The 57,671-nt window shown below is 30.0% G+C and carries 47 protein-coding genes (1 of these 47 running past the window's edge); 28 read left to right on the top strand and 19 right to left on the bottom strand.

Annotation, left to right across the window (positions count from 1 at the left end):
- Positions 1–391 precede the first annotated feature (391 nt).
- From AABJ49_RS12415 to AABJ49_RS12435, 5 genes are all read left to right on the top strand, one after another.
- Positions 392–1,303: a hypothetical protein gene (locus tag AABJ49_RS12415; protein WP_338378603.1), complete on the top strand. Its 912-nt coding sequence runs from the start codon at positions 392–394 to the stop codon at positions 1,301–1,303.
- A complete protein-coding gene (locus tag AABJ49_RS12420; protein WP_338378604.1) occupies positions 1,303–5,367 on the top strand; it encodes a caspase family protein in 4,065 nt (1,354 codons plus the stop codon). The genes AABJ49_RS12415 and AABJ49_RS12420 overlap by 1 nt, the downstream gene beginning before the upstream one ends.
- Positions 5,368–5,481: 114 nt before the next feature.
- The gene (locus AABJ49_RS12425) at positions 5,482–6,642 is read left to right on the top strand and encodes a CHASE2 domain-containing protein (RefSeq protein WP_338378605.1); all 1,161 of its coding nucleotides are present in this window, start codon (positions 5,482–5,484) and stop codon (positions 6,640–6,642) included.
- Positions 6,618–7,394, top strand: a complete 777-nt coding sequence (locus AABJ49_RS12430) for a hypothetical protein (RefSeq protein WP_338378606.1) — start codon at positions 6,618–6,620, stop codon at positions 7,392–7,394. Before AABJ49_RS12425 ends, AABJ49_RS12430 begins: the two co-directional genes overlap by 25 nt.
- Before the next feature lie 47 nt (positions 7,395–7,441).
- Positions 7,442–10,630: a CHAT domain-containing tetratricopeptide repeat protein gene (locus tag AABJ49_RS12435; protein ID WP_338378607.1), complete on the top strand. Its 3,189-nt coding sequence runs from the start codon at positions 7,442–7,444 to the stop codon at positions 10,628–10,630.
- A 1-nt stretch (position 10,631) separates the two neighbouring features.
- On the opposite strand, the gene AABJ49_RS12440 is transcribed toward AABJ49_RS12435, so the two are convergent.
- The 12 genes from AABJ49_RS12440 to AABJ49_RS12495 all read right to left on the bottom strand — a co-directional run bounded on the left by AABJ49_RS12440 (position 10,632) and on the right by AABJ49_RS12495 (position 26,496).
- Positions 10,632–13,634, bottom strand: coding sequence for a tetratricopeptide repeat protein (locus tag AABJ49_RS12440; RefSeq protein ID WP_338378608.1), 3,003 nt, complete (start codon positions 13,632–13,634; stop codon positions 10,632–10,634).
- Positions 13,635–13,664: 30 nt separating this feature from the next.
- Positions 13,665–15,401 carry a caspase family protein gene (locus AABJ49_RS12445; RefSeq protein ID WP_338378609.1) on the bottom strand — a complete coding sequence of 579 codons (1,737 nt, stop codon included), beginning with the start codon at positions 15,399–15,401 and terminating at the stop codon, positions 13,665–13,667.
- 4 nt (positions 15,402–15,405) lie between these two features.
- Positions 15,406–17,367: a caspase family protein gene (locus tag AABJ49_RS12450; RefSeq protein ID WP_338378610.1), complete on the bottom strand. Its 1,962-nt coding sequence runs from the start codon at positions 17,365–17,367 to the stop codon at positions 15,406–15,408.
- A 5-nt stretch (positions 17,368–17,372) separates the two neighbouring features.
- Complete coding sequence (locus tag AABJ49_RS12455) at positions 17,373–18,800, bottom strand: hypothetical protein (protein ID WP_338378611.1); 1,428 nt, start codon at positions 18,798–18,800, stop codon at positions 17,373–17,375.
- Between the two features lie 237 nt (positions 18,801–19,037).
- On the bottom strand, positions 19,038–19,244 hold the full coding sequence (locus AABJ49_RS12460; RefSeq protein ID WP_338378612.1) for a hypothetical protein: 207 nt from the start codon (positions 19,242–19,244) through the stop codon (positions 19,038–19,040).
- A gap of 18 nt (positions 19,245–19,262) precedes the next feature.
- Positions 19,263–19,745, bottom strand: coding sequence for a hypothetical protein (locus tag AABJ49_RS12465; protein ID WP_338378613.1), 483 nt, complete (start codon positions 19,743–19,745; stop codon positions 19,263–19,265).
- 69 nt (positions 19,746–19,814) lie between these two features.
- Entirely contained in the window at positions 19,815–21,218 is a 1,404-nt protein-coding gene (mnmE, locus tag AABJ49_RS12470) for a tRNA uridine-5-carboxymethylaminomethyl(34) synthesis GTPase MnmE (RefSeq protein WP_338378614.1), read from the bottom strand.
- 348 nt (positions 21,219–21,566) lie between these two features.
- Complete coding sequence (gene dnaN, locus AABJ49_RS12475; protein ID WP_338378615.1) at positions 21,567–22,685, bottom strand: DNA polymerase III subunit beta; 1,119 nt, start codon at positions 22,683–22,685, stop codon at positions 21,567–21,569.
- 152 nt (positions 22,686–22,837) lie between these two features.
- On the bottom strand, positions 22,838–24,520 hold the full coding sequence (gldG, locus tag AABJ49_RS12480; RefSeq protein WP_338378616.1) for a gliding motility-associated ABC transporter substrate-binding protein GldG: 1,683 nt from the start codon (positions 24,518–24,520) through the stop codon (positions 22,838–22,840).
- Entirely contained in the window at positions 24,520–25,245 is a 726-nt protein-coding gene (gene gldF, locus AABJ49_RS12485) for a gliding motility-associated ABC transporter permease subunit GldF (RefSeq protein ID WP_338378617.1), read from the bottom strand. The genes gldG and gldF overlap by 1 nt, the downstream gene beginning before the upstream one ends.
- A 90-nt stretch (positions 25,246–25,335) precedes the next feature.
- Positions 25,336–25,632, bottom strand: coding sequence for an antibiotic biosynthesis monooxygenase family protein (locus AABJ49_RS12490; protein WP_338378618.1), 297 nt, complete (start codon positions 25,630–25,632; stop codon positions 25,336–25,338).
- A 39-nt stretch (positions 25,633–25,671) separates the two neighbouring features.
- Positions 25,672–26,496, bottom strand: coding sequence for an SAM-dependent chlorinase/fluorinase (locus AABJ49_RS12495; protein WP_338378619.1), 825 nt, complete (start codon positions 26,494–26,496; stop codon positions 25,672–25,674).
- Between the two features lie 105 nt (positions 26,497–26,601).
- Here AABJ49_RS12495 and AABJ49_RS12500 point away from each other — a divergent pair, with 105 nt between their 5' ends.
- The 4 genes from AABJ49_RS12500 (at position 26,602) to AABJ49_RS12515 (ending at position 30,320) form a co-directional block, all read left to right on the top strand.
- Positions 26,602–27,552 (top strand): PhoH family protein, encoded by a 951-nt coding sequence (locus AABJ49_RS12500; protein WP_338378620.1) that lies wholly within the window; start codon positions 26,602–26,604, stop codon positions 27,550–27,552.
- A gap of 188 nt (positions 27,553–27,740) precedes the next feature.
- Positions 27,741–28,553, top strand: a complete 813-nt coding sequence (locus AABJ49_RS12505) for an SDR family NAD(P)-dependent oxidoreductase (RefSeq protein WP_338378621.1) — start codon at positions 27,741–27,743, stop codon at positions 28,551–28,553.
- 183 nt (positions 28,554–28,736) lie between these two features.
- Entirely contained in the window at positions 28,737–29,249 is a 513-nt protein-coding gene (locus AABJ49_RS12510) for a hypothetical protein (RefSeq protein WP_338378622.1), read from the top strand.
- Positions 29,250–29,369: 120 nt separating this feature from the next.
- Positions 29,370–30,320, top strand: coding sequence for a phosphoribosylaminoimidazolesuccinocarboxamide synthase (locus tag AABJ49_RS12515; RefSeq protein WP_338378623.1), 951 nt, complete (start codon positions 29,370–29,372; stop codon positions 30,318–30,320).
- 66 nt (positions 30,321–30,386) lie between these two features.
- Here the strand turns inward: AABJ49_RS12515 and AABJ49_RS12520 are convergent, their stop codons facing one another.
- Positions 30,387–31,475: a M42 family metallopeptidase gene (locus AABJ49_RS12520; protein ID WP_338378624.1), complete on the bottom strand. Its 1,089-nt coding sequence runs from the start codon at positions 31,473–31,475 to the stop codon at positions 30,387–30,389.
- Positions 31,476–31,579: 104 nt separating this feature from the next.
- Between AABJ49_RS12520 and AABJ49_RS12525 the strand changes: the two genes are divergently transcribed.
- A complete protein-coding gene (locus AABJ49_RS12525) occupies positions 31,580–32,248 on the top strand; it encodes a DUF4294 domain-containing protein (protein ID WP_338378625.1) in 669 nt (222 codons plus the stop codon).
- Here the strand turns inward: AABJ49_RS12525 and AABJ49_RS12530 are convergent.
- Positions 32,241–33,101 carry an alpha/beta fold hydrolase gene (locus AABJ49_RS12530; RefSeq protein ID WP_338378626.1) on the bottom strand — a complete coding sequence of 287 codons (861 nt, stop codon included), beginning with the start codon at positions 33,099–33,101 and terminating at the stop codon, positions 32,241–32,243. The two genes, AABJ49_RS12525 and AABJ49_RS12530, sit on opposite strands and share 8 nt — an antisense overlap.
- Positions 33,102–33,261: 160 nt before the next feature.
- Here AABJ49_RS12530 and AABJ49_RS12535 point away from each other — a divergent pair, with 160 nt between their 5' ends.
- The 4 genes from AABJ49_RS12535 (at position 33,262) to lon (ending at position 38,962) form a co-directional block, all read left to right on the top strand.
- Positions 33,262–34,080: a M48 family metallopeptidase gene (locus AABJ49_RS12535; RefSeq protein ID WP_338378627.1), complete on the top strand. Its 819-nt coding sequence runs from the start codon at positions 33,262–33,264 to the stop codon at positions 34,078–34,080.
- Positions 34,081–34,140: 60 nt separating this feature from the next.
- On the top strand, positions 34,141–35,526 hold the full coding sequence (locus AABJ49_RS12540; RefSeq protein ID WP_338378628.1) for an MFS transporter: 1,386 nt from the start codon (positions 34,141–34,143) through the stop codon (positions 35,524–35,526).
- A 33-nt stretch (positions 35,527–35,559) separates the two neighbouring features.
- Positions 35,560–36,318, top strand: a complete 759-nt coding sequence (locus AABJ49_RS12545) for a hypothetical protein (RefSeq protein WP_338378629.1) — start codon at positions 35,560–35,562, stop codon at positions 36,316–36,318.
- Positions 36,319–36,508: 190 nt separating this feature from the next.
- A complete protein-coding gene (gene lon, locus AABJ49_RS12550; RefSeq protein ID WP_338378630.1) occupies positions 36,509–38,962 on the top strand; it encodes an endopeptidase La in 2,454 nt (817 codons plus the stop codon).
- A gap of 64 nt (positions 38,963–39,026) precedes the next feature.
- Here the strand turns inward: lon and AABJ49_RS12555 are convergent, their stop codons facing one another.
- Together AABJ49_RS12555 and AABJ49_RS12560 are read right to left on the bottom strand one after the other, a co-directional pair.
- Positions 39,027–39,407 carry a RidA family protein gene (locus AABJ49_RS12555; protein ID WP_338378631.1) on the bottom strand — a complete coding sequence of 127 codons (381 nt, stop codon included), beginning with the start codon at positions 39,405–39,407 and terminating at the stop codon, positions 39,027–39,029.
- Between the two features lie 42 nt (positions 39,408–39,449).
- Positions 39,450–42,038, bottom strand: a complete 2,589-nt coding sequence (locus AABJ49_RS12560; RefSeq protein WP_338378632.1) for a putative LPS assembly protein LptD — start codon at positions 42,036–42,038, stop codon at positions 39,450–39,452.
- Positions 42,039–42,214: 176 nt separating this feature from the next.
- On the opposite strand from AABJ49_RS12560, the gene AABJ49_RS12565 reads away from it, so the two are divergent.
- The 11 genes from AABJ49_RS12565 (at position 42,215) to bshA (ending at position 53,294) form a co-directional block, all read left to right on the top strand.
- Positions 42,215–43,348: an N-acetylmuramoyl-L-alanine amidase gene (locus AABJ49_RS12565; protein WP_338378633.1), complete on the top strand. Its 1,134-nt coding sequence runs from the start codon at positions 42,215–42,217 to the stop codon at positions 43,346–43,348.
- Positions 43,349–43,419: 71 nt separating this feature from the next.
- Positions 43,420–44,376, top strand: coding sequence for an MlaD family protein (locus AABJ49_RS12570; RefSeq protein ID WP_338378634.1), 957 nt, complete (start codon positions 43,420–43,422; stop codon positions 44,374–44,376).
- A 16-nt stretch (positions 44,377–44,392) separates the two neighbouring features.
- On the top strand, positions 44,393–45,697 hold the full coding sequence (locus AABJ49_RS12575) for a (Fe-S)-binding protein (RefSeq protein WP_338378635.1): 1,305 nt from the start codon (positions 44,393–44,395) through the stop codon (positions 45,695–45,697).
- Positions 45,698–45,775: 78 nt separating this feature from the next.
- Positions 45,776–46,222 (top strand): phosphoheptose isomerase, encoded by a 447-nt coding sequence (locus AABJ49_RS12580; protein ID WP_338378636.1) that lies wholly within the window; start codon positions 45,776–45,778, stop codon positions 46,220–46,222.
- Positions 46,223–46,275: 53 nt separating this feature from the next.
- Positions 46,276–47,067, top strand: a complete 792-nt coding sequence (locus AABJ49_RS12585; RefSeq protein WP_338378637.1) for a (Fe-S)-binding protein — start codon at positions 46,276–46,278, stop codon at positions 47,065–47,067.
- 2 nt (positions 47,068–47,069) lie between these two features.
- A complete protein-coding gene (locus AABJ49_RS12590; protein ID WP_338378638.1) occupies positions 47,070–47,669 on the top strand; it encodes a hypothetical protein in 600 nt (199 codons plus the stop codon).
- A 1-nt stretch (position 47,670) separates the two neighbouring features.
- The gene (locus AABJ49_RS12595; RefSeq protein ID WP_338378639.1) at positions 47,671–48,153 is read left to right on the top strand and encodes an ABC transporter ATPase; all 483 of its coding nucleotides are present in this window, start codon (positions 47,671–47,673) and stop codon (positions 48,151–48,153) included.
- Between the two features lie 60 nt (positions 48,154–48,213).
- A complete protein-coding gene (locus tag AABJ49_RS12600; protein WP_338378640.1) occupies positions 48,214–51,141 on the top strand; it encodes a glycoside hydrolase family 3 N-terminal domain-containing protein in 2,928 nt (975 codons plus the stop codon).
- 17 nt (positions 51,142–51,158) lie between these two features.
- On the top strand, positions 51,159–51,569 hold the full coding sequence (locus AABJ49_RS12605; RefSeq protein WP_338378641.1) for a DUF2007 domain-containing protein: 411 nt from the start codon (positions 51,159–51,161) through the stop codon (positions 51,567–51,569).
- Positions 51,570–51,631: 62 nt separating this feature from the next.
- A complete protein-coding gene (locus AABJ49_RS12610; protein ID WP_338378642.1) occupies positions 51,632–52,087 on the top strand; it encodes a DUF1801 domain-containing protein in 456 nt (151 codons plus the stop codon).
- Between the two features lie 64 nt (positions 52,088–52,151).
- Positions 52,152–53,294 (top strand): N-acetyl-alpha-D-glucosaminyl L-malate synthase BshA, encoded by a 1,143-nt coding sequence (gene bshA / locus AABJ49_RS12615; RefSeq protein WP_338378643.1) that lies wholly within the window; start codon positions 52,152–52,154, stop codon positions 53,292–53,294.
- Between the two features lie 37 nt (positions 53,295–53,331).
- Here bshA and AABJ49_RS12620 read toward each other — a convergent pair whose 3' ends face one another.
- Both AABJ49_RS12620 and AABJ49_RS12625 read right to left on the bottom strand, forming a co-directional pair.
- Positions 53,332–53,826, bottom strand: coding sequence for a hypothetical protein (locus AABJ49_RS12620; protein WP_338378644.1), 495 nt, complete (start codon positions 53,824–53,826; stop codon positions 53,332–53,334).
- Positions 53,827–53,933: 107 nt separating this feature from the next.
- Positions 53,934–54,749 carry a hypothetical protein gene (locus tag AABJ49_RS12625; RefSeq protein WP_338378645.1) on the bottom strand — a complete coding sequence of 272 codons (816 nt, stop codon included), beginning with the start codon at positions 54,747–54,749 and terminating at the stop codon, positions 53,934–53,936.
- Between the two features lie 100 nt (positions 54,750–54,849).
- Here AABJ49_RS12625 and aroC point away from each other — a divergent pair, with 100 nt between their 5' ends.
- A complete protein-coding gene (aroC, locus tag AABJ49_RS12630; RefSeq protein WP_338378646.1) occupies positions 54,850–55,911 on the top strand; it encodes a chorismate synthase in 1,062 nt (353 codons plus the stop codon).
- Positions 55,912–55,926: 15 nt separating this feature from the next.
- Here aroC and AABJ49_RS12635 read toward each other — a convergent pair whose 3' ends face one another.
- Positions 55,927–56,070, bottom strand: a complete 144-nt coding sequence (locus tag AABJ49_RS12635) for a hypothetical protein (RefSeq protein WP_338378647.1) — start codon at positions 56,068–56,070, stop codon at positions 55,927–55,929.
- 165 nt (positions 56,071–56,235) lie between these two features.
- Between AABJ49_RS12635 and AABJ49_RS12640 the strand changes: the two genes are divergently transcribed.
- Both AABJ49_RS12640 and AABJ49_RS12645 read left to right on the top strand, forming a co-directional pair.
- Positions 56,236–57,264 (top strand): T9SS type A sorting domain-containing protein, encoded by a 1,029-nt coding sequence (locus AABJ49_RS12640; RefSeq protein ID WP_338378648.1) that lies wholly within the window; start codon positions 56,236–56,238, stop codon positions 57,262–57,264.
- 149 nt (positions 57,265–57,413) lie between these two features.
- Positions 57,414–57,671, top strand: the beginning of a protein-coding gene (locus AABJ49_RS12645; protein WP_338378649.1) for a T9SS type A sorting domain-containing protein. It continues 1,083 nt past the right edge of the window; the window shows 258 of its 1,341 coding nt (coding positions 1–258); the start codon lies at positions 57,414–57,416; the stop codon falls past the right edge of the window.

The following is a 57,671-nucleotide window of genomic DNA, read 5'->3' on the forward strand; positions in this document are numbered from 1 at the left end:
TTTGCGTTAAAACTACTCGCAAACTTGTCAAGCTGAATTCGTTTCAGGGTCTCAATAGTCAAGTCAGGTTAAGGTTAGTTTAAGTTTACGGTTTACTGTTGCTTGGTTTGTGGAGTTTCTAGTGAAGTCCTTCCTTTGTCAGGATGACAAGATTGTAGTGGAGGGTTGTAGGGTTGTCTGCTATCTGTTTTCTGTTGCTTCTTTTGTGGAGTTTCTAGTGAGGTCCTTCCTTTGTCTGGATGACAAGATTGTGGGTGAGAATTTGTAGGTTTTAAACTTTATCTCCAACTGTAAACTTATAACTACAAACTTATAACTATAAACTAAATTAACTATTTCTTATTAAGATAACTTTTATATATATTTGTGTAACCCTTAAACATTTTTCTATATGATATCAACTGTAAAAAAACTGGTATTGGCCATTACTTTAGTAGTGCTTGTTTCGTGTTCAACCCACAAAAAATCAAACATTAAAGCCAACGAAGAGTTTATTGTAGAATTAAAAAAGCCAGCCACTAGAGGAGGAGCTATTGATTTAGCTTTACAAGGTTTATTTTTAGGAGCTAATTATTTTGCTGAAAAGACCTCAAAGTCATTATCTAACTCTTATACCAAGTCGATATCTATAAACGATTACTACAACACTGATACAGGTGAAATAGAAAAAACATATAACCAAATCCATATTAAAAAGTACGGTAAACCAACCGATGCGGATAAAAAAGGAATGCTTAGCAGTGAGATTAAATCAGAGTACCAAGCCATCCCTAAATCAAGAGGAGCAAGTGCTAGTTTGATGCTAGACGAAGTCATAAGAGAAGAAAAAGATGATTTATTAAACTTCCATGCAGTGATTGAGTTTGTTAGTGATCCAGAAAACCCTGGTGTAACGCGTTTAAGTTTTAATGAATTACGTATTCTATTCTCCAAAACACGTATTTATTCGGATGAAAACCTAAACGCTAAAGTTTCGATTTCTATTGAAGGACAATGGAGAAGTACTGATGGTTCACCGATGTCTAAAACCTTAATTGAACAAGCTTATGAGTTTAGAAACCTAAAATATGGTTATGAAAACCAAATAGCGAGTCCTATTTTATCTCCTTGGTATTATGACATTCCAATTACTACCGAGATTGAAAACAACGGAAAATACGGGGTTTTAAACGTTACTGTCCAAGTAGAAGAGTTTGAAGGAGGAAAAAGCAAATACATCAACAAACTACCAGGTATTCTTGATGATAACAAAAGTAAGATTGTAAAAGATGGTGCTTCGGTAATTGAAAAAGTGATGAAGTAATGAGACTAAGCCTGATATGTATCTTTTGTTTGCATTTAGCTTTTGCCCAACAAGCCAAAGTAGCACTAAGTGATTATCATGCTGCTCAAATTACTGACATCATCCCTACATTAGATGGCAAGGGTTTTATTACTGCTGATCAATCGGGTAAGATATTGTTATATGATTTAGATACTTATTCCTATAAACGTACTATCAAACCTTCAGATGGTTACTTTTTAGAAAACATGCAGCTCTTAGGAGAAAAAGGAGCTATAGTTTATAAGAGTAAAGATAGTTTGTTCTATTTGGATTATAATTCTTCAGAAACTTTGGGCAAATCTGCTTTCAAAGGATCTATTGTCAATCAAACTAAATCTCGTTATAAGGTATTTACTACTTCAGAAGACTATTATACCCATATTTTGCTGGTTTTGGATTTAGCCAATAGTACTAACGTACAACTTAAAACCAAGCAAAAGGTAGTTTCGGCTTATATAACAGAAGATAACAATCATATTATCTATGTAGAACAAAAAATGCATCCTGCAGATCAAAATATGGTTTGTGTAAACTTAACTGATAAAACAGTGGTTTGGGAACAATCCTTAGAATCTAAGTATAAGGTAGTTAAATTATTTAATGCAACCGATACAACTACCATAGAAGCTGTAGCCTTTTCTGAAGAAGATGATATAATGGCTGTTTTTACATACAATAAAGGAATACCAACTGCTAAACCAGCTACTTCTATTTCTTATCCAACTACTTTGCATTCCATTCGGGTAGCTGATTATTTTAAAAAGGATAAGTTAGTAGTACTTACTACTTCTATGATGTCTTTGTATCCTTTATTGCTAACTTACGAAAAGGGAACGTATGCTTTTAAAAGATGTGAAGTAGACCAAACCTATGAAGCAGTTTTGTATGATAATGCAAAGAAAGAATTATTATTTGCCAACAACTTAATTAATTTTAACGAAGGCATTGCTAAGATTAAGGTTTTTGATGCAGCTAAGTTTAAAGTAAAAGATGTCTATCCACATATCTCTACTAATTTTTATGTAGGTTCTTTTCTTCCTGATGACAATTGGATGGTGTATGGCAATGAAATAGGAGCTATGTCAACTAATGTGAAATATTATAGTTCTGGTACGTTTTATGATCGCTATGCACAGTTTAATTTTAATGACTATTTGCAACAAAACTTTAAGATTCAAGAGCTAAATAGAAACATAAGTCATTATAATTTCACCACGGGTAAAGTCGCTTTTTTCCATTCGAATTATTCAACAGGACAGAACACCATTTATCAATATGATTTAATAAATGATAAGCTAGACGTTTTGTATGATTTAAAGAAAGACTACTTACAAGAAGTATTAGATTATAATGAAAAAACTAAAACACTGCTACTAAGCAAAGAGCGTTATAACAATTATGGCTATGTAAAACCACAAGCTATTACGTTTATCAAAGACCAAAAACGCAGTGAACTTTCAGGCTTGTATAAAGAAGTTAAAATTTCTAATAATGGAAACTATATTTTGACTATTAATGAAAACAATGTAGCAGAAATTCTTGATGTCAATCAGAATAATGTTTTTAAATTAGAGCTAACAAAAGGAAATTATACCCTTTTTGCTGTTGAAGATACAGGTTTTATGATTGCCAATGCTTTTAGTAGCATCTCCTACGACAAATGCAATAAAGAAACTATAATTTTAGATTTAGATGATTCAAAAAAATACATCTACCAAAAGCATGATTGTGCCTATGTAACCAATGTTAGTTATAAAAATGAAACCTTAGCCCTTTTTATGGAAAATGTTGGTTTGATGATAAAAGACAAGTTGATGCCAGTTTATTTTGCAAAACCTCCAAAAGCAATCTCCTTAAATGAAGATGCAACCAAAATAATGGTAAGTTTTGCAGATGGAAAAATTAGTATTTATGATACCAATACTTTTGAAGAACTAGGAGCTATGTTTCATCCTTCAGATAAGGAACATATTTTTTACAGTTCAAATGGGTATTATTTTAGTAACACCGATGCGAGTAACTTTTTATTTGCTTCAAATGCTACTGGAAAGATTAGTTTAGATCAAGCAGATAAAGAAGTCTTTAACCCCAAAGAAGTATTGAGTGTTTTTGGCAAACCCAATGAAGAATATGTTGCTGTTTTGTCTAAAGCGATTGAGCTAAGATCAAGTAAAAAGAACTTGGATGTAAATTATAAACAAAAAGCTCCTAAAACAACTATAACTAATACCAGTATAGTTGATAATACTAATACAAAGTCTAATTTGTATGTGCTTGCTGTAGGAGTTTCTGATTATGAACAAAACGAATATAGTTTAACTTTTGCAGATAAAGATGCTTTAGATATTGCTAATCTGTATGGCAATTTAGATGCAACCACAGAAGCCTATTATAAGAAGAAATTCTTTGGTAAGAAGTTTACCTTAAATTCACTACTTGATAAAGAATCATTCCATTTAAAAAAACATTTAGAAACTTATTCAAGTGTGGGGAAGTTATTTTCTATTAGTACCAATAATAAGAAATGGATTGAAATAGGCTATGAGAATGCTTTTATATGGGATTTTGAACAAGCTACTGTAGAACCAATACAGTTGCCTGAAGGGTTTAAGTTAAGCACTTATTCCATGAACGATGTTGTATATGTCAATCCAGACTCAGAAGCTTTTTACATTAATGATGCAGATAATGTCTTTTATCAATTGAATCCAAAATCAAAAAGCTTTGACAAGATTACATTACCTTTTAATGTAAAAGAGAACTTTCAATATGATTTAATTCAACCTATAGTCAACAATAAATGGGTGTATTTTGATGATAAACGTGATGGTACTATTCAGCTTTCAGTAGGTAACGTTAATTCAACAAAAGTAGAAGAAATCACTATTGATTTAAAAAACTATAAAGAGCAGAAAAGTTTAAAATTAGTTGAGGATGAGTATGTTTTTAATCCTAATTTCAAATGTGTTTCACTCAATGGTAAGCAACTAATTTACACGGCCAATGATAAAACATTTATTGTTGATATGAAAAATAAGGCTGTTCCCTCGGAACTACCTATTAAAATTGAATATGGAGATGAAGTTACTTTTTCTGGTGATAAGATTACGGTTTTACAATCTACAGGAGATAATTACCACAATAAAATAACAACTTATTCCTTTGAAGGAAAAGAATTATACACAGAAACTTTTAACGATAGAGATTTTACGATTAAAGGAGTTTCTATTTATGATTCTAAACCTTGTTGGATTAAAGAATCTAAAGGCTTGTTAGAAAGCAATGGTTATTCTTCAGATAATACTTTAGACAACTTTACTCCATTTTCATTTGAAAAAGTTGAGGTGAAGTATTTAATCAATGATAATGCTACAAGTAAAGCCATTAAAGATAATCTAGAAAGCTTTTTTAGTAAAGTAAACCCACAAGATGAGGTCATTGTTTTCTTAGCAGGTCATGGTGTTTTAGATAGTAATAATAACTACTATTATGCTCCACATGATATGGATTTTAGCAACGTTTCTAAAAAAGGAGTTGGATTTGATTTCATTATCAACAAGCTAAAAGAGTCACCGTCTAAAAACAAATTATTGTTAATGGATTCTTGTCACTCAGGTAATACATTAGACTTGGCTAGTTCAGAAACTAATACATCAAATGAACCTGCAGCAAAAGGAGAGCGTGGAAGTAAATCTAAAGCTACAAATCAAAAGAAAAGCTTTAAAATGTCGGATATGGTTAATTCAGTTTTTGATGATTTCTTGTCTACAAGTGGTGTGACTATTTTATCCGCTTCTTCTGGAGGAGATGTTGCCTATGAAAACGAAACCCTAGGAAATGGTGCTTTTACTACAGCTTATTTAAAAGTCTTAGACAGCAAATTAGGAGGTTTTTTAAAAACAGAAGAAAATACAAAACAAGATGTTGTTTTGACAGAAAATATAATCTCTGAAATAATGAAAGAAGTAGCAAACTTAACCAATGGAAAACAAATTCCTGATATCAGAGAAATGAATAAAAATGTAGCATTGAAGTTGTGGTAAATAGGATTGTGTTATTCTTATTTTTGAATACAAGCATAACTAACTTTGCATTAAAATTTTTATACTTATAATTTTTTGTTAAATTTAACGTGTAATAACGTTCAAAATAGAGCCGTGAGTAAAAAAAGAAAATTTTATCTATGGAGAGATGCATTAATCTGTTCATTAACTTCGGTGTTCGTAGCTATTTTATTATTGACATTTTTTATAAATATAAAATTTCTAGATCCATTTGAAAAAGCTATTGAAGATTTTCGCTTTACAGATATTTACACGTCACAAAATTTTATAGAAAAGAAACCAACCCATAAAATTATTATTGTAAATATTGGAAATCATGATAGAGAAGATATTGCGATTGCAATTAACAAAATTGCTCAAAATAAAGCTAAGGTCATCGGTTTAGATATCATTTTTAAAGATAAAAAAGATTCAATAATGGATGCTGTTTTACAGCAAGCATTGCAAAACAACAAAAATATAGTTTCTGCTTATATCATTGAGGAAAATAAGATAATAAGTAGTGACCCTTATTTTAGAACAGACGCTCTAGGTTTTATAAATTTAAATCAACAAGATGCTGTAGTAAGAGATTTTACAGGAATTAAAAAGTCAGAGAATCAAATTGATTATGCTTTTCCTATAAAAATAAGTGAAATGGCAGGACTTTTAAATGAAAACACTAAAGAAAAATTGGAACGTGTACAAAGCATTAATTATACGGCCAATCAGAATTCTTTTTTAACTTTTGACCTTGACGAAATCATTTATGCTGACACTATACCTGCTATAGAAAATTCTATTGTTTTGTTTGGTTATTTGGGTGTTCCCACTGGAAATGTTAATGACATTGAGGACAAACATTTTACACCATTGAATCCAAAATATGCTGGAAAATCAATTCCTGATATGTTTGGTATTTTAATTCATGCAAATATTATTAAGATGTTGATGGAGGATAATTTTATGTATAAAGTTCCTAAAGCAATGGTTTATTGTATTGCTTTCTTATGTTGTTTTATGTGTATTTATTTTTCTCTTATTATGCACAAAAAAAAATCAACACTTTATGATTTCATACTTAAATTTTATGGATTAGCCCTAACAATTGTTTTGGTGTATTTTTCCTTTGTACTATTTAAATGGAATGTAGATATTCAAATTGAAACAGTTATTATACTATCATTACTAGGACTCGAAATAGTTGCCTTATATGAACACTCATTAAATTATCTTAAAAAACGCTGGAAATGGAAAAGTTATTTATTAAAGTAGTTTTCTTTTTGCTTTTATTTCAACTTACTGCAGCACAGGAAAGTCTATGTGTGTATAAGGTTAGTGGTACAGTTATTTTAAATAAAAAAGCAAAATCTTTGTACAAAGGAATGTTAATTCAAAAAAAAGATAACATTAAACTTTCTTCAACATCAAAATTGATTTTAATAGATGACAAGGGTTCTGTTTTTGAATTAAATAAACCTGGAAGCTATACATTCAAAACTATTCTTTCTAACAAGAAAAAAACTGATTCATCAGGACTAACTGCCAAATATTTTAGCTTTATTTGGTCAGAGCTTACAAATGAAAAGAAAGAAAAAAAGGCAATTGCTGGAGTTTTTAGAGGTGATGTTTTAATGAAATATCCTCCTAATAACGCATCCATAGAAGGATTAAAAATAGTTTTTAAATGGGAAAACGATTTAGCAACTTCACAGTATCTATTTATTTGTAATCAGGAGGATGAATTATTACTAAAAATTGAAACAAAGAGCAATGAAATGGGGTTTTATCTAGATAATGAAATCTTTGAAAATGAGAATAATTTAAAATGGGCTGTTACTGATGATGAGTTTCCTAACTTAAAAAACATCCCTTTTTATAGTTTTAAAACCTTAACTTATGATGAGTATCAACAAATTATAAAAGAGCACCAATCTCTTATAGATGAATTAATTAGTTTAGGTTTAACGCAACAAGAAATCAACGAAACCTTCTGTGAATCTTATGGAATATGTTCAGAAGAGTAAGTATCTTATTGTAATTAAAAAAACATTTAAATTAAGGTTGTACTAGTATGATTAAAAAGATTATTTTTTTTACCCTTTTATGGAGTAGTGTTTCTTTGGCACAAAACAACAGAGAAGAAGATTTTTCAGCTGCTTTTAATACAGGATTGCACAGTATCGAAAACGAGGATATTGCCAATGGAATTAAAAATTTAGAATTAGCTTATAAATATGGAATAACTGCTTATGGAGAATCGTCTATACAAGTAGGACAAGTCTGTTATTATTTAGCTGTTCTTTATGCAGATGTAAATCCTACTAAAGCTTTGGGTAATAGTATCAAAGCTACGACTATTTTTAAAAATCAATATGGAGAAAAAAGTGAAGAATATGTTTTGATATTGAGTATTTTAGGTGGTGTTTATCTGGATTTAAAGCAATTTGAAAAAGCAAAAAACACTTATTTAGAGTCACAATCTTTAGCCAAAGAAATTTATGGAGAAAATAGTATAGAGTATGGGGTTACGCTAACCAATATTGCAGGAGCATTTTTAAAAGTTGCGGAATTTAATATGGCTTTACGTTATGTTACTGAAGGTCTGGATATTTTAAAAAAACAACCAACTTTTCCTGAAGTATATTACAATAATTTAAGATACAATAACCTGCCTTTTATTTATGAAGGGTTAGGACGATTTGATGAAGCTTTAGCTGTTTATGAAGAGTCGTTGAATTATATAAAAAAACAGTATGGTTCAAATAATGTAAATTATGCTCATATTCTTCAAAGTATAGGAATGATTCAATTGAAAATAGGAGCATTAGTAAAAGCTGAAAAATCTCTACAAAAATCAGTTGAAATTCTTTCTACTGCTGAAGATAATAAGTTTGACGCTTCTTTAGCCAATGCTTATATGGGGTTAGCTGTTTATTATACTAAAGTATATGATTATGAATCAGCTATTAATTATTCTAATTTAGCCCTTGAAATTAATCAACGTTTAGAAGCCAATAATTTGGAATATGATGTGACTTATTATGATATATTAAGTTCTCTATATTATGAAATTGGAAATACTTCTTTTGCTAAAAACTTATCCGAAAAAGCCAAAAATAAGAGTAAAGAAGTTTATGGTGAAAATTCTTTAGAGTATGCAAATAAACTTTCTAATTATGCTTATTTACTTTGGTTTTTTGATGAAAATGAATCAAAGAAGTTGTCTTATCAAGCATTAGCTATTGCTGAAAAAATCGATAAAAAAAGTCCGCAATATCAAGCCTGTTTAGAAAACCTAATTCCCATTTTAATTAAAGATGATAAAATTGATGAAGCGATAACCATAGTTAAAAATAGTGCTTTTAATTCAGATACATCTTCTGCTGTTTATTGGGAAAATAATTTACTTCTTGGGAATTTATACTTGATTCATAAGAAATACACAGAAGCAGAAAAAACACTTTTTGAAACCTTAAAAGGAATTGAAAAAATATACGGTAAAAATTCACCCAAATACGCTACTGTTTTAGAAAATTATATTGAGTCGTTATTCCTTCAGAAAAAATATGCAAACTTACCTTCTTTGATTAAAGAATGTAATGTTATTTTAGTTAATCAAGTTAAAGACTTTTTTAAATTTGCTTCAGAAAAGCCTAAAAACACTTATTTGACTACACTAGAAAAGAGTTTTAATTTCTTTCAAAAAGTGGGGTATACTTTAAAAGACGATAAAGAATTAGCTTTATTAAATTATGAAAACCAACTCTTGTTGAAAGGTCTTTTGTTAAACACTTCCAAGGATTTGGTTACTAAATTATCAGATTTAAATAATTCTCAAGTTGATGAATTAATCAATTTGTATCTTCAAAAAAAGAACGAATTTGTAAAAAATAACGTGCTGCAAAAAGAAGATGCAAAGGGTTTAAACATGGAAATTATTAACTTAGAAAATGAGTTAACTGATTTATATAATTCTAATTTTAAAACAGACTATAGCAATCAATTTAAAAAATCATTTAAAACGGTTCAAGCTAATCTTAAATCGGATGAAGTTGCCGTTGAATTTTCTAAAATTGATATCTCTGATTTTAATGATGAAAACTCCAATTTTGTATATGTAGCTTATCTGATTAAAAAAGAAAACAATTATCCTGAATTAGTTATTATTGGTGATGAAGAAACTATAAAAAATCTTTTAAAAGAATCTAAGTTAAATCCGAATGAAACTTTTAATACTCGTGGTTCAACAGCTAGTAAAATAGGACCAAAACTTGGTGCAAAAGAACTTTATAAAGTTATTTGGAAACCACTTGAAACATACATAATACCGCAAAGCACTGTTTATTTTGCTTTAGATGGTATATTGCATCAGGTTCCAATGGCATTATTAACTAATGAAGCCAATTTGATGTTAATTGAAAATTATCATTTGGTTCAACTTAACAATACATTTGATCTTACTACTAAAAAAGTAGAACCAAAATTGAACAATACATTGTTTATTGGAGGTGTAAAGTATGATTATGATATCAATAAAAATATTAATGTTAAAAATGAAAATTCAAAAGAAGGAATAAAATTTGAAAATCAATCTGATAAACAATCTTGGAGTTATTTACCTGCAACTTTATCAGAAATTAAAAGTATTCAACTTTTATTTAAGAAAAACAATGTAAGCTATCAATCTCTTACTGATTCAATGGCTACTGAAGATACAATTAAAGCAATAGAGTCTAAAAGTCCTTCAGTGATTCATATAGCTACTCACGGTTTTTTCTTTCCAAATAGTGAAAAAAATAATGCGAATTCTGTTTTAAAAGATAACATTTTCAAATTTTCTGATGATCCGTTGTTGCGTTCAGGATTACTTTTCTATGGTGCAAATTATGCTTGGGTCAATGGTAGTAATCCATATGAGGAAGAAGATGGTATTTTAACGGCTTTAGAGATTTCAAATTTGGATTTACATGCCACAGATTTGGTAATTTTATCTGCTTGTGAAACAGGTTTAGGAGATGTAAATGGGAGTGAAGGAGTCTATGGCTTGCAACGTGCTTTTAAAAAAGCTGGTGTAAGCAAAATTATTATGAGTCTTTGGCAGGTTCCAGATAAAGAAACAGCTGAATTTATGGAATTGCTATACACTAATTGGTTTTCTGGTTTAAGCTTAAAAGAATCGTTCCGTAAAACGCAATTAGAAATGAGTAAAAAATATAGAGAGGAACCTCTAAAATGGGCAGCTTTCTTTTTGTTGGAGTAAACTATTTATTATAAATATAGTTTTTAATAGTAGCATCACTAAATATTTCTCTCAACTTAGTTGAATTTAAAAGCTTTTGGTTTACTTTATTGATAGCATCATTATAACAATTAGTATTTCCTATGAACTTACAATAAACAGCCATTAATAACATATATGTTTTTTCTGGATCTTCTTCAACTAACGATTTCATGTATTTGTTGCAAGATTCTTTATCATTTACATCTATGGCCGATTTTATAGCTAATTCATAAACAGTTATTTTTTCCTTTTTTGAAACTTCTTTCTTTAATAACTCTAAACAAATTGTATAAGCGTTTTGAGGTTCTTGATGCAAATATAAATGTTCAGCATAAGGGATTCCTTTTTCAACAGACTCATCAATTTCATAAGCCAATTTAAAAAGTTCTTTAGCTTCTCCAGTAGTTCCAAATTGCAGTTTATTTCGAGCTATTGAAAGAATATAAGTAGCAATGTCACTTTTCTTGTTTTGATAAGGATCATAAGTATTTGCTAATAAATAGTTCTGTTTAGAAGCTTCAAATTGATTGGTTTCTAATTCGCTTTGTCCTAATTTAGAATAACTTTTTGCATAAGAATTATCAATTTCAATCGCTTTTTTATAAGCTACGATGGCTTCTGTATACTTATTGGATACAAAATAACTATCTCCTAATAAATTCCATAAATCTGGAACTTCATTGTTTTTTTCTAATACTTCTTTAAGTAGTTTTATTGAATTGTCTTGTTGTTTTTGGTTATTGTATAATTCGACCAGTTTTGTATAAGCTGGTATATAAAGCTTATTTTTTTCAATTGCTTTTAGGTAATATTCTTTGGCAGTCGTATAATCTTTTAGCGCTTCATTGAGATAATTGGCATAATTAAAATAAGCTTCAGCATTGTTGGGGTTACTACTTATTCCTTTTTCAAAAGAGGCTTTGGCTTCTTCTTTTTTTCTCATCTTAAAATTAAGCCAAGCTTTTCCAGAATAAGCAGAAACATTAAAAGGGTTTTTGTTAATTGCTTTTGTATAAAGAGAATCCGCTAATTTGTTTCGGTTGGTTCTGAATACATTTGTGGACAAAAAATCACCATACTGGGAGTATAGTTCAGAAGTATGAGGATTCTTCTCAATAGCATCAATAAACATATTCTCAGCTCTTTTCTTATCTATGTTTTGTTCATTAATGTATTTTAACAGTCCATAATTAAAAATAGTACTCAAAGAATCTGATTTAATGGCTTTGTCAAACCATTTCTGAGATTCTATAACATTCCCTTTATTTTTGTAAAGCGTACTGATTTTTTGCAACAAGTAAGTGTTTTCAGGATTTATAACAATGGCTTTTTTGTATTGTTCTTCAGCTAAATGATATTTTCCTTCGTTTTCATAAATTTCTCCTAGTTTAGCAAATGTACTAGCATCAGAACCATTCATTCCTAAAGAAACTCCAATAAGTTGTTTAGCTTCTTCATAACGATTTTGCAATACAAGATTATCACTTAAATTATTAATAGGAGCAGACCATGTTTTAATTAGGTTTTTAGCTTCATTGAAATGATAATGAGCACTATCTGTCTTTTGCTCTAAATTATAGATTAAACCTATTGCATTGTGAATGTAAGCTGCTTTAGGTTCAATGTTCAACGCTTCTTTTAATTTACTTTTGGCTTTTGCATATCCAAAATAATTTTTGCTTTTAATGACAGCATATGATTCTAATAGTAACTTGCTTGCTTTTATGCGACTATACAAGTAGTCTTCTTCATCCATTAATTCTAAACAAATTTCTAAGTTTTTGGCTTGTTTTAGAAACTCACTTGCTAGAGGTAATTCTTTTGTTCCATCAATATAATCATTAATCAGTGTCTGAGCATTTGAAGCTAATTTATCAACTAATTTAGCTTCCATTTTTGTGATTAATGCAGTTGGAATATTTTTATTCTCTTTTGCAGCTTTGATATGTTCCAAAGCACTTAATGATTTGCCATAATAATCTTTTCGGTTTAAAGCTTCTGTAAATTCTTTTGTGATTTTAGCTATTTCAGGACTTTCGTTTTTTGCCTTAATAGATCCTCTAGCTTTTACTTCTTTGTTAATTTTGTCTTTAGAAACATCTGTAAAGACTATTGTTTTTTCATTTTGGGTAACTGCTTTGTAAACGGCTCTGGTATTTTCCGTACGAACAATTGGGATTTGATTTTGTTTGTGTTTTTTTGAAACTATATTATTTACATTATTGTATAAATAGTCGTCTATTTCGTTGTATTGTAAGTTGTTGTCTGAATTTTTATCTGCATTACCTGCTAATGCTTTTACCAAATAATAAGTAAAGTAACCGTGTTTAAGTTCGTTACTTTCATAAGATAATTCATTTGGACCACAACTTAAAAACTTAATAGAGTTTTCAAACATAGCTTGAATAGCTCCCATGTTTTTTTGTGTTCCTTCTTTATAAATAAAACCAGATCTACAAGCATCTAAAACTAAAAATACTTTAACTCCTTTTTCGGTTAATTTTGGAATTACTTTTTCATTTAAATAGGCTAGGGGAAGCACACCACCAACACCATTATATTCTTGATGTGAATTGGCATCAGCAGCTAATAAATAACCTACTTTATCTCCAAAATCATCAATTACATCACCATGACCTGCAAAATAAATGTAAACAATATCACCAGAATTGGAATTAGAATAGATGTTTTTAAGTTCTTGAGAAATTCGCATTCCAGTTGCTTCTTCATTGGCAAGAAAGCTGATGTTTTCATCTGTTACTTTTTCAATCTGACTTAAATAATCTTTAAACATATATGCATCATTATCTGCATAATTGAGTGTTAGATCTTTGGAAATATAATCTGAAATACCAATAACTAAAGCACGTTTTGTACCTTCTTTTGAAGATTCAGTTTTAGTGCTTTTGGAGCCTCTTGCGTCTTCTTGAGCAATAGATATTGAACAAGTTATGCAGAGAAGAATGATTAGTATATATTTCATATTACAAAAAATAAAATAAACTCTAAAAATCTATTTTTTTATAAAAAAGAATCTTGCTTGATCTTTATTTGAATTATATGCACAAAAAATGGGCGTTGAAATTGATCCATTCTTCATTATATTTGACTTAATATTGTTAATAAGAAGAGATGAATCAGTTGTATTTGAGTTGGTTTTATCAAAAAAATCAATAATTGTTTGTGCAAAAGGAGAGTGATTTTTTGTTCCATCTGCTGCTTCTTGATTTAATGAAGAGCCAATAAATAAATGCCCTTTCAAATCTTCTTTTAAATAATTATTAAATAAATCTTGTTTTCCACCTATAGAATAAAGATGATGATTTTCAGGTATTTCAATAACTGAAGGAGTAATACAAGTTTCTTCATCAAACATTTTACCACTATAACAAATATCAGTTAAAACTAGACTATTAGTACATTTTAATGTTGAAGTAATTTTTTTTAAGGCTGTAATAGGAAATGTGTTTTTTAAAATATCTTTATTGTAGTAGCTATCTGTAAAAACAATTTGACCAATTTCATTTTCGTCCTTTGCACCATGAGAAGCAATAAAAATTAGAAATTGACTGCCTTCTTCAAAGGAATAATCTTTTTTAATCTCAATAAACTTATTTCTAAAATCGTCAACGGTTATGTTTTCTAAATAAATAACTTCACCATCTAACGATTCTTTCATTATTTCATTAATTTTCCTACTGTCGTTTAATGTGTTTTTTAGTTTTGAAAAAGAGGAAGTGAAATTATTGTTACCAATAATTAAACTAAGGGTTTGACCTTTTTTAATTGTAAATTTTGAGGTAGTTTTTTTATTAACTTCATTACCAGAGCTCCCTCTACTCAAATCATTTTCGTCATTAATTCTATAAAAATAATCTTGTTCTGCAAAATAGGCAATATTAATATTATAATTTTTAGTTTCAATGTAATGATATAGATGATACAAAAAACTTATTCTTTTACTATTATTTTCAAAAATATTAATAATATTTGCTTTTTCATTCAATACATAGCAAGATGTGAATTGACCACCAATATCACCATCTTCGTATGCTAAACCATTAAGGCCTAAAAAATTTTTATTTGAATTATAGAATGCAGAATTTTTAGAATTATCTAAAACTTTAGCTTGTAAAGAACTTGCAAATTTTTCTCCCCCACAACTGTCAATAAAAAATAATTGATTTTGACATAATATATTTTCAGATATATAAAATAATTCATTGGAATTTAAAGTTTCATTATTACATAATAGAAGTTTATTCTCATCTGTCATTCCTGCAAAGTAGAATATCAATATATCTTCTGATTTTATTTTTTGACTAAAAGTATTAAAAGCTATTATAATATCACTTTTTTTATTTTTTATAGTAAAAGAATATATACCACCGAGATTTTCTAACCATTTTTTATCCCAATAATCATTATTAACTAGTAAGTCTTTAATTTTTTTTTCACTTTCTAAATCATTAGTAGTGTTTTTATTCAATCGATTAGTTAATATTTCTTTTTTGTTATTTATATAATCTTTTTTTATTTTTTCAATAAATCGTATGGGATCCTTTTCAGTATTAAAGGTCATTATATTTCCTTTAAAGTCAACTTCATTAATTTCTACCGTAATAATAAAAATTTTTCCTTCTTTTTTAATTTTTGTTGTTTTAGGACCAGATTTTTCTATAGTTGAAGCAAAAGAAATACTACTTGTAATAGTAATTAAAATCAATAATAAAAATTTAAATAATCTCATATTTTTACTTTTTAACAATCTCATAAACAAACTCAGTAGTAAAACCATCAATATCACTACCGGTGCTATTACCTGTTGCACCTCTTGATTGCGTATAACTTTGTTGGATAAAATTTTCTAATGGATTGGCATTTCTAGCTCCTTCACCACGGGTTGCAACAGTTGGTTGAAAGTTGATTGGAGTAGTGGTTGCAAAACCTTTTAAAATTAACCTTTCATAAGGAGGACCAAAAGAATACACACAATCTTTGAAAATCATACTTTGCCCTGGAGCTAATTTGCGTTCGTCATCGGTTAAAGGACAGTTGTCGTTTGGCATGAATGGAGCAATTTCCCCTTTACTGTTAATTTCTATAATGCTAACGTATAACGTTTTTTTACTTTTATTAGTAACTTGTAAAACTACATGGTCTTTATCAGGAACAACTTCAAAAATACCAGCTTCATTAATATTTTTAGGCTCAGAAATTAAATCTCCAACTTTTCCAGTTTCATCACTATAATTGATTGGAAGTAATTTAAACTCCATTTCATAAGCTTGATTCTTTAAACTCAAATTTTTGAGATATTGTCCTTGAGCAAAGTTGAAGAGTTTTTGATTGATTTCTTCTACTGTAGTTGCTCCTCTTGACTTTTCATCAGCATCGATAGCTCTTGATCCACTTGGAGATTTTAATTCAACAGTATTATTTTTATTATCAAGGATTACATCTGCATCTTGAACATTAGAAACAATAGTACCTAATTTATTATCTTTTAAATAGTTTGAAACACCAGTTTTGATAGAAGTATCTTTAAATGAATCATCAAAAAACACTTTAATAGCAATATCTCCATACGATTGTTTGTCAATTATTACCCAAAATTCTTTTGTATTGGAACTGCTTAAGCTTTTATCTAACTTAATGAATGAAAGATTGAAGTTTGATTTGGTTATAATTCCTGTACTAATAACATCTTTATCAGTTACTTTTGTAGTTCCAGCTGGAACAATTTTCACAGTAGTTCCTTCAAAAAGGCCTTGTATTTTTCCAGCATTTATGTGTATTAAATTTGCATTTGGAATTTTAGCAATTTCAAAATAAGGTTGTTGTTTTACATACTCACCATTAAATAATTTATAATCCACATCACCTTCAACTGTAGGAGTTTGTTTAGGTGAAATCACATTCATATTAGTAGCAATTTTTGAAAACAATTGACGATAGGTAAAATCACTTCCCAATTCAGTCATTGCTTTTGAAAAAGCATAACTCAGGGAACCAAAACCTTCGTATTCATAATTCAATTCATCAGCAGAAGCTCCAGAAATTAAAACAAAAGGAGCAGCATCAGCGTTTACTTTAGTTCTCTCTACCATAGCACTTCCTTTAGTTTTGTCATTTTCTAATGGTTTCCAATCATCTGGAGCAAAAGTTGCTTTTCCACCACGTGCTTTTCTTCCTCTTGTAGTTGAACCTGAATGACAACTGTCTAAAATGAATAACAATTGTCCTTTGCTTTCTAAAGTATTTCGAAAATTCGCAATAATGTTTCCTAATTCGTCATCACGCAAATGATTTTCTCCTTTGTAATTAAATGTGTATTTGACCCAAGCATCATATGGTACTAAAGCTTCATCTTTACCGTCAATTTCGTCTCCATTATCATCAAATATTTGTTGGCCATGACCAGAATAGTGAATCACAACGATATCTCCAGCTTTTAATTTGGACTTTAAACTTTCAATCGCTTTGATTATTCCTTCTTTAGTTGCTTCTGCATCAATAAGGACACTAATATTTTTTTCAGGAAAGCCTTGACTTAATAACGCTTGTTTTATTAAAGGAACATCATTGACTGAACTTATAGATGACCAACCCGTTTTTGTTGGATAATCTCCAATGGCTATAATCAATCCATATTTTTCTGCTGAAACATTTAGCGTGAATAGTAGAATAGTAACCAGCGTAATTTTTTTAAACATAATGATTAATTTAAATTAAAAATACTAAATGAAATTCCGAAATAAAATCCAAAATCATACACGTTTTTGGTAAAACTATCTACATCATTTAAAGAAGTTGTATCTCCAACTTCTAAACCGTTGATAAGTTTTTTAACTGGTCCATAAGCAACTCCACCAGAAAGAGCCAAACGGCTTTGATTTCCTAAAATGATAGATGGTCCAAATAAATAATTAACACCATTTATAGCATCAGCAATCGGAATCGATATTCCAAAACTTCCTCCCAAATTAAAGTTTTCACCAAGTACTGGATAAAAGTTAATCATAGTGCTCAAATTTGGGGTAAAATAACTGTTACTATCTGCACCAATAACTCCATCTTCGTCTATAAAATAATCATTAGACTTTGATTTAAAATTATTCAAAGTTAAAGCTACACTTGTATTAATTTTAAAACCACCTTTTGATTTTAATTTCACATGACGAGTTTTTAAAGTTGTTAAATTACTATCATCATCTAATTTATCAGCAAAATCACTTTGTATGAATTGCAATTCTAAATTTACTTTATCCGCAGAAATTTCATAATCGTATGTTTGTTCAAAAGATGAAGATTCTAAAGAAGTGTATAAAGATTCAATTTTATTTAGATTTTCTGTTGTCCAATTAGACGACTCATTTAGTTTTCCTAATAAAGATTCTAAATTAGAATAAGTCATGTTTTGAGCTCTTAATTCTCCTCTTGAAACTGAAGTGTTTTCAATAGCTTGAGCATCAATTTCACTTTTTATTTCATTGATGTTTGCTGAAATTATGTTAGAATCTTCATTAACTATTTTCTTTAAACTCGAAAGATATACATGAAAGTTTTGATTGGGATCAGTAATTCTTGAATCTTCTTGAATAGAGGCAACTTGAATTAGATTTTTTAAAATGGTTTCTTTATCTAAATTAGGATTAGTTAGATTTGCAAGTAATGATTTTTTCAAAGCATCAATATTCGTTGATAAAGTATTTAATTCTGAAAACTTTGAATTAATTTTTTCTCCTCTTGATTTATTACTTTGAGAGTTTCCTTCCCCTCTTGATGGAGTTAGTGAACCCGATGGTAAATTAGTAACGTTTAATTTCAAGTCGTTATCAGAAACCGAACTTATACCTCCTAATAAATTTGAAAAATTAAAACCATTTCCTCCTGAAGTATGAATTTCTTCTTCCTTTACATCTGTTTTAATATTTACTGCAAAAGGATTTACGTTGAGTAATTTTATTTCAATTAAGCTGTTTCTTTTAAACTTTGGATTGTTTAAAGTATCAACTATTTTATTGGTTTTATCCAATTTAAAGTATTCAAAATTATCTGTTTTATAATCATATTGAATTCTATACTTTTCTTGAGCTAAAACAAAAGTTGATACAAAAAGAAATGCAGAACATAGTAATACTTTCATATGTCTAAAGTGTTAAATTGAAAAAATATTTTGTAAAAAGGTTATTCAAATATAAAAAAAAATGTTAAATTATACTTTAAATAACAAGATTATTACTATTATTCAAAATTGTAACACTAATATAATATTGAAAGTAAGTGGTTTAAAATTAGTGGATTTATTTATCTCTTAATTTTTTTATTATTTTTAATAAAGCGGTTCTATTTTTAGCTTCATGATAAAACTTGGGCAATTTTTCTAAAAGTGTAAAATGTGTTCGGTCTTTATGCTCTCTAATAGTTCTTTATTTAAACCACAAGAAATGCAAAATAATCTTGCATAATGAGATTCATAATCAACTTTAGCAATAGCTTTTTTGGAACACTGTGGACAAACTATCCAAACTTCTTTCTGGAAATCAGTTAATCGTAAATTTTGGTCTTGAAATCTATAATTGTCGCTCATTATAATACAAAAGATAAATTAGTCAAACCAAAACCTATTTTCAATAGTGTATCCTTCTTTCTTAAAGGCTTTGATGATATTTTTGGCTAAAAATTCATTGTTTTTTTCTGTAGATAAATGAAGAAAAAATAGATTGAAGTTTCTTGTAGTAATTTTTCCTTCAAAATCCGTTTGTGTTATTTTTACAGCATCATTATCAGTTTCAAAAATCACATTTATATCTTTAATAATTGATGTAATTTTATCTAAGTCAATTTCTTGTTTTTCTAGATAAAATTCTTTTGTATAATAAGATCTTTTTTTAACAGTGACGCTTAAAATGTTATTCTCAATTTTGTAGGGCTCTACAACAATTAATGTATCAGCTTCAAAATAAGAAGCTTCTTTTTGTAGTTTGAGTTCCTTATTTAATTCTATATTTAGTCGTTTTTCTATCTCATTTTGTTTTTGTGAGAAAACATTAACGGACATAAATATAAAAAAGATTATGATTTTTTTCATGATTAACAGCTTTTACATAAAACTCATTTTTATTAGAATTTATTGTAAAACTCACTAAATCAAGTAAAATTACTTACCGATACAGAAATTAGCAAAAATATTACCAAGTAGTTCATCATTAGACACTTGACCTGTAATTTCTCCAAAATGAAATAAGGCTTGACGAATATCAATAGCCATTAAATCAGAAGATAAATTTTGGTCTAAACCAAAACGAACTTTCGTAATTTCTTCTAACGCTTTCAACAAAGAATCATAATGACGCGTATTAGTTACAATCGTTTCGTTATTTCTTAAAGCACCTGTATTTACAAAAGAGAGTAGGGTGTTTTTAAGTTCTTCTATACCTGTTTTTTGTTTAGCGGAAATACTTATAAGTTGTAAGTTATAAGTTGTAAGTTGTTCTTCTAGACTTGAAATCTGTGCTTCAGTCAATAAATCTGCTTTATTGGCAACTACAACAATTGGTTTTTGTGGAAATTTGTTTTTGATTTTCTCGGTCTCAACTTTTAAACTTTTCAAACTGTCAACCGTTAACTGTAAACTGTCCACTAAAAACAAAACTACTTGTGCTTGTTCAATCTTTTCAAAGGTTTTTTGAATTCCAATGCTTTCTACCACATCTTTTGTTTCACGAATTCCAGCTGTATCTATGAATCTGAAACCGATGCCTTCAATGACTAATTCGTCTTCAATAGTGTCGCGTGTAGTTCCAGCAATGTCAGAAACTATCGCTCGTTCTTCGTTTAATAAAGCATTTAGTAAAGTCGATTTCCCCACATTCGGTTCTCCAACAATGGCTACTGGAATTCCGTTTTTAATTACGTTTCCTTCAGCAAAAGAATCAATTAGACGTTTTAAGACGAATTCAATTCGGTTTAGTAATTCAGCAAATTGAGTTCTATCTGCAAATTCTACATCTTCTTCCGCAAAGTCTAATTCTAATTCGATTAATGATGCGAAGTTTAGTAGTTCTTCACGCAATTTGGCAATCTCATTGCTAAAACCACCTCGCATTTGTTGCATAGCAATTTGGTGAGAAGCTTCATTATCTGACGAAATCAAATCAGCAACAGCTTCTGCTTGTGATAAATCGAGTTTACCGTTTAAAAAAGCTCTCAAGGTAAATTCACCTGCTTGAGCCATTTTAGCTCCTTTACGAAGCAATAACTGTATGATTTGTTGTTGAATAAATGTTGAACCGTGACAAGAAATCTCAACAACATCTTCACCTGTATAAGAATGTGGGTTTTTGAATATGGAAAGTAAGACTTGATCGAATATTTTTCCATTATCAATTATATGTCCCAAATGAATGGTATGTGTTTTTTGTGTAGCAATATTCTTTCCAGAAACCGATTCAAATACTTCAGAAGCAATAGTTATGGCATCATTTCCTGATAATCGAATAACAGCAATAGCTCCAGCTCCTGATGGAGTTGCTAATGCGACAATAGTTTCTTGGTTGATCATTTTTTTGGGTTTAACTGTTTAATTGTTGAATTGTTAAACGGTTTGGTTTGCAAAGATAATAAGTTTTTTGGGTTATGATTTATTGGTAGCACAATGTTTACCTAAGTTTTGCACTAAGTTTCACAATGTTTGTTGGCTTGTGGTTGCTTGTTTTGAAGTTTTTTTTGGAACACAGATTAAAGAAATTACAGAAATCTTTATAATCTTTTCAATTTACTTTGCGAAAAGCTTTGCTTCTTTGCTTAAAAAATAGATGCTGATTCAAGTTCAACATGACATCAATTATATTCAATAAAAAAGCCACAAATCAACCGACTTATGGCTTTCATATAATTGAGTTGCGTAAAATTAGCTATTTAACATAACTGGCATTACAAGCATAGTTACTGTTTCACCTTCATCTAAACCATCAATTGGTGTTAAGATTCCAGCTCTGTTTGGCATAGACATTTCTAATTGGATTTCGTCTGAAGTTAAGTTAGTCAACATTTCTGTTAAGAATCTTGAGTTGAAACCTATTTGGATATCGTCACCTTGGTATTCACAAGTCAAACGTTCGTCTGCTTTGTTTGAATAATCAATATCTTCTGCAGAAATATTTAATTCTGTTCCTGCAATTTTTAAACGAATTTGGTGTGTCGTTTTATTAGCAAAAATAGCCACACGACGAACTGAGTTTAAAAACTGAACTCTATTGATGATTAATTTATTTGGATTTTCTTTTGGAATAACGGCATCGTAATTAGGATATTTTCCATCGATTAAACGACAAGTCAATACATAATTTTCTAAAGAAAATGTTGCATTTGAATCGTTATACTCAATTTTTACTTCAGCATCAGTAGCTCCTAAAATTCCTTTTAAAATGTTTAAAGGTTTCTTTGGCATGATAAAATCTGCTACTTCAGAAGCTACAACATCTGTGCGAGCATATTTTACTAATTTGTGAGCATCTGTGGCTACAAAGATTAAACTTTGTGGTGAGAATTGGAAAAATACTCCACTCATAACTGGTCTTAAGTCATCGTTTCCAGCAGCAAAAATAGTTTTGTTGATAGCCGTTGATAATACTTCAGCAGGAACTAGAGTCGAAGAAGGATCTTCTAAAGCTACTGATTTAGGAAATTCTTCTCCTGGAGCAAATGCTAATGCATATTTTCCAGAATTCGAACTAATTTCAACAGTATTATTATCTTCAACAGTGAATGTTAAGGGTTGTTCAGGAAAAGTTTTTAAAGTTTCTAATAATAATTTTGCAGGTAAAGCAACACTTCCAGTACTGGTAGAATCAATTTCTAGTGAAGCTGTCATGGTAGTTTCTAAGTCGGATGCAGAAACTTTAAGTGAATTATTGTCTAATTCGAATAAAAAATTATCTAAAATAGGTAAGGTGTTACTGTTGTTGATTACGCTACCTAATACTTGTAATTGCTTTAATAAATAAGAGCTTGATACGATAAACTTCATCTTCTGTGTTTTAAAAATCCTTATTAATTTTAAGGATTACAAATATAATTTTAAATTTTGAAAATACAATCTTTAAATACAATTTTCAAGAGCAAGTTCAACTTCAAGTTTCAATTACTCTTGTTATTGAACTTGTCCTTGTTCTTGAAAAATTATTTCACATATTTTCTTTTTCGTAAATAAGTAAATAGAAACCCAAATAAACCAAGAATTACAAGTGGTAATCCGATTGTAATAACCTGTGCAAAAGTGTAGTTTTCATAGACTTTTTCTTTATCTAACAAAGGTAAATCTACATCTTTACTTCTGATGTTGATTAATCCGTTATCATCCAAAAGATAATTGACACAGTTCATTAAAAACTCTTTATTTCCGTATAGGTTATTGGTGAATTTATCAAATCCTAGTTCCATTGGATAACCATCTTTGTCTAGTTGGTTTTTAATCACATCACCATCAGAAATAAATATCATTTTTGATTCTTTGTTGGTTTCTTTAAACTTAGGATCTTTGATAGGTAATACTCTGTTTTTATAAACTGATTTGAATTTCCCTTCCAATAAAACAGCCATTGGTAAAAGCCCACCATTTGGATAATCAGTTGGTTGTGTTTCTTCAGTTACTAAATCAAGGTTGATTGGAGTTGGTGTTCCAACAGGTTTTGAATATTGAGAACTAGTTAAAAGCACCGTTTTTTTGATATCATTTTTAAGAATCTCAATTGAATTTGCAAATTCATATTTAATTCCTTCCATATTTTTCACAATAGGATGGTTGGAAGAAGGGTAAATAAATGGAGAAAAACGCCAAGGGAATTCTTGGTACTGCGTTTGACTTCCTTCTTGACCAGTAGCTAATTTAATCGTTGTAGCTTGTTCGTCTTTTACTAATTGACCGTTCACTCGAATTCCGTATTGGAACAACTGATCAGTTAAATTCAAATCTTGGGGAAAAGCTAAAATTTGTGGTTCAGTGAATAAACTATCCATATCTGCTTTCACGGCATCTACTAACCAAAGTGTTTTTCCACCATTAATGATAAATTGGTCTAAAACTTGTTTTTCTTCATCGGTGAAAGCTTCAGTTGGTTTAGCTATAATAGCCATATCATATTTTTGCAGTGCTTCAATAGTTTCAATAGGTTTTGTAGCTACTGAATCTAAAGTAAATGGTCCAACATAATAACTTTCTCTAACTGTTTTTAGGAAGTCAGCTATGTAACGATCACCTAACTCACCGTTTCCTCTTAAAACGGCTATTTTCTTTTGTTTCTGTTTAGTGATTTTATTTAAAGCATCCGCAAAAGCAAATTCTAAATGTTGTACAGAACTAATAACTTTTTCTTCAGTAGAGGCACCCATGAGGTTTTTCAATAAAGCTACTTTTGTACTTTTATCACCATAAGTGGTAACAGCCCAAGGAAAAACTACTTCTTGAGATTGTTTTCCTTTATCTTCAACAGTGATGCTTAATGGCATTAAACCTCTTTCGTAGAATTTCTTCATCACATCAACTCGTTCTTCTTCTTTCTCGATAGGGTCAACGAATTGGAAAATAATATTAGAATTATAAGCCGTAAATTCTTCTAAAAGTTGTCGGGTTTCGTTTTGTAAACGTTTGAATTCTGGTGGAAATTTTCCTTCCAAAAAAACATCAATATACAAAGGTGAATCAACTGATTCTATGATGTTTAATGTGGTTTCTGATAAAGTATATCGTTTATCTTTGGTTAAATCAAATCGTTTGAAGAAATAATTTCCCAATATGTTTAAGGCCAATAAAACGGCAGCGATGATTCCTAATTGTTTAAGGCTATTTTTTTTGTTTGCTTCCATTACCCTTTTAACGATTTAAGTTGATAAACAGTTGCTGCTAAAAACAAGATGGTAACACTAACAAAATATAAAATATCTCTTGTGTCCAAAACACCTCGACTCATACTTTTAAAATGATAATCCATTCCGAAAGAAGCAAATAAAGCACTAAATTCTCCCATAAAACTTGCAATACCATCAAATCCGAAGTAAAAAAAGAAGCATAAGAATACTGAAATAATAAAGGCTACAATTTGATTTTCTGATAGTGTAGAAGTGAAGACTCCGATTGCTGTATAACCACAAATTAAAAATAATAGGCCAAAATAAGAACCCATTGTGCTTCCCATATCAATATTTCCTTCAGGATTTCCGAAATAGGATATCATTACTACATAAATCAAGGTAGGAATAATTGCAATTATAATTAGCAACAAAGCACCAAAGAACTTACCGTTTACGATTTCCCAAATAGAAAGTGGTTTTGTAAATAACAATTCAATAGTTCCTTGTTTCTTTTCATCCGAAAAACTGCGCATAGTTACAGCAGGAATTAAGAATATTAAAATCCAAGGAGATAATTTAAAAAACGGACTCATATCGGCAAATCCGGAATTAGGAATGTTGAAGTCACCTTCAAAAACCCATAAAAATAAACCGTTAAGTACTAAAAAGATGGCAATCACCAAATAACCAATGGGTGAGCCAAAAAAAGATTTTATTTCTCTAAGGAGTAATGCTTTCATATTTTATTATTAATTCTTTTTAGTTTCAGGTTGTGTTATGCAAAAGTATTATTTAACTTGAAACTCTTAAACAAATTGAAACAAAAAAAACTATTTTAATGAAACTAATTTATCCACACTCCAAGCTTCAGGTTTGTCGCTGAATAGTGCTTTAGTAAATTTCCAAACACCACCAAAAAGCTCAGATTTTCTATAGTTTTCTAAATCCGACTCGTTTTCCCAATAGCTATAGGTAAAGAAAATACGAGGATCATTTTTATCTTGATACAATTCTAGTAAACGGTTTCCTTCAAAATTTCGTATGTGGTTTTTATTTTCTTCAAAATTTTCAAGGAAAGTTTCTATTTTATCTTCTTGAAAACGCATTTTTACTATTCGTACAAACATATTTTTTTAGGTAATGGATTTTGGGTGATTGGTAATGGGTTATTTGAATTTTATGGATACTATGTCTCTAAATTTTAAGCCTAATAGGGAAGTGGCTGAACCCACAGTTTCTGGATTTCCGTTATAAATGGCTATTTCTAAATAACCAGCTTGATTAAAAAGGGCTAAATATTCCCCTTCATAATCTTTTAAAGTTTTGGTTGCTGTAATTTTGAAATCAGCATAACTTGTATTAATTCTATTGATGGTTTTATTTTTGAATTTAATTTCGAAATTTCTGTTTTTAGCTACTTCATCAAATACTTTTTTGGAAATATTGGTAATACAATTGCCAAAGTAATCTATGTAAATAATGTTTCCTTTTATTTCTTCTAGATTTTCTGATATAATTAATGGAGTAGTGTGAAAAGCTTTTAGGGTTTCTATTTCTTTTCCTATTACACTAATGTTTCCACCTTTTGCCAAATGACAAGCTACGGTTGCAAAAACATTCATATCTGATGTTTCAGTCAATCTATCATGAATATTGATTACGGCTATCTTTTGAGCTTTTTTCTTTAAAGTTAGTGTATTTAAAATGCCGTTATCTGCTGTTATAAAGTATTGGTCTTCCCATTGCATTACTATATGTTCAACACCAGTTGCTCGCTCCGAATTAACACAAATAATATGTACCGTATTTTTAGGGAAACTCTTGTAAGCTGCTTCAATAATATAACCTGCATCAAATACATTAAAATAATCAATTTGGTGCGAAATGTCAACAATTTTGGCTTCTAAAAACTGTGATAAAATCTTCCCTTTCAAAGCACCCACATAATGGTCTTTGTATCCAAAATCAGATGTTAGGGTAATTATTGACATAAATTTGTTTATAACTTAAAATAAAACAGACATTATTTTTCTTAAATTTGATTGCAAAGCTAATGTATTTTTTAGCTTACCAAAAATAATTTAAAAAGAAAGCCCTTGAACGAAAGAATCATTGAATTAATCGACATTGCTCCAAAAGAATTTTGGGGAACGCAAGATAACCATCTTGAAGCTATCAAAAAATACTATCCAAAACTAAAAATTGTCGCTCGAGGTACGATTTTAAAGGCCTATGGTGAAGAAGAAGTTTTAAATGAATTTGAAACTCGTTTTAGGCGATTGATGCAGCACTTTACAAGATATAATCGAATTGATGATAACGTTATCCTGCGTGTATTGGAAAGCGATGCACAAGAAACACAAGTCATGGACAGCAAAGATAAAATTTTAGTTCATGGAATAGGAGGAAAGTTGATTAAAGCTATGACACCTAATCAACAAAAACTAGTTGATTTAGTAAATAAAAACGATATGGTTTTTGCCATTGGTCCAGCTGGTACAGGTAAAACATATACTGGAGTTGCTATGGCCGTTAAAGCGTTAAAAGAAAAACAAGTCAAACGAATTATTTTAACCAGACCAGCTGTTGAAGCAGGAGAGAACCTAGGTTTTTTGCCTGGTGACATGAAGGAAAAATTAGATCCTTATATGCAACCTTTGTATGATGCCCTTCGAGATATGTTGCCACCACAAACCCTTGAAGATTATATTTTAAAAGGAATTATTCAAATTGCTCCTTTGGCATTTATGCGAGGACGAACTTTAGATGGTGCATTTGTTATCTTGGATGAAGCTCAAAACACCACTCATAATCAAATGAAAATGTTTTTAACTCGTATGGGAAAAAATGCAAAATTCATGATTACAGGTGATCCAGGACAGGTTGATTTACCAAGAAGAACTATTTCAGGTTTAAAAGAAGCTATTTTAGTTTTAAAAGACATAGAAGGTATTGGAATTATCTATTTAGACGATAAAGACATTGTTCGTCATAGATTAGTGAAGAAAGTTATTGATGCTTATAAGAGTATTGAAAATCACGATTAGAAAAAGAGAATAGAATATAGAATATAGAATATAGAATATAGAGAATAGAATATAGAATATAGAGAATAGAATATAGAGAATAGATATATTTTATTTAATTTATAAAGGAAAGCCAATTATGAAAATGATTGGTTTTTTATTTTATTCATAAATTATTGTATTTTGAGGTTCATTAAAAAATAAAAATATTGAAAACTGTTCTTATAACAGGAGCTTGTGGAGGATTAGGAAATGAAACATCGTTGTTTTTTGCTAACAAAGGTTGGCAAGTAATTGCAACAGTACATCATATAGATTTAGTGGAAGGCTTAAATATTCATTCCAATATAAAGTTTTATCCTTTGGATGTTACTTCAACAGAAGATATTGAAAAAGCTAAGTCTGAAATTTTAAAGGATTATACAACTATAGATGTAATCATTAATAATGCAGGAAAAGGCTACAGAAGTTTTGTAGAGCTTTCAAAAGACGATGAAATAAATTCTATTGTTGATGTAAATTGGTTAGGAGTAGTGAAAGTTTGTAGAGCTTTTATTCCTGTTTTCCGTGAACAAAATTATGGACAATTTATCAATATTTCTTCTGTTGCAGGTTTGGTGAATTTGCCTTTAGGTAACTTTTATCATTCCACAAAGCAGGCTGTTGAAAGTTTTTCTGAATGTATGGCTTATGAATTAATGGATTTAAACATAAGTGTTTGCACCGTTCAATTTGGAAATGTACCTACTAATTTTCAAGCCAATGTAGTGAAGTCAAAACCCACAAAAATTGACCATTATAATGCAATGATGCATAAAATTGATGCCATTTTAGCTAATAAAACCTGCAAGAATCATGATTTAATTGATAAAATTGTATTCAAGTTACATTCAATAGCAGAAAACCCTAAAAAGAGTTTTAGAAGATATACTATTGGTTTTGATGCCAATTTCATGAAATATTTGAGAAGAACTTTGGGATATAGAGTTTTTAATTTTGTAATTAGAAAGAAGGTTTTATAAGCATTAAAATATTTTCTAAAAACACATTCAAAAGTCAGTTATTTCCCTAACTGACTTTTTTTATTGAAAATCAGTTAGGTAGACCATTATGCCTATTAATTCTATAAACTTTGTTTAAAATCTTGTAATTTTTTATTAAAAACCTAACCGACATTTGTATCATTAACTAAAAGAAAAAAAATTATGAAAAAATTATTTTTAATTATCGGATTATTAGGACTGAGTCCTTTATTTGCTCAAGAAACAGAAATCGACATTACTTCAGACAATTCATGGCTAAAGGCTGGTATAACAGCTGGAGTTCCCGTAGGAGACGCAGATGATTACTCGTCATTCAATTTGGGATTAGATTTAAGAGGGCAGTATTTATTTAATCCTAATTTTGCTATTGGTCTTGCTTCTGGTTACAGTCACTATTTTGCAAAAGATGACTTAGAAGATTTTGGAGTAGTTCCACTGGCCGGTTTTTTACGTTATTATTTCACCCCAAGCGGATTGTTTTTTGGTTCAGATGTAGGATATGGATTCCTTACTGGTATAGAAAATAATGATGGTGGATTATATGTTAATCCTCAAATTGGTTATCATAACAGGGATTGGAATATTTATGCCTTTTACCAAAACACATTTGCAGAAAATGATGTTGATTTGCAAACTGTTGGTTTAGGTGTAACCTATAATATTCGCTTTAAATAAGCGGGTTTTGTTTACTTAAGTGGAAAAGGAGGAATTTTTATTTCTCCTTTTTTTATTTTTGATATTGTTTGGCATTAGTAAACAAATTACATTTGCATAACAAACAACACACTACTTTTAATGAACACAATTACGACTACCCATTTCAATTTTCCCAATCAAAAATCCGTTTATCACGGAAAAGTTAGAGAAGTTTATAACATCAATGATGACTTATTAGTCATGATTGCAACCGATAGACTTTCAGCTTTTGATGTGGTGATGCCCAAAGGAATTCCGTATAAAGGTCAAATTTTAAACCAAATTGCTACTAAATTCATGGAGTTAACTTCAGATATTGTACCTAATTGGTTAATTGCAACTCCAGATCCAAGTGTTGCTGTTGGGCATTTATGTGAACCTTTTAAAGTAGAAATGGTAATTCGTGGTTATTTAGCTGGTCATTCAGCAAGAGAATATGCTTTAGGAAAAAGAATGCTTTGTGGTGTTGCTTTACCTGAAGGATTAAAAGAAAACGATAAATTTCCATCACCAATTATTACACCTTCAACAAAAGCGGATAATGGAGAGCATGATGAAGATATTTCACGTGAAGATATTTTAGCTAAGGGAATTGTTAGTGAAGAAGATTATTTGGTTTTAGAAAAATATACTAGAGCTTTATACCAAAGGGGAACTGAAATTGCAGCTTCTAGAGGTTTAATATTAGTAGATACTAAATACGAATTTGGGAAAACAAAAGATGGTAAAATTGTTTTGATTGACGAAATTCATACTCCAGATTCTTCGCGTTATTTTTATGCTGAAGGTTATCAAGAACGACAAGATAGAGGAGAAGCTCAAAAACAATTATCGAAAGAATTTGTACGTCAATGGTTAATTGCCAATGGTTTTCAAGGAAAAGACGGACAGCAAATTCCAGATATGTCAGATGAATATATCGCAACAGTTTCTGAAAGATATATTGAATTATACGAAAATATTCTTGGAGAAAAATTCGTAAAAGCTGATATTTCTAATATTCAAGATAGAATTGAAAAGAATGTTTTGGCTTATTTAAAGGAAATTTAAACACTAATTAAGAAACCACAAATTCGCATATTTAATTTAAAAATCTGCGAATTTGCGGTTACTATTCTATTTAAAATAAGAAAACGTTTCGTTGTTTTCAATCTTCAATAAAGATTCATAAATCAATTTAATTACGTTTTCCACATCTTCTCTGTGAACCATTTCAACAGTAGTGTGCATATAACGTAAAGGTAATGAAATCAAAGCAGAAGCGACACCACCATTGCTATAAGCAAAAGCATCTGTATCTGTACCTGTAACTCTTGAAGAAGCATGTCTTTGAAAAGGAATTTTATTTTCAACGGCTGTATCAACAATCATTTCGCGAAGGTTGTTTTGCGTAGCTGGAGCATAAGCAATTACTGGTCCTTTGCCCATTTTTAAATCACCTTCAATCTTTTTATCAATCATTGGCGTAGTGGTATCGTGACAAACATCTGTAACAATCGCCACATTTGGTTTGATACTTTGTGTAATCATTTCAGCACCACGAAGACCTATTTCTTCTTGAACCGAATTTACAATATATAACCCAAATGGTAATTTCTTTTTATTTTCTTTCAATAAACGAGCGACTTCTGCAATCATAAATCCACCCATTCTGTTATCTATGGCACGACAAATAAATTTATTTTCGTTCAATACTTCAAATCCATCAGGATAAGTGATAACACAACCTACATGGACACCTAAAGCTTCAACCTGTTCTTTAGTTTCACATCCACAATCAATAAAAATGTTACTGATTTTAGCAGCTTCTTCTTTATCTCTATTTCTTGTATGGATGGCTGGCCAACCAAAAACTCCTTTTACAATACCTTTTTTTGTGTGAATATGTACTCTTTTAGAAGGAGCAATCATGTGATCACTTCCACCGTTTCTAATTACATAAATAAATCCATCATCCGTAATATAATTCACATACCACGAAATTTCATCAGAATGTCCTTCAATAACTACTTTGTATTTTGCATCAGGATTTATGATTCCCACTGCTGTTCCGTACGTATCTGTTGTAAATGTGTCAACATAAGGTTTTAAATAATCCATCCAAATTTTTTGACCTTCAGATTCGTAACCGGTTGGAGATGCATTGTTTAAATATTTTTCTAAAAAAGTAAGCGAGGCTTTGTTTAAGATTGATTTTGTACTCATAAAATTTTAAATTTTTGCTAAATTAAGAATTAGTAATTAGACTTACACAATAATTCTATATTTTTGGTCTATTATTTGATTGAATTAACCCAAATAATTATTGCATGAAAAAAATAGCCTACATACTCTTTATTGTTATTCCATTTTTTGGGTTTTCTCAAGAAAAAGATTCTATAGTGACTTCAACGGATACAATTCGTTACAGTATTGAATTAGAAGAAGTTATTTTGACCGAAAATGGAACTTATACTCTTACTGAAGAACAAAAGAAAAAGGCAATTTTAAAACGCAGAGTGTATAAAACTTATCCTTATGCAAAAATAGCTTCTGAAAAATTAGTAGCAATGAATGAAATGATGAGTACATTAAAAACTGAAAAAGAAAAGAAGAAATATTTTAAAATTGTTGAAAATTATTTAACCAATGAATTTGAAGCTAAACTGAAAAAACTATCAAGAAAAGATGGTCAAATTTTAGTAAAGCTAATCAACAGACAAACAGGTAATACCACTTTTGAATTAATAAAAGATTTTAAAAGCGGTTGGAAGGCTTTTTGGTCAAACAATACAGCAAAATTATTTGATATAAACCTTAAAACAGAATACAAACCCTATGATGTTTTGGAGGATTTTACTATTGAGAGTATTTTATTGACTGCTTTTGAAAATCATACTTTACCTCGGCAAGAAGCTAAAATCCCAATAGATTTGACTAAACTTATAGCCACATGGAAAGAAAGAACAAACGAAATAAAAGCAGAAAAAGTTAATTAATAAACTGATTGATTTTTTCAATTACTTCATCGCTCCCTAATATTTTTCGGTGACCAAAACCTTCTGTTAAAAATAAAGTGCTGTTTTTAGAGTGTTTGTGAATGTTTTCAGCACAGTAAACACCAACCTCTACATCCTCTTTATCATGAATAATTAAATGGGGAATGTCAACATTTTGAATTACATAACTTGAATCATAATCGGACATCTTTTCCTTCAATTTATTTTCAAAATAACTAGTTAATTTGGGAGCTAGAGTTGGTTTTAACTCCAATTGATTCACAAAATCATTGACTATATCTGAAATTTTATCACCACTTCCAATAGTCACAATTTTTTTAGGTTTAAAACCTTTTTGCAGAGCATTCATAATAGCCATTCCACCAAGCGAATGCCCAATTGCATATTCAAAAGGGCCACATTTTTTATCAAAAGCCATAATACATTCTATAAATTCAGGCATCATAGAACTTTTACCTTCAGATTTTCCATGAGCAGGGGCATCAAAACTTACAACTCCATATCCTTGAGCAATTAGTGCGTCTGCCACTTTAAACATTTGTGTACCTCTACCAGACCAACCGTGTACTAATAAAACTTTTTTATCACTCTTTCCGTAATGATAAGCTACAACACTTTTATTCAAATTCTCCATAAAAACACTTTCCTGAAAACTATCTGCAATCATGGGTCTTTCTCTTTTAGGAACTTTATGTTTTATTGGTGTAGTAAATAATTTGGCCGCAAATCGAATTGTTAAGGGAGTCGAAATGGCTTGTAAAAATTTTCCGGTATTAATTATGAGACGTGGAATTTCAATTCCTTGATTATTTTTAGAACCTTTATTTGACATTAGTTGTAATATTTAACTGCAAAATTACTATAATTTACTTAGAAGAACGGAAGATTAACGTAGATTTATAAAACTTTATCGAAAAATTATATAATTTAAATGAGGCATAATTTTTGTTCGTATTTTTTTGTATTTTTATACCAATAAACAAAAAAAAATTATGAATAATAGAGTTAAAATCATTTTGGGATTATTATTGTTAATAGTAATTGCTTGTGCAAAAAATCCTTTTACTGGAAAAAGTACAATGGCATTTGTGCCTAATAGTCAAATTTTTCCAATGGCTTTTCAGCAATATGATCAATTTTTAAGTGAAAACAAAGTTGTTAAAGGAACCACAGATGCGAAACGTATTGAAAACATTGGTATGAAGATTAAAACTGCTGCAGAGCGATATCTTACAGCAAATGGAAATGCAGATTACCTTAAAGATTATGCTTGGGAATATAATTTAGTTGATGACCCTACTGTCAATGCTTGGTGTATGCCTGGAGGTAAAATAGTTTTTTACACAGGAATTTTACCTATATGTAAAGACGATGCAGGAATAGCTGCTGTAATGGGACATGAAGTGGCTCATGCTTTAGCTAATCATGGACAACAGCGTATGAGTGCTGGATTATTACAGCAAGTTGGTCAAGTTGGAGCAGCAATTGCAGTAGGTAATAAAAGTGCAGAGACTCAAGCATTAGTAATGCAAGCCTATGGAGTGGGGTCGCAAGTGGGAGGTATGCTACCTTTTAGTCGTTCTCATGAAACGGAAGCAGATGAAATTGGCTTAATATTAATGGCTATTGCAGGATATGAACCCATGAATGCTGTATATGTTTGGGAAAGAATGTCAGCAAACTCAGGAGGCGGTGCACCACCTGAAATCTTGAGTACGCATCCAAGTAATCAATCTAGAATTGATAATTTAACTGCTTTAGTACCAGAGGCAAAAAAAGAAGCAGCTAAATTTGGAGTTACTTTCAAATAGTTTAAAATAAAAATGTATATTCGAAGTCCCATTAATTTGGGACTTTTTTAATATATATCTATGGCAAATTTAGAAAAAGGAAGTAAAAAATTAGGAACCGCTTGGGCATTTTATGATTGGGCAAATTCAGTTTACAATTTAGTAATTTCTTCAGCTATTTTCCCTATTTATTATGGAGCATTATTCAAAATTAAAGGAATCACAACAGTTAATTTTTTAGGTTTTGAAGTCAAAAATACGGCTTTGATTAGTTTTGTAACCGCTTTTGCTTTCTTAGTAGTCGCAATCATGTCACCACTACTTTCTGGAATTGCAGATTTTGCTGGAAACAAAAAACGATTTATGCAGTTTTTTTGTTATTTAGGAGCCTTTTCATGCATAGGTTTAGCTTTTTTTACCTTAGAAAATTTATATTTTGGCGTAACGTGTTTCTTTTTTGGTTTAATTGGATTTTGGGGAAGTTTGGTTTTTTACAATTCCTATTTACCAGATATTGCTTATCCAGAACAACAAGACAACTTGAGTGCTAAAGGATATTCTTTAGGTTATATAGGAAGTGTAATTTTACTTTTGGTGAATTTAGCAATGGTTATGAAACCTGAATGGTTTGGATTTGATCTATCAATTTCAGAAGAAATATTAAAATCAGGCACAGCTTTAGAAATTGAAACTGCCAAAGACACTGTTAGAAATTCAGCCTCATTTAAAGCGATGCAATACTCTTTCATTTCTGTTGGTATTTGGTGGATTGTTTTTAGTCAGTACACGTTTTATTACTTGCCCAAAAACACCATAAAGAATAAGGTTACCAAGAATGTCATTTTCAATGGTTACAAAGAATTAAAAAAAGTTTGGCATCAATTAGAAGAGAATATAGTTTTAAAAAAATATCTGCATAGTTTTTTTGTTTATAGTATGGCAGTTCAAACAGTAATGTTGGTTGCCACTTATTTTGGAGAACAAGAAATAACTTGGACATCAGATAATGAAAGAACAATGGGCTTGATCGTAAGTATTTTAGTGATACAAATAGTTGCAGTTTTTGGAGCTATATTCACTTCAAAATTATCTGAAAAAATAGGTAATATAAAAACGCTTATCATTATAAATTCCATATGGGTTATCATTTGTATCTATGCCTTTTTTGTAGTTTATCCCGTCCAATTTTATGTGACAGCTGCTTTTGTAGGTTTAGTAATGGGTGGCATTCAATCTTTATCGCGTTCCACTTATTCAAAATTTTTACCCGAAACTACAGATTCAACCTCGTTTTTTAGTTTTTATGATGTTGCTGAAAAAATAGGAATTGTCATTGGAATGGGAATATTTGCTACGATTGATCAAATTTCTGGTTCTATGCGAAATGCCATAGTATTTTTAGCATTGTTCTTTATTATTGGAGTTTTTCTTTTAACTAAAGTGCAAAAAGTTGTGGCAAAAAAATAAAAAAGTATATATTTGAAAAAAATTAATTCAAACATGAAAAAATCAATAATTTTTAAAAGTCTAATTGTTTTATTTTCAATTATCTCTTTTGTGTCTTGTGAAACAGAACCTTTAGATCCTGAAATAGATTTAGCTGATTTTCAAAACCCTTCAGATCCAAACAATCCTAATAACCCAAATAATCCGGGTACATCTACGGGTGATTATTGGCCAAGAGCAATTAATAATGAATGGATTTTCCAACAAACAGGAAGTTCAAATATAAGTTATAAGATGGCTGGTACTGATATGTTTAACAATCAAACATATTATCGATTTAATCCAATTTCGGTGAATGGTTCGGTTTCTGCAACAAATGCAGTAGCTTGGCTAAATAAAACAGGTGCAAATTATAATTTAAAATATGATGATATTTCAATTGGTACAGGAGGTTTTACAGGAACTATAAGTGGTTTTGAAGTACTTTTATTGAAAGATGATTTAGCAGTGGGTCAAACATGGACGGGTAGTTATGTTCAAACTACTACTTATACTGGAGTTCCTCCAATTTCTCAAACTACAAATTATACTGGAACTATTTTAGCTAAAGATGTAACTGAAGTTGTGAATGGTGTAACATTTATTAATGTAATAAAATCTAAATTAGATCAAACTACAAGTATTGCTGGTAGTTTAACAGTGACTTCAACAGAATATTGGTTCTCTAAAGATGTTGGACCCATAAAAATAGTTACAACATCTCAAGGAAGTACAGCTTCTGAAGCTATCTTGAGTAGTTATACATTATTTTAATAAAATAAATACATAATAATTGAATCCCGAATAATTCGGGATTTTTTTATGGCATAAAACTTGACTTTATTAAGTGAAGTTATACTACATCAATCATTTAATTGTTGATTTTCAAGGTTTTGTAGTATATTTATTCTGAAAAGAAACTTCAAAAGTAAGAAGTTTAATGACAAAATGACCTAATATAACTATGTCGAAACAAAAAATATTTTCTATTGACAACTTGTCACTACAAGAAATCCAATCTGATGCAGAATTAATTCCATTAATGACTCCAGAAGATGAAGAAGAAATGAATAATGAATCTTTACCAGATGATTTAGCCATTCTACCGTTGCGTAACACTGTTTTATTTCCTGGTGTTGTAATACCGATTACAGCAGGAAGGGATAAATCTATTAAATTAATAAATGATGCCAATGCTAAAGGTAAAATTATTGGTGTAGTAGCTCAAATAGACGAAGATGTTGAAGAGCCAACAGCGAAAGATATTCATAAAGTTGGTACAGTTGCCCAAATTATGCGTGTTTTAAAAATGCCTGATGGAAATACCACTGTAATTCTTCAAGGGAAAAAACGTTTTGAAATAGATACATTCACTCAAGAAGAACCATATTTAAGAGCAACTATTAAAGAAGTTGTAGAAAAACGTCCTGATGCAAATGATAAAGAATTTAATTCGATAGTTGATTCCATAAAAGATTTGGCCATTGAAATCATCAATGAGAGTCCAAATATTCCTTCTGAAGCTACTTTTGCTATCAAAAACATAGATAGTAACCCGTTTTTAATCAATTTTGTTTCTTCAAACATGAATTTGAATGTTAAAGAAAAACAAGACTTATTGCAAATTGGAAATCTAAAAGAAAGAGCATTAGAAACACTTCGTTTCATGAACTTGGAGTTACAGAAATTAGAACTTAAAAATGATATTCAATCCAAAGTAAGAACTGATTTAGACCAACAACAACGCGAATATTTCTTGCAGCAACAAATGAAAACCATTCAAGAAGAATTAGGTGGAGTTTCGTATGAGCAAGAAATTGAAGAAATGCGTACCAAAGCCAAAACGAAAAAATGGAATAAAGATGTTGAAAAACATTTTGAAAAAGAACTTTCAAAATTACAACGTACCAATCCAAATGCACCAGATTTTGGTATTCAACGTAATTATCTAGAATTATATTTAGAATTGCCTTGGGATGAAGTTACTAAAGACAATTTCGACCTAAAAAGAGCTCAAAAAATTATTGATAGAGATCATTTTGGTTTAGAAGATGTGAAAAAACGTATCATTGAACATTTAGCTGTTTTAAAGCTAAGAAATGATATGAAATCACCAATTCTATGCTTATATGGACCTCCAGGAGTTGGAAAAACTTCTATTGGAAAATCAATTGCTGAAGCACTCGGACGTGAATATGTTCGTATTTCATTAGGAGGTTTGCGTGATGAAGCGGAAATTAGAGGTCACAGAAAAACATATATTGGTGCAATGCCAGGTAGAATTATTCAATCTATCAAAAAAGCAAAAACTTCAAATCCAGTATTTGTTTTAGATGAAATTGACAAACTAAGTTCAAGTCATTCAGGTGATCCTTCTTCAGCCCTATTAGAAGTATTAGATCCTGAACAAAACGGAGAGTTTTATGATAACTTCCTAGAAATGGGTTATGATTTATCTAAAGTGATGTTTATTGCAACTTCAAACAGTTTATCAACCATTCAACCGGCTTTGAAAGACAGAATGGAAATCATTAAAATGTCAGGTTACACCATTGAAGAGAAAATAGAAATCGCTCACAAACATTTATTGCCTAAACAATTAAAAGAACACGGTTTAACCAATAAACATTTAGCAATTGGTAAAAGAGAACTAGAAAAAATTGTTGTAGGATATACTCGTGAATCGGGTGTTCGTGGTTTAGAAAAGAAAATTGCAGAAATGGTTCGAAATGCAGCTAAGTCTATAGCAATGGAGGAAGAATATAATGTAAAAGTTACGGCTGATGACATTATTAGAGTGCTGAAATCTCCAAGATTAGAAAGAGATAAATACGAAAACAATGATACGGCTGGAGTTGTTACAGGTCTAGCTTGGACTTCAGTTGGTGGTGATATTTTATTCATTGAATCAATTGTTTCAAAAGGAAAAGGAATAATGACAATGACTGGGAATTTAGGAAATGTAATGAAAGAATCTGCAACTATTGCTTTAGAATACATAAAAGCAAATGCTGCAATCTTAGGCATAAAAGACGAAGTAGTTGCTGCTAATAACATACATATTCATATTCCAGCTGGTGCAACTCCAAAAGATGGACCAAGTGCTGGTATTGCCATGCTAACATCAATGGTTTCTTCATTAACTCAAAATAGAGTTAAGAAAAGTTTAGCCATGAGTGGTGAAATTACATTAAGAGGTAGAGTTTTACCTGTAGGTGGAATAAAAGAAAAGATTTTAGCTGCCAAAAGGGCTGGTATTAAAGAAATCATTTTATGTAATGAAAACAGACCTGACATTGAAGAAATCAATCAAGATTACTTAAAAGGATTAACTTTTCATTATGTTGATACAATGAGTGAAGTCATTGATATTGCAATCTTAAATCAAAAAGCAAAAAACGCTAAGAAATTAGATTAAACTTCTTTTAAAGAATATATTTAAAAACGTTACAGTAGATTTAATTCTGCAGTAACGTTTTTTTTTATTTAATAGCTAACATTGAAATTTCAATATTAACATTTTTTGGCAAACAAGCTACTTGAACTGTTTCACGAGCTGGAGCCGTTTTTTCGTCAAAATAAGTTGCGTAAACAGCGTTTATCCTAGCAAAATCTTCCATATTCATAATAAAAATTGTTGATTTTATTACATTTTCAAAAGTCATCTCAGCAGCTTTTAAAACCGCTTTCATATTTTCCATTACTTGTTTAGTTTCTTCTTCAATTGAGTCTAAAACTAATTCTCCTGTGGAAGGATTAATGGCAATTTGACCAGAAGTATATAACGTATTTCCAACTAAAATGGCTTGATTGTATGGTCCAATAGGAGCAGGAGCTTTGTCTGTGAATATTATTTTTTTCATATATGAACTTGTTTCGGTATCTCTCGATACTTTATTATTATTTTATCTTAAGACTCTATCAGGAACACGGTTTTTATCCCATTTAATATCACTAAGAATTGAAGAACTAATTCCAATATAGAATCCCCAATAAGCATTTGTACCGTAAGGAACCCAATTGAAACTCATTCGCCAACTTTCTAAGTCTCTTTCAAAACGAAATTGTGTAAATGTAACCCCATTTTGAGCAAAATCATAACCCGAAGAAACCCCAACTTTCCATCTTGGAGCTAGTTCAACATTCCCCGAAATCATTAGGGAATTATTACTAATTTCGCTTTGTCTATTACTGTTATTATATGTTAAAGAATAAGCGAATTGTAAATCCCAAGGCAATTTAGTATTGTAATATTCGGTTGATTTATTTTCATCGGTTTTATCCTTATCTTTATCAAAAAGACTTTGTTTATTGTTACTTAGATCAGCACTTCTTCCGAATAAATCATCTGCTCTTCCTCCATTTAATTCGGTTTGAGATTTAGTATTACTATTTCCATCTGCACCACTACTAGTTAAAGAATAATTAATTTGCATATTAGCACTAGTCATTCTAAATAAACTTCCACCATTATTGATGTTGAACGTATTTATTCTTTGTCCACTATTATCAATGGCATAAGGATCAAGATTAGTTCCAAAATTCACATTCATTTTGTCTTTTAAAAATCTCGTTCCACCGTTTATAGACAGAGGTTGTAATGCTAAAGAATCAGCATTCAGATTATAAGATGTGGAAATATTTAAATTACTTAAAAGCATTACTTTTTTTATTTCTTCCTTTCCAGTTATTTTATCTGTTTTTCTCACTTTGGCTTCAATATTATTAGTTAAACCAAATCCAAGACTACTAGAGTTTCCTAATCCAGGTACACCAAATAAGCCACTTTCAAATTTACTATATTCTTGCATGGTAGTACCAGTAGCATCAATAGCATAAGTATCATAATACTGATCAAAACTTGGATTATACCCATAAGAAACTGATGGGCTCATTACATGTCTAATCGCTTGAATTTTTTTATCTTCTCCAAATTCAAACGTTCCATATAAAGTGGTTCCTAAACTTGACGTAAAATTATAAGTTCTATAAGCTGCAAATTCATTTACTCTTGAAGTTATTACTTCATTTTCCGTTGCATCATATTCTTTTCGTACCGTATTAAAAACCCATACCTCATTGAAATTTGTGCTTGCAGAAGCACTAAAATACTTAAATATTTTAAAATTTGTACTTAATGGTATAGTATGTTGAAAGCCCGCAACCCCTGTTTTAAACATTTCGGGTTTAAAAAATAAAGAATCAGTAGTTGAAATTTGATTTTCACCTCTCAAATTATATTGTAAATTAATATTTTGAAGCATTCCTTTTTTTGATCCTGTTTTAGGAGCAAAAGGATAAACCCTATCAACGCTACCTTGAAAAGTAGGTAATGACATGTTTATTTGTTCAGTATTAGTATTTTGAGAGTGTGTAGCTGTTAAAGAAAGATTAACTTGAGGTAAAGTTGGAATTGTCTTGGAATATGAAATTGAAGAAGACAAATTGTTATTTAAAGTAGACCCAATATTTACTAAGTTAAGCGAATTTCTAAAGTACTGACTACTTGAGACATTTACTGAAGCTGAGAATCTCGAATTTGCTGAAGTTTTAGGATCTTGACTATGACTCCATTGGATATTATATTGTTTAGATTTAACATAATCAGGAAAACCTCTTTCGCTTTGGATTTGATTTTCATAGCGAAGATTAACTCTACCATTAAATTTGTAACGCAAAGCATAGCTACTTTCTGCTCGTAAACCATAACTTCCATTGGTATAATAATCTCCTAAAACAGCTAAATCATAGTATTTACTCAATGCAAAATAGTAACCACCATTTTGTAGAAAATACCCTTGTGTATTACTTTGTCCTGGAGTAGGTAAAATAAATCCTGAAATACTTTCCTCTGACATTGGAAAATATGCAAAAGGAATTCCAATGGGTGTTGGAACATCTGCAATAACAAGATTCGTTAAACCCGCAACCACTTTTTTACCGGGAACAAATTTAATTTTTCGAGCAAGAAAATAATATTCAGGATCATCTACATCTTTTGCAGTAGTGAAACGAACATTTTTCATAAAAATGACAGAGTCGTTTTCTCTTTTAGAAACTTCAGCTTTAAAATTAAGTTCACCTTGTTGGGATTTTGAATTCCAGATCATGGCTTTTTTCGATTTAGTATTAAAACGAATCGAATCGGGTTCAATAATATTAGCACCTTGTTTAAAAGAAGGATATTGAGTATAATTTCCTAAAGAATCTTTTAATCGACCAGCATTTACTTCATTAGTTTCATAATTTAACACAATAATACCTGCTTTTAATTCGATATCTTGATAGTAAAGTTCGGCTTCATCATATAAAGTCATCTCTTTTTTTCGTTGATCTATCTTCTCGTAACCTTTAGCTTTACGATTGACAATACCTTCTAAGATGGGTTTCTTTTTCTTTGTAGAATCAACTTTTGTAGCGTCTTTAATTGTTAATAACTCATTGGCATTAACTTGTAAAGGCTCTTTTGTAGTAATCTCTTGCGAAAAAGACACAGTGGTTCCAATTGTTAGAAAAATGGAAAAAAAAACGATATGGATAGTCTTTAAATACAATGCTTTTGTGCTATTTTTGTATAAATGTGGCTTAGTTTTTGAAGGGTCAAACTTACATATATTTTTTTTAAAAATTATAGTGTTAGTAAAATTATAACATTCAATATTTTCAAATTATGAGAATTTTATATTCCAAATCATTTTTTTCAGTAGGAATGCTGTTTTTAGTTTGTATTGGTTATGCCCAAAATACAAAATTTAAAGTTGTTCTTGATGCTGGACATGGAGGGAAGGATTATGGAGCAACATATCATGGTAATGTAGAAAAAAACATTGCTCTTAAAACCGTTTTAAAAGTTGGAGAAATTTTAGAGAAAGATCCAAATGTTACGGTTGTTTATACTAGAAATAAAGATGTTTTTGTGGAATTAGATGACCGAGCAAACATAGCAAATAAATCTAAAGCAAATATTTTTGTTTCTATGCATTGTAACGCTAATGCTAATACTTCTGCTTCCGGAAATGAAACTTATGTTATGGGGATAACTAGAAATGCATCAAATTTAGAAGTAGCAAAGAAAGAAAATTCAGTAGTAACTTTAGAAGATAATTACGAAATTAAATATGAAGGTTTCGATCCAAATTCACCTGAATCAGTTATAGGAATTTCAATTTTACAAGAAGAATATCGAGAATTAAGTGTAGAATTAGCGGCAAAAGTTCAGCAAGCCTTTACAAAAAAAACAACCTTTAGAAATAGAGGTGTCAAAGAAGCTGGTTTTCTTGTATTAAGAAAAATTACCATGCCGAGAGTTTTAATTGAAATGGGTTTTGTATCCAATAAGGAAGAAGGAGCATTTTTGAATTCAGAATCGGGTCAAAATAAATTAGCGGAAGCAATTGCTAATTCAATCTTAGAATATAAAAAAGAATATTTTATTTCTTCTTCAAATTCGACAGATAAGTCAGATGAAAAAGAACAACCTAAAGAAATTGTTGTAAAAAAAGAAGAAACCAAAGTAATTAGCACATCTTCAAGTAAAGACAAAATCGTTTACAAAGTTCAGATTTCTGCAAGTAGTAGAGATTTAGAAACGTCTCCATCGAATTTTAAAGGCTTGAAAAATGTAAGTAAAGAAAAAGGTTCTGTAATTTTTAAATATTATTATGAAGAAGCAATTTCTTATGAAGAGGCTAAAAAGAATTTAGAAGAAGCCAAACAAAAAGGATTTGATTCTGCATTTATTGTAGCTTTTAAAAATGGAGATAAAATAAATATATCAGAAGCCATCAAATATGAAAAAAAATAAATATTATAGAAGCAGTGAAATAAAACTTGGCTTTATAGTTTTTAAATAATAAATTTGCTAAAAAAGATACTTTGAAATTATCAAGAGAAATTAAAACAGCCATATTAGTTATTTCTGCCATTTTATTATTCATTTGGGGATATAGCTTTTTAAAAGGAAAAGACCTTTTAACATCAGACAAGAATGTTTTTGTAGTGTATGACAATATTCTAGGATTAGCACCTTCAGCTCCTGTAACACTTAATGGTTATAGAATTGGTAAGGTTAATAAAATAAAAATTAATCCTGACGGAAAGTTATTGGTTGAACTTCAAATTCATAACGATTTTCCAATTTCTAAATCAAGTGTAGCGGAGATTTATGATTCAGGTTTAGTAGGAGGAAAGGAAATCGCTATTATTCCAAATCTTGAAGACAAATCAGTAATTGCTGATGGAGACTTTTTAAAGCCTTCTAGGAAACTAGGTTTAACGGAGAATATCGCTGAAAAATTAGAACCATTAGAAAAGAAAATTCAGTTATTACTTGATAATGCTAATGTAATGTTAGTAAATATAAATCAAGTATTAGATGCTTCAACACAAGCTAATATTAAAAATAGTTTTGCTGAATTAAATAAAACCTTAATAGAATTTAGTCAATTGTCAAAATCAGCTAATCAGATGATTGCCGAGAATAAAACAAAATTAAATTCAACAATAACTAATTTTGATAAAACATCAGCAAATTTTGCTGCGATGTCAGATTCTTTAGCTAAAGCTAATTTAGGTCAAACCGTTAAGAATCTTGAAAAAACTTTGGCATCTGTAGACAAAATTATGGCTGATATGGAAGCAGGAAAAGGCACTATGGGTAAATTGATGAAAGATGATAAAATGTACAACAACTTTACCGATGCTTCAAAAGAGTTAGAATTATTATTACAAGATTTGCGTTTGCATCCAACAAGATATATAAATGTATCTGTTTTTGGCAAAAAAGAGAAGCCCTACGTTGCTCCTAAAGAAGTAGACTCATCACAAGAATAAAAAAACATCATTTAAAATGAATTATATAGACAATATTTTATTTGCAATCCTATTAGGTGTTGGAATTGGTTATTTTACCACGAATGTAAAAAAGCTAATTCGAAATATTAAGTTAGGTAAGGATGTAAACCGAAACGACAATCCTTCAGCTCGATGGAAAAATATGGCTATGATTGCTCTGGGTCAATCAAAAATGGTGAAGAGACCTATAGCTGGTTTTCTTCATATAATCGTTTACGTAGGTTTTATAATCATTAATATTGAAGTTTTAGAAATTGTTATTGATGGTTTATTTGGAACGCATCGTGTATTTGCTTTTTTAGGAGGCTTTTATGACTTATTAATAGGTTCCTTTGAAGTATTAGCTTTACTAGTATTAGTTGCCGTAATTATTTTTTGGGCAAGAAGAAATGCCATTAAATTAAAACGTTTTTGGAATTCTGAAATGAAAGGTTGGCCAAAAAGTGATGGAAATATTATTTTATATTTTGAGATAGTCTTAATGACATTATTTTTAGTAATGAACGCAACAGACACTCATTTTCAAACCCATCATTCTGGAAATGTAATTTCTCAATTTATAGCTCCATTATTTTCGAGCTTTTCAGTTGAATCTTTACATTTAATAGAAAGAACCGCTTGGTGGCTGCATATTACAGGAATTTTGGTATTTTTAAATTATTTATATTTTTCTAAGCATTTACATATTTTATTAGCTTTTCCAAATACTTATTTTGCTGATTTAAATCCGAAAGGCGAACTAGATAACCTTGAGAGTGTCACAAATGAAGTAAAATTAATGATGGATCCAAGTGCTGACCCATTTGCAGCTCCTTCAAATCCAGATGCTGTTCCGGCTAAATTTGGAGCTAGCGATGTGCAAGATTTAAATTGGGTTCAATTACTTAATGCTTACACTTGTACAGAATGTGGAAGATGTACTTCATCATGTCCGGCCAATCAAACTGGGAAAAAATTGTCTCCTCGTAAAATCATGATGGACACAAGAGATAGATTAGAAGAAGTTGGGAAAAATATGGATGCTAACAAAGGTATTTTTGTACCAGATAACAAATCGTTATTAAACGATTATATCAGTACTGAAGAGTTATGGGCTTGTACTTCATGTAACGCTTGTGTGGAAGAATGTCCTGTTAATATTAATCCATTATCTATCATTATCGATATGAGAAGATTTTTAGTAATGGAACAAAGTGCTGCTCCGATGTCTTTAAATGCTATGATGTCAAATATTGAAAACAATGGTGCTCCATGGCAATACAACCAACAAGACAGATTAAACTGGAAAGACGAAAATTAAAATTAAATTAGGAATATTTTCATAAATGTGAGACTTGGAAATGTTAATATAAATTAGAAACAATTAATTAACAAAAAAATGAAAACAGAAGACCTCGACAAAAACTTAAAAGAGTTAACCATTAATGGTGAAAAATTAAGTCCCATATTGCCCGATGGAATAAAAAATTACCTTATTGATATTGATGGAACCATCTGTGACGATATTCCAAATGAAGAACCAGAAAGAATGGCAACTGCTGAAGTTTACCCAGATGCATTGAAAACATTAAATTCTTGGTATGATGAAGGACATATAATATTTTTCTTTACTTCAAGAACTGAAGATCACAGAAAAATTACAGAAGAATGGTTAAAGAGACATGGCTTCAAATATCATGGCATGTTAATGGGAAAACCTCGAGGAGGAAATTATCATTGGATAGACAATCATTTAGTTAAAGCTACAAGATACAGAGGTAAATTTACCGATTTAGTAGAAAAAGAAGTTACGATTCAGGTTTTTGATGACGAACACCACCAATAGTATTTTAAACAGTTTAGCAGCTTAAAAGTTAAACAATTAAACATATAAATAATATGTCAGAAAATTTAATAGTTCCTACAATGGCAGAAATGCTAGCTCAAGGCAAACAACCCGAAGTATTATTTTGGGTGGGCTGTTCTGGAAGTTTTGATGATAGAGCTAAAAAAATCACTAAAGCATTTGTTAGAATTCTAAATCGCGCAAAAGTTGATTTTGCTGTTTTAGGTACGGAAGAAAGTTGTACCGGTGATCCAGCAAAAAGAGCAGGAAATGAGTTTTTGTTTCAAATGCAAGCTATGATGAACATTGAAGTTTTGAATGGTTATGAAGTTGGAAAAATAGTAACCGCTTGTCCTCATTGCTTCAATACAATCAAAAATGAATATCCTGAATTAGGTGGAAAATATGATGTAATGCATCATACTCAATTTTTGAAATCATTATTAGATGATGGAAGATTAACCATTGAAGGTGGTCAATTTAAAGGAAAACGCATTACATTTCACGATCCTTGCTATTTAGGAAGAGCCAACAATGTTTATGAAGCACCAAGAGATTTAATTGAAAAATTAGACGTTGAATTGGTGGAAATGAAACGTTCAAAAGCCAACGGACTTTGTTGCGGAGCGGGTGGAGCACAAATGTTTAAAGATGCTGAACCCGGAAACAAAGAAGTAAACATTGAACGAACAGAAGATGCTATGGAAACCAAACCTGACATTATTGCTGCTGGTTGTCCGTTTTGTAATACCATGATGACTGATGGAGTTAAAGTAAAAGAAAAAGAAGGTTCAGTAAAAGTATTAGATATTGCTGAATTGATTGCCAATGCTCAAGATTTATAAAAATGAGAAAAATATTCTTTTTATTGCTTTTAACCAACATTTCATTTGCGCAAGTAAATTCTAAAGAAGGTTTAATTGACGTACTTTCTAATCAGACATGTAATTGTTTAAATACAAAGGAGGATTTAACTGAATCTAATTTAGAGTTAACTCTCGGAGTTTGTATAATTCAATCTATTCAAAAAAACAACGTGGATGTAGAAAAATACTTCGGGAAAAATATTCTATCAAATGAGGATAATATGACAGAAATTGCTGAATCCATAGGTGTTAAATTAGCTTTAGAATGTCCAAAATTTACTAATTTAATTAGTAATATGACTTATGAAGACGAAGCAATGGATGAAGAGTATTTATCATTAACAGGTAAAATTGTAACAGTAAATTCTGAACAATTTATGACCTTTAAATTAAAACAAGATTCGGGAAAAACAGTATCTTTTTTAGTTTTAGAAGACTTTGAAAATTCTTATTTATTATTAGATTCATTGATAAAGCCTTCAGATACTGTTGAAATTTCTTACTATGAAGCGACATTATATGATGCTAAAATCAAAAAATTCGTGCCTTATAAAGTAGTACTAGACATAATAAAAAAATAAAATGTATATTCCTTTCGAAGATTTACCAGGTCACTCAAGAATATGGATTTATCAGGCCAACAGAAAATTGTCGGATAATGAAGTTGCTGAAATTACTGAAGCTACAAAAGAATTTGTCAAAAATTGGGCTGCACATGGAACATCACTTGAAGCTTCTTTTTTAATAAAATACAATCGGTTTATTATTTTAGCTGTCAATCAAGATGTTCAAGCTGCCACAGGTTGCTCTATTGATAGTTCGGTGCAATTTATACAGAGTTTAGAAGCAAAGTATGGAATCGACTTGCTTGATAAAATGAATGTTACCTATAAAACTGGAGAATTTATAGCTTTTAAAACTCTAATTGAATTTAAACAATTAGTAAAAAGTAAGTCCGTTTCAGAAAATACAATTGTTTTCAATAATTTAGTCAATACTGTTGAAGAATGGCAAGATTTTTGGGAAGTTCCAGCTAATGAGAGTTGGCATAGTAGATTTTTTTAAAAGATACTTATACAATCATCATTATCACTTTCTTTTAATGATGATTTTTAATTTATACCTATGTTAAAATATAATTTAGTCCTATTATTTATTCTAGTTTCCCTATTTAATTATAATAGACCCATACATTTTTCTGAAAAAGAAAAAATTGAGGTTAAAGATATTTATGAAGAGCAACGATGGATTGATAGTGTCTATAAAAAAATGACTTTTGAAGAAAGAGTTGGCCAACTGTTTATGGTAGCAGCTTATTCAAATAAAGATGAAGCTCATTATCGAAGTATAGATAAATTAGTGACTGATTACAATGTTGGAGGTTTAATCTTTTTTCAAGGTGGACCAGCTCGTCAGGCAGCATTAACGAATAGATATCAAAGTAAAGCAAAAGTTCCATTACTAGTGGGGATTGATGCAGAGTGGGGATTAAGTATGCGTTTAGATTCTACCTATAAATATCCATGGAACATGACTCTTGGAGCAATTAAAGACAATTCGCTTATAGAAAGCATGGGAGAACAAATGGCTGAACAATCAAAGCGTTTGGGCATTAACTTTACGTTCTCACCTGTAGTAGATATCAATACCAATTCAAACAATCCCATTATCGGAAATCGTTCATTTGGTGAAAGCCGTGAAATTGTTACGGAAAAAGCTTTAGCTTATATGACAGGACTTCAAAATAATGGTGTTTTTGCAACAGCAAAGCACTTTCCAGGTCATGGAGACACTTCTTCTGATTCACATCATACCTTACCAACTGTAGCTTTTTCAAAAGCCAGAATTGATAGTGTTGAAATCTATCCTTATAGCAAATTAATTGAAAAAGGATTAGCAAGTGTTATGGTTGCTCATTTAAACGTTCCTAGCATAGAATCACAACCCAATTTGCCTTCATCACTCTCTAGTAAAGTAGTTACAGATATTTTAAAAAAAGATTTAAAATTTGATGGTTTGATTTTTACGGATGCTTTGAATATGAAAGGAGCAAGTAATTTTAAGCAACCTGGAGATATTGATTTAGCGGCTTTTTTAGCAGGCAATGATGTGCTCCTTTTTGCAGAAGATGTTCCAAAAGCTTTGTTAAAGTTTAAAGAAGCTTTTAAAAAGAAAACGCTAACAGAAAAACGTTTGGCATATTCCGTAAAGAAAATTTTAAAATACAAATTCAAAGCAGGTTTAAAAAATTACAAACCAATTGAATTAGAAAATTTATACGAAGATTTAAATAAGGCCGAATACGATGGATTAAACGAAAAATTGTTTGAAAATGCCATTACAACCTTACAAAACAAAGAGCAAATAATTCCAATTACTTCTTTAAAAACAGAGAAAATTGCTTATGTAAAAATAGGAGATGATTCTAGTGACGTTTTTGTCAATTACTTGAATGAATATACCAAAGTTGATGAAATTAAGGAAAGTACTATTGAATTGACTTTAGCAAAATTACAAGAATATACCAAAGTAGTTATAGGTTTTCATAAAGCCGATAACATTTGGAAAAAGAACAGCCCTACATTTGAAGAAATTCGTTGGATTAACTCTATTTCAAAGCAAAAGAAAACGATTTTAACGTTTTTTACAAGACCATATTCATTACCAGCAACTCTAGATTATTCTTCATTAGAAGGTGTAATTATGGCTTACCAAAACAATAATTTTACCCAAAAGATTGTCCCAGAAATTATTTTTGGCTCAACAGCTTCAAAAGGAAGAATTCCAGTTTCAATTAATGAAAATTTTCCAGTAAATTCTGGAATTGATACTAAAGAAATGAAACGTTTAGGTTTCGATATTCCAGAGAACCAAGGAATGGATGGAAGTAATTTATCAAAAATTGATTCAATTGTAAAAATGGCTATTGATCAAAAAATGACTCCTGGAGCACAAGTTGTTATTGCTAGAAGAGGAAAAGTCATTTATCAAAAATCTTTTGGAAATCACACTTATACTGATAATATTCCTGTTCAAGATGATGATTTGTATGACGTAGCTTCTTTAACAAAAATACTTTCAACTTTGCCAAATTTGATGCAAGTATACGATAAAGGAGAAATAACTTTAGATGAAAAATTAGGAAATATGCTACCTGTTTTTAAGGGTTCTAATAAAGAAGATGCAACATTGTTAGATATGTTAACTCATCAAGCTCGCTTTCAACCTTGGGAACCATTTTATGTAAAAACTTTAGACGACACTAAACATCCTAATTCAAAATATTATAGAAAAACCCAATCTAAAGAATTTCCATATAAAGTAGCCGAAAATCTATATCTAAGAAAAGATTTTAACGATACCATCATTAAAACCATTGCAAATAGTAAATTGCTGACATCAAAACAATATAAATACAGTGATTTTTCATTTATTTTACTCAAAGAATATTTGGAACTGAAAACAAAAAAGAAGTTAGATGTTTTAGCGAATGAAAATTTTTATAGTTTAATGGGAATGAATCATACGACTTATAACCCTTTATTAAAATTTCCTTTAAATCAAATCATTCCAACAGAAGAAGATAACTATTATAGATATCAAAGAGTTCAAGGTCATGTTCATGATATGGCTGCAGCAATGCAAGGAGGAGTATCTGGTCATGCAGGTTTATTTTCAAATGCCATTGATGTTGCTAAAATGATGCAAATGTTTTTACAAAATGGAATATACGGTAACAATAGGTTTTTTTCAGAAAAAACAATGAATGCTTTTAATACTTGTTATTTTTGTCAAGAAGACAATAGAAGAGGAGTTGGTTTTGATAAACCACAATTAGGAACAGCTGGTCCCACTTGTGGTTGTATATCTATGACAAGTTTTGGACACACTGGTTTTACAGGAACAATGGCTTGGGCTGATCCTGAAAAAGAAATTGTTTATGTATTTTTATCTAACAGAACATATCCTGATTCTAATGCAGCAAACCGTTTGTCAAAAGCTAATATTCGTGAAAATATTCAGAAAATTATCTATGAAAGTATAAAGGATTAATAATTTTAAATTGCAAAATGAAATTAATCACAATTAAAACTTTTGATAACTATTTTGAAGCTAACCTTTTAAAATCAAAATTAGAAAGTGAAAATATAGTTTGTTACCTTTTTGATGAGACTTTAGTTACATTAAATCCATTATACAATTTAACAATAGATGGTATAAAATTGAAAATTAATGATTTTGATAAAGAGAAAGTAATTGAAATCATCAATGAAATTGAAAGTAAAAATTTTACAAATGATACTGATGATGTAATTTCTTGTCCTAATTGTAATTCAAAAGATTTATATTCAGATTTTAAGTCAATGAAAAGTTTTAAAGGATTTGTGTCTATTTTTTTTTCATTTTTACTTTTCATTTACCCTTTATATTTTAAAAGAGTATATAAATGTAAAAATTGTGATTATGAATTTAATAGATAAATTTTAATTTAATTAATTTTACTTTTTAAACTCTTAACCATATAACCTTTTAACCTATCAAAATGACATCAAAAGCCACAACACCAGAACAATACATTCAAGAATTACCTGAAGATAGAGTAGAAGCTATTACTAAATTACGTCAAGTAATTAATGATAATTTACCCAAAGGTTTTAAAGAAGAAATGAGTTATGGAATGATTGGCTATGTTGTTCCTCACTCTATTTATCCTGCTGGTTATCATTGTACACCAAGTTTACCCTTACCATTTATGAGTTTTGCTTCTCAAAAAAACAGTGTAAACTTCTATCATATGGGAATTTATGCAAAACCTGATTTACTAAACTGGTTCATTTCAGAATATCCAAAACATAGTAAAACCAAATTAGATATGGGGAAAAGTTGTATACGATTCAAAAAAATGGATCAAATTCCTTTTGAGCTGATTGGAGCATTGGTTCAAAAAATGACCGTAGAAGATTGGATAAACTGTTATGAAGCTAACTTAAAACGATAATTTAACAAACTTTTATTTTCAATTCTTTTTATTAGTATTAATTTTATAGAAAATAAAAAAAAGAATGAAAATCGCTATAGTTTGTTACCCAACTTTTGGAGGTAGTGGTGTTGTTGCTACCGAATTAGGTTTAGAATTAGCCAAAAAGGGTCACGAAATCCATTTTATCACATACAGTCAGCCTGTACGTTTAGCCCTCTTAAATAGTAATTTACATTACCACGAAGTACACGTTCCAGAATATCCTTTATTTCATTACCAACCTTATGAATTAGCTTTATCTAGTAAATTAGTAGATATGGTTAAGTTATATGAAATTGAGGTTTTACATGTACATTATGCTATACCACATGCCTATGCAGGATACATGGCAAAAAAAATGCTAGAAGATGAGGGAATACAAATTCCAATGATTACAACGCTTCACGGAACAGATATAACTTTGGTTGGAAATCATCCATTTTATAAACCTGCCGTAAGTTTCAGTATTAATAAATCGGATTTTGTAACTAGCGTGTCAAGTAGTTTACGAGATGACACGTATCGTCTTTTTGATATTAAAAAGGAAATAGTTGTTATTCCCAACTTTATTGAGCCTAATAAATTTTCTTCAGATGAAGTGAAAAAATGCAATAGAAGTATGATGGCTAATGAAAATGAGAAAATTATTACGCATATTTCAAACTTTAGAAAAGTAAAACGCATTGATGATATTGTAAAGATTTTTTATAACATTCAAAAGGAAATTCCAGCTAAATTGATGATGGTTGGAGAAGGTCCAGAAAAGCAAATGGCTGAAGATTTATGTAGTTCGTTGGGAATTTATGATAAAGTAGTTTTTTTTGGAAATAGTTCTGAAATTGATGAAATCTTATGCTATTCTGATTTGTTCTTGCTACCTTCAGAAACAGAAAGTTTTGGTTTAGCAGCCTTAGAAGCAATGTCTTGTGGAGTTCCCGTAATTTCAAGTAATTCAGGAGGTTTACCTGAGGTTAATATAGAAGGATATTCAGGTTATTTGAGTGATGTTGGAGATGTTAACGCAATGAGTAAAAATGCGATTTCTATTTTAAGTGATAAAGCCAAACTTAAACAGTTTAAAATTAATGCAAAAGAAGTCGCTTCTCGATTTGATATTCTAAAAATTGTGCCTATGTATGAAAAGGTATATCAGCAGGCTTTAGATAAATACAAAGAAATAGTGTAAAAAAAAAACCACTCAAATTGAGTGGTTTTTTTGTGATTTAATTAAATCTATATCTAATTCCCAAAGCGATGTCTGGTCCAAAATTATCTTCTCTGTAATCATCTGAATTAAAATACAATTCAGGTCTAATATCTAATGAAAGCTGAATTGGAGCTTCATCAAAATTATATTCAATTCCTAAATCTCCTGCAGCAAATAAAATTGTACCACTATCTTTGTTATTATTGTAATTGTAGCTCCAACTTCCAATTCCACCACCAACACCAGCATACCAATTAAATCCACCTTCAATATTCCAAACCCATTGGTAAATTCCGGCTAACTTGAAAGCATCAACATTTTTACTATTTCTAAAACCTAAATCTAATTCTAAACGATTGTTACCTGATAAACCTCTTTGGTATGAAATTTCACCTCCAAATCCGTCATTGTCACCTAATCTAAGACCTAATGCATTTTTAGAAATGTCTTGAGCATTTGCACTAATTGCTATACCTATTAGCATTACTGTAGATAAAAATAATTTTTTCATATGTTTTATATTTAAATTTGTTTTTACAAATGTAAAGGAAATGTTAACTACTTTTTTATAGTATTGTGATTTATTATTTCAAAATTTACATTTTTGTCTTTCACAATCTAATTTAGCTGGTACACATCTAAAAATTCCTCTTGAGTTTGACTTCCTGAAGAAGGGATTGGTAATTGAAACTGTGGTGGAAGAGTATTTAAGGTATAAGTAATATTTGTTTGATTATAAACCATTCCAATATTTTTACTGTAATATTGAGTAGACACCAAAACATCTTGAGCAGCCATTATTGGTATTTCAATAGGATTAGGGAATCCTGTAATCGTTTGTTCTGTTGTGATTTTTAAATTCAAAATAACTTTCGTTTTTGTTATGTCTGAATAAGTATTTCCATTTGAAGTTAATGAACTTTGAGAGCCATCAGCAACTGATTTTAATGTATAAGTGAAAGTTAATGGATATCCGTTAACATCTTGTGTAAAAGAACCGTTTGTTGAACTTAATTCTTCACCAACGGTTGCGTTTTCTTTTAAAATAATAAAATCAGATACTGAAAAAGCTAATGCTGTTGGTAATCCAGTGGCCAAGTTTACTGATCCTGAAATTCTCATTTTATTACCATCAACTCTTAATCCATTATCTTTCAATGTTCCTGAAAAGAATCCATTGGCAATATCTTCCGTTTTCATTTTTTTAAAGACAACTGCATTAATCAGTGTATCATTCGCAGCGTAAACAGAATCTCTAGCAAACGATTCCGGTGTTTGAGTTGTTTGGTGGTTAAACACCTCATAAGTCCAGTAGTTTCCAGAAGCAATTGGTAATGAAGTTGCAGGTGCTCCATTATCTTCAGCTGAATCATCAGAACTACATGAACAAGTAAAAATAGAAAGCCCTAATAAAAGAAATAGTTTAGTTTTCATTGTACTGTATTTTTTGCTAATATACTTAAAAAATAGTTTCACAGTAATACATATCTATTTATGGTATAATTTTTTTACATTTGTTTACTAATTAAAAGCTATGTCTGGGAATACTTTTGGAAAAATTTTTAAACTAACTACTTTTGGAGAATCACATGGAGAGGCTATTGGTGGAATTATTGATGGTTGTCCAGCAGGAATTGAACTGAATTTTGAAGCTATTAAAAAGGATATGCAACGAAGAAAACCAGGTCAATCTGCCATTGTTACGCAAAGAAAAGAAGAAGATGAAGTTCAATTTTTATCAGGGATTTTTGAAGGAAAAACAACGGGAACACCTATTGGTTTTATAATTCCGAATACCAATCAAAAATCAAATGATTATTCTGATATAAAAGATACCTATCGTCCAAGTCACGCTGATTATGTATATGAAAAGAAATATGGTATTAGAGATTATCGAGGTGGAGGAAGAAGTTCAGCTAGAGAAACAGCCAGTAGAGTAGTAGGTGGAGCAATTGCCAAACAAATTATTCCTCAAATTAAAATCACAGCTTTTGTTTCTTCTGTCGGTGATATATTCATTGATAAACCTTATCAAGATTTAGATTTTTCAAAAATTGAAAATAATGCTGTTCGTTGTCCTGATGAAGCTACAGCTTTAAAAATGGAAAGTTTTATTAAGGAAATAAAAAAGCAAGGAGATACAGTTGGTGGAACAATAATGTGTGTGATTCAAAATGTACCTATTGGATTAGGAGAACCTGCTTTTGATAAATTGCATGCTGATTTAGGTAAAGCAATGTTATCCATCAATGCAGTAAAAGGAATAGAATTTGGCAGTGGTTTTTGTGGTGCAAAAATGAAAGGAAGTGAACACAATGATTTGCAAAATACAGACGGAACAACAAAAACAAATCTTTCGGGTGGAATTCAAGGTGGCATCAGTAATGGAATGGATATTTATTTTAGAATAGCCTTTAAACCTGTGGCTACATTAATACAAAAGCAAGAAGTACTTACAAATTCAAATGAAATCATTGAGCAACGAGGCAAAGGTAGGCATGATCCTTGTGTTTTACCAAGAGCAGTACCTATTGTAGAAGCTATGGCAGCTTTAGTTATGGTTGATAATTTTTTATTAAATAAAATGTATAACTAAAAGAAAAAAATCAAACTATTTATTTTCCTTTTTCTTTTTATCGGTACTCATTAATAAGAAAACAGCACCAACTAAACCTAAAATTACTAAAGTAAAGATTACAACCATTATAAAAGCTCCGTTTCCCCAATTAAAAAGAGGTAATATTAATTTTTTCATTTTTTATTAATTTTATTTTATACAAAATTAGAAATATATAACATTATATAACATGATATATATCATATGTTAAATTTTTTGTTTTGTTGAATATTTACTATTTCAAAGTAGAAAATATTTTTTTTTTTTGTGTAATTTTGTTGGACTAAAATAATTTATAAAAACATGAAAAAAACTTTACTTTTTATCGGATTACTTTCTTTTGGAGTTAGTAATGCTCAGTTATTAATTAATGATGATTATAACGCTTTAACAGTAGGTAATATTACTACAGACGTTACAGGAACAACAGCTGGACAAGGTGGTTATTATACTATTGGTGGTGCTGCTGCAGATTATCAAATAGTTGCAGAAGGAGGAACACAAGGGAATGTGATTCAAATGTCAGGAACAGCTACTGCTACTGTAAATAAATTTTTATTTAAGGATGTTGCAACAAGTTGGGCAACAAGAACAAGTGGGAACAATATTGTTGACGTAGAATTTGATATCCATACAGGTGTAGCTACTACAAGTAAAAATACTGCAAGAGTTTATTTGTACAACAGTGATGGTTCAACAGTTTTAGCAGGTTTGAATTTAAACTTAGAAACAAAAGTAATTACAGGTATTAGTTATTACGACCCAAATAATGGTGGTGTTAATCCGGTGGGTACTTACTCTTTTAATTTAGGTGCTAGTAACGCAGCCGTAACTTTAACAGCTAATTCATGGGTAAGATTAGGTTTATCATATAATACAGTTACTAGACAAGTAATTTGGAAAGGACCAGGTTTTTATGTGGGAGTAACAGGTGCAGTTCCAGCAACAGGAACAACTAATCCTGGTGAAGTAGATTATTTACATATTGCTGGTACATCAAATACAGTAGCGGCATCATCTAAATTTGATAATTTAACTTTAAAAGCAGTGGCTGTAGAAAGTTTATTAGGTACAGATGATTTCACTACTTTAACAACAAACGAAATTAGTGTTTATCCTAATCCTGCAACTGATATAATCAATATTAACAGTTCATTAAATTCTTTCAACTCTGTATCGGTAGTTGATTTAAACGGAAGAGTTGTTAAAAGCATGAGTTTTAATACAGTTACTGAAGCTCAAATTAATATTTCTGATTTAGCTAATGGTGTTTATATCATGAATATTACTTCTGAAAATGGAGCATTTTCTAAGAAAATAATTAAAGAATAAATATTATATACCTTATTAAAAAAGACTAAGTAATTTACTTAGTCTTTTTTTTTTTAAATAATTCAATGTTAAAAACTTGAATTATAGTTGTGTAAATTGTTTATTTTTATATATTTACATAACGATACTAAATTAAAAAATATTTAAAAATGATGAAAAAATTACTTTATTTATTATGTGTAATTCCTACTGCAACCTTTGCACAATGGACTTCACAAGCTACAGGATTTCCTACAGTTAGTAGAGGTGTTGAAGATATCTCAATAGTTGATGCTAATGTTGTATGGGCCTTAGGTTATGATGGGTCATCGGCTACACCAGCTAATATTCAAGAATTTACAAAAACTACAAATGGTGGAACAACTTGGACACCTGGTCCAATTAATGTTGGTAACACCGCATTAACA

It is taken from the genome of uncultured Flavobacterium sp., from assembly GCF_963922255.1.
In the GTDB taxonomy this organism is placed as follows: Bacteria; Bacteroidota; Bacteroidia; order Flavobacteriales; family Flavobacteriaceae; genus Flavobacterium.

Coding starts and splice junctions, on each gene's coding strand:
- AABJ49_RS12595 (WP_338378639.1), top strand. CDS start 47,671: ATGTATATTCCTTTCGAAGATTTACCAGGTCACTCAAGAATATGGATT.
- AABJ49_RS12635 (WP_338378647.1), bottom strand. CDS start 56,070: ATGAAAAAATTAATATTACCTCTTTTTAATTGGGGAAACGGAGCTTTT.
- lon (WP_338378630.1), top strand. CDS start 36,509: ATGTCGAAACAAAAAATATTTTCTATTGACAACTTGTCACTACAAGAA.
- AABJ49_RS12490 (WP_338378618.1), bottom strand. CDS start 25,632: ATGTTTGTACGAATAGTAAAAATGCGTTTTCAAGAAGATAAAATAGAA.
- AABJ49_RS12535 (WP_338378627.1), top strand. CDS start 33,262: ATGAATAATAGAGTTAAAATCATTTTGGGATTATTATTGTTAATAGTA.
- AABJ49_RS12430 (WP_338378606.1), top strand. CDS start 6,618: ATGGAAAAGTTATTTATTAAAGTAGTTTTCTTTTTGCTTTTATTTCAA.
- AABJ49_RS12510 (WP_338378622.1), top strand. CDS start 28,737: ATGAAAAAATTATTTTTAATTATCGGATTATTAGGACTGAGTCCTTTA.
- AABJ49_RS12605 (WP_338378641.1), top strand. CDS start 51,159: ATGAAATTAATCACAATTAAAACTTTTGATAACTATTTTGAAGCTAAC.
- AABJ49_RS12420 (WP_338378604.1), top strand. CDS start 1,303: ATGAGACTAAGCCTGATATGTATCTTTTGTTTGCATTTAGCTTTTGCC.
- AABJ49_RS12455 (WP_338378611.1), bottom strand. CDS start 18,800: ATGAAAGTATTACTATGTTCTGCATTTCTTTTTGTATCAACTTTTGTT.
- bshA (WP_338378643.1), top strand. CDS start 52,152: ATGAAAATCGCTATAGTTTGTTACCCAACTTTTGGAGGTAGTGGTGTT.
- AABJ49_RS12450 (WP_338378610.1), bottom strand. CDS start 17,367: ATGTTTAAAAAAATTACGCTGGTTACTATTCTACTATTCACGCTAAAT.
- AABJ49_RS12620 (WP_338378644.1), bottom strand. CDS start 53,826: ATGAAAAAATTATTTTTATCTACAGTAATGCTAATAGGTATAGCAATT.
- AABJ49_RS12625 (WP_338378645.1), bottom strand. CDS start 54,749: ATGAAAACTAAACTATTTCTTTTATTAGGGCTTTCTATTTTTACTTGT.
- AABJ49_RS12465 (WP_338378613.1), bottom strand. CDS start 19,745: ATGAAAAAAATCATAATCTTTTTTATATTTATGTCCGTTAATGTTTTC.
- AABJ49_RS12600 (WP_338378640.1), top strand. CDS start 48,214: ATGTTAAAATATAATTTAGTCCTATTATTTATTCTAGTTTCCCTATTT.
- AABJ49_RS12555 (WP_338378631.1), bottom strand. CDS start 39,407: ATGAAAAAAATAATATTCACAGACAAAGCTCCTGCTCCTATTGGACCA.
- AABJ49_RS12610 (WP_338378642.1), top strand. CDS start 51,632: ATGACATCAAAAGCCACAACACCAGAACAATACATTCAAGAATTACCT.
- AABJ49_RS12575 (WP_338378635.1), top strand. CDS start 44,393: ATGAATTATATAGACAATATTTTATTTGCAATCCTATTAGGTGTTGGA.
- AABJ49_RS12495 (WP_338378619.1), bottom strand. CDS start 26,496: ATGTCAATAATTACCCTAACATCTGATTTTGGATACAAAGACCATTAT.
- gldG (WP_338378616.1), bottom strand. CDS start 24,520: ATGGAAGCAAACAAAAAAAATAGCCTTAAACAATTAGGAATCATCGCT.
- AABJ49_RS12435 (WP_338378607.1), top strand. CDS start 7,442: ATGATTAAAAAGATTATTTTTTTTACCCTTTTATGGAGTAGTGTTTCT.
- AABJ49_RS12445 (WP_338378609.1), bottom strand. CDS start 15,401: ATGAGATTATTTAAATTTTTATTATTGATTTTAATTACTATTACAAGT.
- AABJ49_RS12415 (WP_338378603.1), top strand. CDS start 392: ATGATATCAACTGTAAAAAAACTGGTATTGGCCATTACTTTAGTAGTG.
- gldF (WP_338378617.1), bottom strand. CDS start 25,245: ATGAAAGCATTACTCCTTAGAGAAATAAAATCTTTTTTTGGCTCACCC.
- AABJ49_RS12525 (WP_338378625.1), top strand. CDS start 31,580: ATGAAAAAAATAGCCTACATACTCTTTATTGTTATTCCATTTTTTGGG.
- aroC (WP_338378646.1), top strand. CDS start 54,850: ATGTCTGGGAATACTTTTGGAAAAATTTTTAAACTAACTACTTTTGGA.
- AABJ49_RS12460 (WP_338378612.1), bottom strand. CDS start 19,244: ATGAGCGACAATTATAGATTTCAAGACCAAAATTTACGATTAACTGAT.
- AABJ49_RS12540 (WP_338378628.1), top strand. CDS start 34,141: ATGGCAAATTTAGAAAAAGGAAGTAAAAAATTAGGAACCGCTTGGGCA.
- AABJ49_RS12585 (WP_338378637.1), top strand. CDS start 46,276: ATGTCAGAAAATTTAATAGTTCCTACAATGGCAGAAATGCTAGCTCAA.
- AABJ49_RS12565 (WP_338378633.1), top strand. CDS start 42,215: ATGAGAATTTTATATTCCAAATCATTTTTTTCAGTAGGAATGCTGTTT.
- mnmE (WP_338378614.1), bottom strand. CDS start 21,218: ATGATCAACCAAGAAACTATTGTCGCATTAGCAACTCCATCAGGAGCT.
- AABJ49_RS12545 (WP_338378629.1), top strand. CDS start 35,560: ATGAAAAAATCAATAATTTTTAAAAGTCTAATTGTTTTATTTTCAATT.
- AABJ49_RS12515 (WP_338378623.1), top strand. CDS start 29,370: ATGAACACAATTACGACTACCCATTTCAATTTTCCCAATCAAAAATCC.
- dnaN (WP_338378615.1), bottom strand. CDS start 22,685: ATGAAGTTTATCGTATCAAGCTCTTATTTATTAAAGCAATTACAAGTA.
- AABJ49_RS12590 (WP_338378638.1), top strand. CDS start 47,070: ATGAGAAAAATATTCTTTTTATTGCTTTTAACCAACATTTCATTTGCG.
- AABJ49_RS12520 (WP_338378624.1), bottom strand. CDS start 31,475: ATGAGTACAAAATCAATCTTAAACAAAGCCTCGCTTACTTTTTTAGAA.
- AABJ49_RS12440 (WP_338378608.1), bottom strand. CDS start 13,634: ATGAAATATATACTAATCATTCTTCTCTGCATAACTTGTTCAATATCT.
- AABJ49_RS12640 (WP_338378648.1), top strand. CDS start 56,236: ATGAAAAAAACTTTACTTTTTATCGGATTACTTTCTTTTGGAGTTAGT.
- AABJ49_RS12530 (WP_338378626.1), bottom strand. CDS start 33,101: ATGTCAAATAAAGGTTCTAAAAATAATCAAGGAATTGAAATTCCACGT.
- AABJ49_RS12580 (WP_338378636.1), top strand. CDS start 45,776: ATGAAAACAGAAGACCTCGACAAAAACTTAAAAGAGTTAACCATTAAT.